Raw genomic sequence first — 56,675 nt, forward strand, 5'->3', positions numbered from 1 at the left:
ATGGAGAACTTTTTTGGGATACTGAAGTCTGAATTCCTTTACTTACAAGAATTTGATAGTATCGAGCACTTTAAAGAAGAACTGAAAGAATACATGTATTACTACAATCACCTGAGAATCAAATCAAGGTTAAAACGAAAAAGTCCGGTAGCTTATCGAGTAAGTACTGAATTAGCTGCTTAGAAATTTAAGTGTCCAACGTTATGGGACCAGTGCATTGCGCCTGCGGGGTCTCACCTGTCCAGCGTTTCCCGCAGGAGTCGAGCACCTTCCGCTCCAATCAACTTTCGAAGCGTAAGTGTTCACTATAACATTGTAAAGTCGAGATTGCTTCACCATTGCATACACCAACTCCAATTTTTATAAGTTGCTGTGATCGATTACCGTTAATTATACACACACTCTTTCTTGCCAGATGTGAATGACTCATCCTGCTCCGACACACTCCAAATGACCGAATATTCACAAACTATAGTATGTGTATGAATAACAACAATCTTGGTGAAATTGCCTATTTATTATTATTATTGCTAAAGCAAATTCAGAAAATATAGCAGAATCTAGCTTTTGATTGGAGTGCAAGACGAAGACTCCTACGGGAAAAGCGGAATAGGTGAGACCCCGCAGGAACGTCAGAGACGAGAAGGCTAGCCGAACGCCCGAGGAAAGCGAAGTCTTGCACGGAAATCAAAAGCGGTGTAACAAGTGATCCAAACTGTTTTTTGATTGTTCGTCTTTAGAGAAAACGGATTTAGTTATGTCCCTGCCACTTTCTTTATTCAATGGGATATTGATAATATTCCTGACTATAAAAGGTTTGAAAACCGCTTGATTCATAAAGTTTCAGTGCCTTGCTATTCGTGGCAGCGACATCCAGGTATATATCATCGGTCCATTTCGATTCCTGCATCACAGCCCGGGACAATGCTTTTCTTCCGATGCCCTTTCCCTGATAAGAAGGGAAGACGGCAAAGCCATAGATGAAACTCTTCTTATTCGCTCGTTGAACCCTTATCTTCCCAACAACTTTTTCATCAAGGACAATCATAAGATTTCCTGCCGGCGAATCTTCGAATAGCCTCCTGGTGTAGGATTCAGCATCACTTCTGACAACCCCGAAACATTTTTCATCCAGGTCGATGATGGTATCAATATCATGTGCATCCGCCGTTTTTATACCGACAGAATGGTCGATGACTAACTCTTTCTTATTCCATTTCATTTCATATTCAGTGAAATCATACGCAGCACCCGTATGCGATATAAACCCTTTTCCAGACGTCGATGATCCCGGAATATTGAGTAAGAGCTTATTGACCGTCCGGGGTTTTAAAGATTGGAGTGCTTTTTGAAACAGTTCTTGAAACAGGTGCTGACGACGGAAATCAGGATGGATCATCCCACATATTTCGTACGAATCGCCAAATCCGTATATTCCTAAAAACCCGATCAAAAGGTTCTCTTTGTATAGAAGAAAATCATCCTGATCGTTCTGTCTCTTTTTTAGCATTTCCCAGTTTAATTTTAAGTTGATATCTTCAAAATTCTCGCAAACATTCTGAAGATCCTTTATATCTTGAAGTTGTTTAGAAGTAAGCATTCGTTATACCCCTTTTTACCGAAATAGAAAGAATTTTCTTACTTGATTTTATTTTATGAGCATTATTTATACAAGAAAATTTTGCTCTTTCATAGAATAAAACCATGTAGGTATACATTTATCCACCTTATTCCTTATCCTGTATACGCTGAATCACTTCATGAAGTTCATCAGGCTTAAGGAATTCAAGTGGGGAAAATCCTTTTTCAAACATGACGGACTCACTTTCGATCATCAGGACATATCGACCGTTCACTTTCGCCAAATGAATGCTGTCTCCGAAATCTGAAAGAAGGGCTTTTACAGAAACATGGTCAAGTTTCACCTTCAGTTCCACTTCAGGGGATTGCTCGACTATTTGTGAAGTGGCTTCCACCACCTGTTCCGTCGTGAAACGTTCCTGCAGTTCCCGCTTCGGGCTGATGGCCCATTCTTCTACGGCTTCTTCGAATTCGACCCGTTCGTCACTTTCTTCAGCATATGTCTCTGAAATATGTTCTTTTACCATTCCGTACACTTGGGATTTCACGATTTCGGGCATAGACTTTTCATACACCACCCATTTAAGGAAATCCTCAAAGTACCTGGCGTGTGATGCTTGATGAATTTTGATTTCCGCAGAATCCATCATTCCTTCTTCAGGCATATAGGGATATTGGATGGATTTCATGTTTTTCGTCGTGATCGCCATTTCTACATTATGAATCAGGGTTGCTTCATCCGTAATGGTGGCGACCTTTGGTTCGAAATCACATTTCATTATGAATAAAAAGGGATCATCAAAAAATTTGGTGAGTTTTGCGGTGGCTACTAGAAATGCCCCACCTCGAATAGCACTCGCTTCTATGTACATTTGAACAATTTGATCACATGCTTCACGAAAATCTTCTTTACTTTCAGCATAACGGGTTCGATGAAATAAATTGTAGTTTGGATTCGATGTAAGCTCATGACCTGGTTCTACAACAAAGCGGCCAATTTTAGTGGGAGCTGACTCTGATTTGGAGTGCCTGTCCACCTTTCGCTTGACGATCTTCGTCAGTTCACCGTCCAGAAAGCTTTTGAGGGGGCTTTCCTCATACTCACCCCCGGTCAAGGTTTGAAAGTGCTTATGTCGTTTATCTGCTTCTTCGCCTTTTCCTTCTACCTGGATTAAATAAAATGAAAGATGCTGTATGGTAAAATCCATGATTTGTTCTCCTGACCTGATTAGATTCGAAATCTTATGATTTCACATTCATTGTTACAGTATAGAAAAGCACAAAAGGTTCGTCAATTGACTTATGAAAGGAGAGTATTGAGAGATACTATTTATTAGCTTGATAAAACGTAAGGTGGTGAGCTTGGTGAGTAATGAATCATTTTTCACATTAGTGAAAAAAGGAAATAAATCTTCGTTCTTTGCGATGGTGGGAAATGGCCTCCTTGCAATCGCAAAGGGGGCGGCATTCTTTATCAGTGGAAGTGGGGCAATGTTTGCCTCTGCCATGCACTCGTTAGCCGATACTGTCAATCAAGGGTTTGTGTTTATTGGCAGTGTTCTATCAGAGAAGAAGCCGACAGAAAAGTTCCCGACAGGTTTTGGGCGTGTCATCAATCTGTTTTGCATGATTGCGGTCATCGTTGTTTCGGTCATGGCTTATGAAACGATTCGTGAGGGATTTCATCTAATCAAACATCCCGCTGAAGTCAAAGGGATATGGATAAATGTATCCGTGTTACTCTTGAACATCCTCATTGATGGAACGATCCTCATTAAAGTGATGAAGGAAATCAGTCAGGAAGCCCGCGTGGAAAGCAGGGGTGCTGGGATTGTGACCGGTGCGTTCAAGCATGTAAAGCGGGCAGCGCCCCCAACAAGACTTGTGTTTTATGAAGACTTAGTTGCTGTATCCGGTGCCATTCTGGCTTTGATAGCGGTCCTTGTTTCTTATTTCTCTCCGTTTCAACTATTGGATGGGATTGTGACCATAATGATCGGATTCCTAATGGTGGGGGTTGCCTTCAGGGTCGGGTATGACAATATGGTTGGTCTTATAGGGGTTGCTGCACCAAAGGAAGTAGAGGACCGGATTGCTTCTGCCATCTTTGAACATGAGGCAGTCATCGATATCTTTAAGATGAGGATTACACAGGAGGGCCGTTATTACCACGTGGAATCATATCTTGAATTGAAAAAGGGGTTACCCCTATCAGAAGCGGATGATATTAAGTTTGCCATACAGGATCAGTTAATAGGGGATCCGGATATAGCTGATGTTACATTAGGGATCATAGAAGACAATGGTGTTCAGGAGTGGAAAGGGACTGATGTACCTGAAATTCAGTAATGATCCTCCGGCTGATGGTTTGAGCCGGAGGATGCAGATTAATTTTGAATGAATTTTTCAAACACAAACCCAAAATCTTTAAGGGTCAATTCTTTCTTCTTGTCCGACAGCCAATTGAAGGCATATTGATTGACCTCTTTAAACTGGTCAACAACATTTACGCCATCTGTCTTCACTTGTCCCAATGTTGAGGATGCCAGTTGAAGACTTTCATTGGCAAAACCAGAATAAATGCTATTGTCAGTAGTGATTTCACTAATTTTTATAAGGGACTTATATAGATCTTTCACTTCTGCTAAATGTTTTTTATGAACATCGATGGAGTAGATTTCCGAACCGATCTTAAACTTGATTTCAACATCCAGATCTACTGTTCCCGCCGTTTCAAGAAGGACATTCGATAGGTGATACTTGTAATAATCCAAACGGCGGAGCACCCGCTTCTTGCTTGCTGCACTTGTCCCATCAAGGTGAATGAGAGCTTTGTTTGTAAAGCAATATTCATCGGACTTGGATTTGATTAGAAAGTAAATCTTCTCTCCATCTTCATGCATAATGTAATCATCTGAATCGGCTTTGTCGTAATCCTGCGGCATTATGACTGTGCCAATATCACTCAAACCTAATACATCTGAAGCTACTTTTCCAAACATGCTTTCAAATCCTTTCAATTTTGAATGTTTACTTTCTTACCATGTGATAAGACTTCATTAGTATATCATAGATTCATAGAAGGTAAGGGAATTATTGGAATAATATGGTTTGAACGCTTATGGTTTGGGTGTTCCATTCCATTCATACTATAATAAAGAAAATCATAGAATAGATTAACGTAAAGGGGGGAATAGAATGGATGTGACCGATCTGCTGATGCGCTTCAAAGATAGAACGCCTAAAGTGTTGGGGAGTGAAACATTTTCTGAATATGCTATTCTACTTCCTTTGATCGAAGTGAAAGGGGATATTCATGTTCTCTTTGAAGTCCGTTCATTGAATATGCGGAGACAACCGGGGGAAATCTGCTTTCCAGGTGGGAGAATCGACCGGAGTGACTCTGATGAGAGGGCAGCTGCCTTAAGGGAGACATCAGAGGAATTGGGAATACAAGAGGATTCCATCTCGGACATTTATCCTCTCGATTATATCGTATCCCCATTTGGGACGATCATCTATCCTTTTGTAGGGAAGCTGAATATATCATTAGAAGAGTTGCGCCCGAATGCTGCCGAGGTGGAAGAGATTTTCACAACCCCGCTCTCTTACATGTGTGAAAAAGAACCGGAATTGTATAATATCAAATTTAAAATGGAACCGGAAGAGAGCTTCCCATATAAACAAATACCAGGTGGGGAAAACTACGACTGGCAGGCAAGAAACATGAAAGAACATTTCTACTACTACGAAGATAAAGTCATCTGGGGCCTCACCGCCCGCGTCCTCCATCACTTTATAAAACTGCTGGCACAACCCTCTAATTGACAGGCCAACGTGAAAAATTGTTACTGTTAAATGGATAATAATATCTAAATTAGTAATATACTTTAGTAAGACATAAGTGGGATTTGTTTGGAATTATATAATTTGAAATAGGTTTTGTATAGAAGCACAGAGTGGATTGTAGCGGAAGGCACTTGACTCCTGCGGGAGATAGAGGAAAGGTTGAGACCCCACAGGGCAAAGCCCGAGGAGGCTCAACTTCCTCCCCGCGCGAGTCTTGTGCCTGCAGCGGAAAGGAACGGTCCATATATTTACATTCCCTCTTATAAAAAATATAATAAAAAAATTTCAAAAGAAATTCCAAAAGAAATTCTACATTTACCTGTACGGATTGACATACGTTTCGTTTTCATACTTTTTTCGATAGAACAATCTGTCGGAGAAAGTATTTTTGTATGTCAATATGTAGCAAATTGAATGGTTTGTAAATGGTTAGGAGGAGGTAAAGAGAAGTAACAGAAAGACAATGGAAAAGGAGAGGGGAATTATTATGATCATTCGTGCTAAATGCTGGAGGATGTTAAGCGTACAGGAAAAATTGTTTATCCTGAAGGCAGTATGTAATAAGCATCTCAAAAAGTAGCCTCCGGATAATATAACCGATTTGTACATGCCACAGCTTTTTGTCTTTGGTTCGCATATATTGGTGGTACGATCAAATCAAGAATATAAGGTTTGCAATTGAACAGTGCCTTAAAGCAATCCAACACCATGTTATGATGGAAATTACATGGAGGCCGTTAATCCAGCCACCTTCCTATTCTTCTTCTGGAATTATGCCCTTAACGGTGAATAAGTGCTCCCCCGAAATAATCCCCCTAACCCGGATCATACTATCCTTTCAATTGACCCATTATTGAAGTGTCTCTTACCAAAAGACCAATAAAATGTTTCTGGCATATTTTATTGGTCTTTTGGTAAGATAGATGGTGCACATACATATAAGGAGGACAACGAGTGAAAGCATCGAAAACAGTTATGATGGCCGGTCTTTTTTTAGCTATCCTTTTAAGCGGATGTAATCGGAATGCTGCAGACATGGTCGTTAAAAGTAGTGTAACGGTAAATGAAGAAGATGAAACACTTACCTTTTCAGGAGTATTAACGGATGAAGCTTTGGATCCGGCCACGCCTTTCCGAGCCCGCTTTTTTTTGCAGGGGAAAACGATCAAAAATGCATTGGGCACCGATTTGATCTATACGGATGAAGAACTGAAAAGCCGTAAAGAGGGAGAGGCTCCTAAGGAATATAAAGTAGAAAAAACAGTAGAAATTAAAAAGAGTGAAGAGATCGATAAGATCATAAGCGACATTCAAAACGAAGATAAAGAAGCTGTCACCATCGAAATCGTAAATGACAATGGCCGCATTGATGACAAGGTTCTTCATGACATTAAAAAAGAGTAGGGTGGTATCAAGCCCTGCTCCTTTTTTATGTATAACAAGCTTATTTAGGATTCACTGGTCTTTTTAATGCATAAAGATCGTCTTCGAGTAGAAGCATTTTATCCAATAATATGTCCTTGGAATCCATCACTCCCTTATTATATAAGAAGGGACCGATTTCTTTCATAAAGAAGTCAAACCAATTTTCAGCTCCTAAATCCCCGATTTCATCCCCTGTTTGTTCATAGTAAAAACTCTGAATCCTCCCGATCATTTCGTCTCTCTGTTCTTTAGGTATCTTTGTAAACATCATGAGTACCCCTCCAGTTTTGTTTCTTCCATCGTAACATAAGAAGTCCGAGCAGAGAGAGGTGTAAAGAAATTCATCGTTCAAAGAGTTGTGGATTTTTCTCTAAAAATAAAGGGGATTTCCATTCGGTATCCAATATAGTAATAGAAGACTATGAGGGGGACTTATAATGGAAATGAACTCAATCTACATGATCAAAGAAAAAAATGGGATGAAAAAGGACTTTTCACTGCTTCTTTCCATGATGGATTACGCCAGGTTCACTTCTATACAGGAAGTGGAAAATCTGTCTGTTGAAAAGCTTGATTACCGTTGTCATGATGAAGCGAATTCCATAGGGATGTTACTAGCTCATTTTGATGCAGTAGAAAAGATATATCAGGCACTGACATTTGAACAACTGACTGATGAGGAAATAGAAGCATATGCGTCGGAATTGGAGCCTGCCTTAAGTTTAGGCAGCAAGGCAGCCGAAAAAATTAAAGGGAATTCTGTGGAATACTACCTGGAAAACCTTCAACGCACAAGAAAGGTTACAATCGAGCAATTTAAAAAATTGGACGAAGAATGGCTATACGACGAGACAGATTGGTGGTATGGGGAAAAAGGAAATAACTTCTTTAAATGGTTTCATGTTTTTGAAGACGAAATCAATCATAGGGGTCAAATAAGGATGATCAAAAAGTTATATACAAAAGAGTATCTACCTACGATAGTAGAGTAGGTTAGACTATATTTTTTACAATTAGACCCATTACCGCCTTGAGTTTTGAAGGGGATTCTGTTATAGTAAAGATAATTATTTTTGTTCGATTAATATACATGATTGACTAATTCGTCTTGAATCTTAATCAGAGCAGGAATATAAATATTTTTACGTGCAACTGCACTAGGAGGTACATGTTTTATGTTACAAGGTAAAGTTAAATGGTTTAACGCTGAAAAAGGTTTCGGTTTCATCGAAGTTGAAGGTCAAGACGATGTTTTTGTTCACTTCTCCGCTATCCAAGGTGAAGGATACAAATCATTAGAAGAAGGTCAAGACGTTACATTTGAAATCGTTGAAGGCGCTCGTGGACCACAAGCGGCTAACGTTCAAAAGTAATTCAAACGTATAATTTCAAGCAGGGTACGTCAGTTGACGTACCCTGCTTTTTTGCTCTTTAGGAAAGTCGATATGGACAATCAGATAGAAAGTTCTATAATGAAATAGACGTTTTAACATTGTTAATGGAGGATGATTGTGTTGGTGGCAAAAGAAAGTAATATGAAACTGGCACTTGCCGGCTTATTGTTAGGGATACTCATGTCAGCCATGGATAATACCATCGTGGCAACGGCGTTGGGATCCATTGTTTCAGATCTGGGTGGACTGGACAAATTTGTATGGGTCACAAGCGCATACATGGTAGCGGTCATGGCCGGGATGCCAATTTTCGGTAAGCTGTCTGACATGTATGGTAGAAAGAGATTTTACATATTCGGTCTCTCTATTTTCTTGATTGGTTCAGCACTGTGTGGGATTGCACAGGATATCGTTCAGTTAAGTATATTCCGGGCCATTCAAGGAATTGGTGGTGGAGCTTTGCTGCCAATCGCCTTTACCATTGTATTTGATTTATTCCCTCCTGAAAAACGCGGTAAGATGACAGGACTCCTGGGTGCAGTATTTGGATCCGCTTCCGTTTTCGGGCCGCTGATAGGAGCATTTTTAACGGATCATTTAAGCTGGCATTGGATTTTCTATGTCAATGTACCAATTGGTCTCCTATCGCTCTTCTTTATTACAACGGCTTATAAAGAATCCCCACAGCGATCGGATCAGCGAATTGATTGGGGAGGGGCAATCACTCTAGTGATAGCGGTTGTCAGTCTCATGTTTGCCCTTGAATTCGGCGGAAAGGAATTCCCATGGGAATCGTGGCAGATCATTGGATTGTTTGCATCCTTCTTTATCTTCTTTATGAGCTTCTTATGGATCGAACGAAAGGCATCTGAACCGATTATTTCATTTTGGATGTTCAAAAGTCCATTATTTGCATCAGCACAGGCCCTCGCTTTTCTGTATGGGGCTGCGTTCATTATCTTGACCATACTGATTCCAATTTTTGTTCAGGCTGTATATGGTGGATCTGCGACAAATGCCGGATTGATTTTGACACCGTTGATGCTCGGTTCAGTAGCAGGCAGTGCCGTTGCGGGCATCCGAATGACGAAAACAAGTTACCGTAATATCATGTGGGTTTCCATTATTTCCTTTATTGCAGGCATGGTGTTACTCGCGACGATGGGACCAGATACAAATAGATGGATGATGACGCTCTATATGGTCATAAGTGGTTTTGGTGTAGGCTTTTCTTTTTCATTACTGCCTAACGCCACGATCCATAAGCTGGATCCCCGGTTTAGAGGGTCTGCAAACTCGACGAATGCTTTTTTCCGTTCCCTGGGGATGACCATAGGGATAACGGTCTATGGGACACTGCAAACAAAACTCTTTGCCTCTAATCTTGAACATGCCTTTAAGGGACAGGAAGCAGGAGGGGGCTTCCAAGGTGATCCAAGGAGTATTTTTGAACCTGAGATGCGTGAAAAGATTCCGGATTTTGTTCTTACTAAAATCACGAACGCAATGTCTGAATCTATTACCACCACTTTTGCCTATGCATTGATCCCCCTTGGAATCGCATTGGTGTTTGTGTTCCTTATGGGAAAATCAAGACTTGAGGTTTCAACTGATTTATCTTCTCAGAAAATGAAGGAATAAAAAAATGCCATTTTAATCTTTTCATGTTTCTACATGTACAGATTTGGGAATGATCCATTGCATTGGAGTGTTTAATTTTGTGGAAGAATGCTAAGAAATTTTTTATTTTTATAGGGGTATTCCTCGGTATAAGTCTCTTATTGAGTATAATAACCGGTCTGATTATCACCTATATGTACGACGGTACAGGTTATAAGGGTTCTCCAGTGATTGGAACCATGATAAATGGAGCTTCTGCAGTAATTGCCGTTTTGGTTGCATACAAACCGTTCAAAAAAAGCGGTGCACAAAAAAGGTAGTAAATCACTTTTGGCTCCAAATATAGAATGAATGATGAACCTTCCCGGAAATTTCGGGGAGGTTTTTTATTGCGATAAATAGAATGAAAGGTACCATAAATAATGAAAGAGACCAGTCGTTTGACTGATCTCCCTTTAAGTATCGGTTTTTGTTACTATGTTAGATTATTTATTTTGTTGGTTTTGTTGGTTTTGTTGTTTAGCAGCTTTTTTAGCTCTTTCAGTAGCGTTTTGCTCTTGAGCAAATTCTGCTTCATTTTTTTGTTGTTGCGGTTTGTTGTTCTTTGTCATAGTAATCACCTCCCTCTACATTAATTTGCCCGGAAATGAAAGAAAGATACTTAAAATATTACTTTTTTCTATTTTTATTTCATTCGTGGTTTACCATTTACTTACTAGTTTAGCTCATCGTAAAAGAGGGTAACATTTAATTCATGCCTTTATTTTTATTTCATATGTAGGGGACACAAATGTATGAGGGGGAAGTAAGTTGAAAAATTTCACACCAATGTTTTGGATCGCGATTTCGATCGGCGTGATCTTTGTTTTATGGGGAGTCCTGTTTCCTCAAATGTTAATCGATGTGATGACCAATACTCAAGGGGTTCTTCTTGATAAATTCGGCTGGTTTTATCAATTCTCAGCCACATTCTTTTTTATCATCGCCATCTTTTTTGCCCTAAGTAAGTATGGAAAGATCCGACTGGGGAAAGACACCGACACACCGGAGTATTCTACATTGACCTGGTTTGCCATGCTCTTCAGTGCAGGAATGGGAATTGGCCTCCTTTTTTACGGGGTCTCTGAGCCTGTTTCACATTATGCCGCCCCTCCTTTCGGGAAAGGCGGGACGATTGAATCAGCCAAGATCGGGTTAAGGTATACATATCTTCACTGGGGGTTCCATGCATGGGCCATATATGCCGTGGTGGCACTGGCGCTGGCCTATTACAAGTTCAGGAAAGGAATGCCTGGACTGATGAGTGCTACACTGTATCCGGTTATCGGTGATAAAGCAAAAGGTCCGATCGGTTACATCGTGGATATCATTGCTGTATTTGCCACTATTTTCGGCGTAGCCATATCACTGGGGATAGGAGCACAACAAATCAATAGCGGACTCCATTATCTCATGGATGTGCCGATCAGTTTTAACATCCAGTTAATCATCATGGGGATTGCTACGGTTCTTTATATTACGTCCGCTTCAACGGGCTTATCCAAAGGGATAAAATATTTAAGTAATGCCAATATGATTCTTGCGGTTTTGTTATTCATAGTTTTCCTTATCGTAGGACCTTCACAATTCGTACTGGAATTATTTTTGACAACGTTCGGAAGCTATGTACAGAATCTGCCGGGTATGGGATTACGTTTTTCTCCATTTAACGTAGAAAATAACCAGTGGGTGAAGGACTGGACGATTTTTTATTGGGCATGGTGGATTTCATGGACACCTTTCGTTGGAACGTTCATTGCCAGGGTGTCAAAAGGCAGGACAGTCCGGGAGTTCATCATTGCAGTCATCATCGTTCCTACCATCGTTTGTTCCCTTTGGTTTGGGGTATTCGGAGGAACAGGGTTGTACTATGATCTTGTCCAGGGAGTAGACGTAGCAGGTCAAAGTTTGGAAACGGCATTGTTTTATGTGTATGATCAGATGCCTTTAAGTGGGGTTTTGTCAATCATCTCCCTATTCCTGATTATTACTTTCTTTGTTACTTCTGCCGATTCAGCAACCTTTGTATTGGGGATGCAAACATCCAATGGAAGTCTGAACCCTCCTTTCTTCGTGAAATTCAGCTGGGGAATCATCTTGGCGGCAATCGCTGCCATTATAATGGGGACTGGTGGCATCAGTGGACTACAGGCGGCTACCATCATCACTGCACTCCCTCTAGGGATCATTTTACTTGTCATGACATATGGCTTGTTCATTTCCTTCCAGAAAGAGACCAGGTCGAAGAATATAAGAGAAACAGAAGCAGGCAGGAAATAATAAGCATGAGAACCCCCCTATCAAGGCGATAGGGGGGTTGATCGTTTAGTATGTGTAAATATTTCCATCCTGTTATCACCATCGTCTTCTTTCATTTGGTAAAATAGAGATAGCAAATAGGGAGTGGGGATTGTTCATGAAACAAATTATTGCGATGGGTGGTGGAGGTTTCTCAATGGAACCTGAAAACCTGTTATTAGATCAGTACATAGTAAACCAATCAAAAGCATCTAAGCCAAAGGTGTGTTTTCTACCAACGGCAAGTGGGGATGCAGAAAGTTATATCGAACGCTTTTACAACGCTTTTACAACCATGTCTAGTGAACCTTCTCATCTATCTTTATTCAAGCCCTCCACAAGGGATTTAGAAGGGTTCCTGCTTGAAAAAGACATCATTTATGTAGGCGGGGGAAATACAAAGAGTATGCTCGCGTTATGGAAAGAGTGGGGGATTGACGCGATTCTTAGGAAGGCTTGGGAATCAGGAATCATTCTTTCCGGTTTGAGTGCAGGCTCGATTTGCTGGTTTGAAGAAGGAACCACCGATTCATACGGGGTTGGACTAGAGACGATCGAGGGACTGGGTTTGATAGAAGGCAGTCACTCGCCTCATTATGACGGAGAAGAAAACCGTCGTCCCCTGTACCATTCTTTTGTTGAGAGTGGGGAGTTGCAAGCAGGCTATGCTGCAGATGACGGGGCAGCTTTACATTTTATTGAGGGAGAACTTGCCAGAGCGGTGAGTTCAAGACCACATGCATCGGCTTACCGGGTAGAGAAAAAAGATGGTATGATTCAAGAGTACAGAATCCCCACGATCTATTTGGGTCATCCATTGTAATTTTAAATAATCCTGCATACTAGGACCTCCCGTCACATAGGGATAGTGATGAGTCTTTTTACAAGGAGGAGAATCATCATGAATGAGGATAAACGCAACATGACCGGGGATTTTGTAAAAAACACATCAAAGCAGGCAAGTGAACTCCTGAACAAAACTGCAGATACTGCAAATGGGATCATAAAGAGTGTGAGTGGTGAAGGCGGATTGGTGGGGAAGGTGTCGGATACATCGGCAGACTTTGTGAAAAACGTAAGCAACACTGGAAATAAAATGGTTGGGAAAACCGTTGATACAGCAAGTAAAGCCGTAAAAGGTGCATCAAATAAATTATTTAAAAAGAAATGAGACTTTGAAAGAAGCAATCTCCTCCGGGGATTGCTTCTTTTTATTTGTGTTGTGGTGATGTTTTTGCGGACTCAGTTGCTCCTGAATATGTTCAAACAGATATAAGAACGGAATATCCTTCAACAAAAAAACAACCGGGCAATGGTCCGGTTGTCTCCAGTGTTCATTCCTGTATGGAAGATCTTCTCAGCTTAATGAACTTCACTAAATTCAATACAATCGTTTTCGATACTGCGTAGGTGGGTACGGCTAAAATCATGCCGAGTATTCCAGCTAAGTTACCTGCAACAAGTAATAGTATGATGATCGTTGCAGGATGGGTATCCAATCGTTTCCCCAAAATAAGGGGTGAAAGTAAATTCCCTTCAATTTGCTGAGCAATCGTGACCACCACTGCGACAAGTATCGCCTTTGTCGGTGAGTCAAACAAGGCGACGATGATGGCTGGTGTTGCGCCGATGAACGGTCCGATAAACGGGATGATGTTTGTGACGGCTCCGATCAGTGCCATCACGAGTGCATAAGGCAACCCGATGATCAAGTAACCGATAAAGGTGAGTGTTCCGACAAATGAAGCGACTGTCAATTGTCCCTGTATGTATGCGGCAAGTGTTTCACTCGTATCCTTTAACGTGTTGATTCCTTCCTGACGATACGCAGGCGGCAAAAATTTCGAAATGGCCTTCGGGAATTTATGACCGTCCTTAAACATGAAGAATAAAAGGAAAGGCACGGTAACAATGAGAATGGTGATGCTTGTCAACACACTCAATAACCCCTTCAAGGCAGTGGTGATATTATCAGGCAATGTATTGGCGAAATCCACCAGCTGATTCTCGATATCTTTCAAGGATACATAATCCTGATTCATCATCCATTTAAACTGCTCTGTTTGAGACAGATATTCAATGAAGTTCCTCGTTTGCTTTGCATATTCAGGCAGGGCGTTGAATAACGCAGTCACCTGACGGGTAATGACAGGTGCGATATTCCCAATGATCAACACCAACGCCCCGATGATCGCAGCATAAAGTACGATGATCGCAATCGTCCTCGGGAGCCTTGCTTTCACCAGAAGATTGACTAAAGGATTCAGTAAAAAATAAAGAAACCCTGAAATGATGATCGGGAAAAATAAGGTAGATGCAAATACGACGATCGGTTCAAAAAGAAAAGAAATCTTAGTTGAAACATAAATAATAGTAAGAATGATAAGAATTTGTAAACTCCACGAGTAAACTTTTTTCCTGGTCAACCTATTCACCTCTGCTTATCGACTAGTTTGTCTGATTAAGTATATCAAATATAGGAGGGGAACCCCTACTAATATGTGAGGTAATGGAAAATTATTTTGAGGAGGAGCATATAAGATGCATGAAACCACCGTAGCAATGCAAGTGAAAATGCATAATGACACCATCTTTGGGGAGCATAATTAAAAATAATTCTGACTGAAGGTGCAAATATGAGTTCCTTTTACAATAAGAAGATAAGAAAACCGAAGCAGCTCCTTTCAGAAAAAGAAGAAGTGACTATGGAACCCCTTACATTGGAAGAGAAAGTGTCCTATTTTCAGGAAGGTCTTTTTCACACGGATGATCTGAAATTTAGAGATTTAACCTTTAATAAAAAAAGATTGATCATCCTTTTCCTGGATTCTGTCATTGATAATAGAAGTTTGCAGTCATATATCATTAAGCCCCTCCTAGAGAAAGAGGAAGGCACGATTAAAGATACAGTAAGCAGTAATAGTGTAAAAGAAACACTTCAGTTAGAAGAGGCACTGAGGGCGACGGTCGATGGGCACTGTGTCATCTTACTGGAAGATAGTGAATGGATTACTTTCATAAGTATGCCAAAGTTTGTGTCTAATCGCTACGAGCCCGTAAATGAAAAGGTGATTAGGGGGTCCCACCAGGGGTTCAGTGAAAATATCTCGGAAAATATTCATCTAATCCGTGAAAGGATCTCAAGCACAAAGTTGACTGTGAAATATTCGAGTGTAGGGGAGACGACCAGAACGAAGTACTCTCTCGTCTATTTATCTCATTTGACCGACCCGGAAATAGTGAGCACCATAGAGGACCGTATCAGTTATATTGACACCGATTCGATACAATCACCCGGGTATTTTGAGGAATTTCTGGAAGATAATTCGTTTTCCCCATTCCCACAGTTTTTGAATACTGAACGCCCGGACCGTGTAGTGGGAAACCTGATGGAGGGGAGAGTGGCCTTGGTGATGGAAGGAAGTCCGACTGTGCTCATTTTCCCAGTGAACTTTTTCAGCTTTTTCCAAACATCAGAGGATTATAATAATCGCGCATTTATTGGATCTTTCATTCGTTTCATCAGGTTGATCAGCTTTATTGCAACCCTTTGCTTACCGGCTTTTTATATTGCTGTCATTTCATATAACTATGAAATTATTCCTGTTGAAATTATTTTTTCGATAAAAAGTTCACTTGAATATGTGCCCTTTCCACCTTTGATTGAGGCGGCGATCATGCAGCTCACATTGGAATTGCTCCGCGAAGCAGCGATAAGGCTTCCCAATCCAATTGCTCAAACCATCGGGGTGGTAGGTGGTCTCGTCATTGGGACAGCTGTTGTAGAAGCCAATCTGGTTTCCAATACAATGGTTATCATCGTTGCGATCACAGCGATTTCATCTTTTGTCATTCCTTCCAATGAACTGAGCACGTCTGTGAGGATACTGGGTTTCCCACTTATGATCGCTGCAGCATTATTCGGTGTCCTTGGAATTGTCATTGGACTGATGCTGCTCTTAATCCACATGTCCAACCTGAAGTCGATGGGTCATCATTATTTATACCCGGTAGCCCCTCTTGATGTTAAGGGACTGAAAGATACGTTTATTCGGCTTCCTTTATGGGTGATGAAAAAGCGGCCAAAGGACTTACTTTCACTTTACAGATGGAAAACGTCGGATTCCCGAGGGTGGAAAAAAAATGAAGATTCAGACTAACCTTACGTCCATCCAATTAATATTCTTTATTATTCAAACTCAAATCGGAGTAGGGGTTCTCGGGCTTCCATTCAGCGTATTTTCTGTCTCAAAGGCAGATGCGTGGTTATCTGTATTGCTTGCCGGATTCATTGTTCAGATCCTGATCGTTCTCTTCTGGGTATTGGGGAGAAGATTTCCAAAGAAATCCCTTTTTCAATATTCCAGGGAACTTTTGGGTAAAGTTGCGGGATCAACTGTAAATATTTCTTTTATTATATATGGGGTTCTGGTAACAGCATTAGTATTGATGTACTCGACCGCCATCATAAAGACGTGGGTGCTTCCCCTTACGCCCAAATGGATCATCATGTTTCTATTGATTTTCACTGGAATCTACTTGGGAAAGCAAAAGGTTGCTGCTATCAGCGATGTATATGTAGTGGTATCAAGTCTAATCTTTTTTCTTCTCTTGATATCTGTGGTGGTGCTGATCACTTATCCCATTGAATGGAGATATTTATTACCAATCGGTGAGTCCGGTGGTATGCAGATTTTAAAGGGAGCAAAAGAAGCATACTTTTCAATGCTTGGGTTTGAAATGCTGCTCTTTCTGTTTCCTTATTTTCAACACATTGGTGAACGTTCTGTGTTGTATTCAGCATCGATTGCGAACCTGTTTGTGACACTGACTTATACTTTTCTCACCATCGTCAGCCTTATTACCTTCAGTCCTGAAGAAATCGTCATCGTTCCCCAACCGGTTCTTTACTTTGTAAAATCTCTATATTTGCAGGTTGTTGAGAGGATTGATTTAGTATTCATGTCGTTATGGGTCGTAAATGTCATCACCTCCCTGACAAGTTATCTTTTCTTATCTACAGAAGGGAGCATACATACGTTCAGTTGGTTCAAACGTAAACGTTATATTTATACTGTGTTATTTGGAATGGTTGCGTATGTCATTTCTTTTATACCAAATAAAGAAGGAGAAATGGAGATCTATAACAAAATGGTGATCAATCTTTCGTATCTCTATATTTTGGTGATACCTGTTTTATTATTAAGCATTTCATATCTTTTTAAGAAAGTAGAAAGAGGGAATGATGTATGAAAAAACAATGGATGATCATCAGTATTCTTCTTGTTATGCTTCCTTTCTTAACGGGCTGTTGGGATCAACGACTGCTTCGAAATGGAAGGCTTGTTTTTTCTTCTTCTTTTGATTTGTTGGACGATGAAACCATTCGAGCTACTGCGATCATTCGGGATTTCAAGAATGGAACCCCTACAAACACAATGGTGCAAGGAGAAGGGAAGACCATTCGTGAAACACGTATGGCAATGGACAGAAAGATTTCCGGGGCATTCGAGCCGTCTAAAAACCGTATATTTTTATTAGGAGAAGAATTAGCCAAAGAGGATATCTATAAGTTTTTGGATATTTTTTACCGGGATCCTAACAGTTCGATTTCTTCAAAGCTTGCAGTGGTAGAGGGGAATGGAGGAGACATCCTTTCTAAATTGAGCGAAAAGAACGTTCTGATATCAGAGTTTTTAATTGAATTACTTACGAGTGCTGAATCTTCCACAGGAGTTCCGAAACAAAATTTACAAACGGTCTGCACACTTATGTTTGATGAAGGAAAGGATTTTGCCCTGCCTCTCTTAAAATTGAAAGATGGTGAGGTCATATTAGCCGGTACGGGTATTTTCCATAAACATTCTTTATCGGGGGCTTTAACGTTTAAAGAATCCTCGTTATTCCTCATCATGAATAACCAAAAGGCAAAGATTGCCCGTTTTGTATCCAAAATAGACAATGATAAACGTCTGAACGTGGATAATTATATTACGTATAATGTGACAGAATCCAAGTCCAAGCTCAAAATTATTTCAGATACACCTGATAATATACAAGTGGGGATAGACGTGGCTATGGAAGTGTCGATCGTCGAATTTCCCCAGGATAAATTGACAGATAAGAAAAAATTAAAAAAACTCAATGATGAGATTTCAAAGAAATTAACAGAAGACGCAGAAGAGCTGATTGAGAAGATTCAACTGGCAAACTCAGATTTATTTGGGATCGGCAGGGAGCTTATGGCGTTTCATCCCAAAACGTGGGAAAAAGTAAACTGGGATAAAACTTACCCTGAGATCACGATCGTTCCTGCAATAAAAGTTGATATTATAGGGCAAGGGATCATAAACTAACGGTCCAGCACCATAATGAAGTACTGGACCAAGGTTCATGATCAAGAGACAATCTTTAAGCCGATGATGCTTCCAACGATACAGAAAATGAAAAACAGCCTTTTTACATCCCTTGTTTCATTGAAAAACATCATCCCCATGAGTACAGCACCTGCAGAGCCGATGCCGGTCCAAATCCCATAACCTGTGCTTACGGGAATATCCAGCAGGGATAGAGACAATAGGTAGAAACTCATGGCTCCCGCTGTAAAACTGATCAAGGAAGGGACGAATCTTTTATATCCTTCTGAAAGCTTCATGAACGTCACCATGATCACTTCTGAGAACCCTGCAAAGATGAGAAACACCCAGGCCATCAGTAGCCACCCCCAGTATCTGTTTCTTCTTTATCACTCATCTTAAGTCCAATGACTCCAAAAATGAGTAAAGAGATGAATGCAATCTTCAATATGCTTATCCCATCATTCAAGAACAACATACCAACTACAGCCGTGCCTGCTGCTCCGATACCCGTGAAGACGGCATATGCTGTCCCGATTGGCAGGAGTCTCATTGACTTAGAAAAAAAGTAAAAACTCACTAAAATGAGGAATGCCGTAATGATACTTGGCACCGGTTTTGAAAACCCCTCTGAAAGGGATAATCCCGTTGCCCAGCCAATTTCAAGGATTCCCCCAATAATCACATATAGCCAGCCCATGATGCTACTCTCCTTTGCGGCTTGATATTCCAAGTGCATAAACTTTCCAAGCCGATTCGATTCGTTGTTGAAATATTTCTTCCGTGTAATAATGATGCTCCAGAAAGACACCATCAACCAGACATAAGAACGACGCTACAAATTCATCCTCAGTGACCTCTTGAAACATTTTTTGGTTAACGCCTTCCTTGTAGACCGAAGATAAGATGGATGTGGTAACCTTTTCGAAGTAAATAAATTGTTCCTGTATTAAATCCTTAAACTGTTCAGGGGGGAAAAATGTCACCCTTTTCCACAGTAAAGCTTCTTTGGTTGTCATTAATCGTTGACAAAACAAATCGAAAAGCACCTTGATATTCTTAAGGGGTTCTTGATGATTCATGGCGCCCTCCGTTTTCCTGTACGCTGTCACTTCTGATACAATCAAGTCCTCTAATACTTCAGTAAAAAGATCCTCTTTACTGCGGAAATGATTATAAATAGAGGGTTTTTTTATTCCGACCTCCTTAGCGATTTCTGCCAAAGAAGTATCTTCATAGCCCTTTTGTCCAAATAGATCAAGCGCCGCATTTTTTATCAGCTGCTTATTATCATTCATAATGATCCCACTCCCTCAAACTAACTAACGGTCGTTAGTTTTATTATAAAACCCTTTTTAGCAGAATGCAAGAAACGAAATTGGTCACTCTTAAAGAATACACTCGAATGATTAGCCTATCCCATACATATAATCTTCTGTTGATTTTAAATGAGGGGAAAGGGGGGATTTGCATGAACGTCTTATGGTTGAAAATAAGCATTCTGGGTTTATTGGTTTTAACGCTGGTGGGTTTATTGATTTTGAAAATAGTGGTTAGTACGAAGGGTGACTGGGTAGTAATCGAAGAGAAGTATTTTCCAGGAAAGGATGGACACGGTCCGTTAGGAATCCAGTCGGGGGAAAAACTGGATTCCCCTCAAAGTGAGTCCACATGTGCCATGAAGTTTGATAATGGTCTTACCTTTTCAGTGGACTGCGATGAATATCTTGATTACAACATCGGGGAGAAGGTCAGAATAGTCTCGGGTGATAATAATGAGGTAAAACTAAGAAGGAAGTAAATGTGTTAGGATAATACCATAGAACTGAATACATTTATGATAGGGATGATCATGTATATGTCGAAAAAGGACCTTGTTCAATATTTTATCGTTAATAAAGATCTATCGATGTCCAAAGGGAAGACCGCTGCACAAGTGGCACATGCCGCCACCTTGAGTACTTTGTCGATGATGTCAAAGGATTCTCCTTTCCAAAGCAGGCAGGCAGATTTTATAGAATGGGTGCAGACGGGCATGAAAAAAGTGGTTTTAAAGGGGAGAACGGCAGAACTGGAGAAGTTAGAGAAGAAAGGTTATTTCAGCATACATGACAGTGGGTTGACTGAAATTAAAGAAGGGTCTTTGACTGTGACCGCACTACCTCCGATGGAAAAAGAAGAAGGTAAGGAAATTGTCGGTCATTTGTCTCTATTAAAAGATTAAATGGAGTGAAGGAGGAATTTGCATTGTTTTCGAAAATTGACACGGTACATATTCAAGTGAATGATTTGAAGAAAGCCCAACACTGGTATGAAGAGGTATTGGAGTTGGAACAGATATTTAATTCAGGAAAATATTTCGTATTTAAAATAGGGGTAGGGGAATCGACTCTTACGATTCAAGAAGGAGAGGTCCGTCCCTCATCGATCACACCAATCTTGTTTTCCGATGCCCTGGAAGAAACGAGGTTGAAGCTTTTGGAGAAGGATGTGGAGGTCGGGGAAATTGAAGTAGATGAAGATGTGACGTATTTTGAATTTCGTGACCTGGATGGAAATGGTTTTGAAGTGTGTCAATACATCCCGTTATAAACATCCCCTTACCTCAAAAAAGCTGATCAGAAAAGGTTCTGATCAGTTTTTCTATATAGATAAGCGCTTATTTTAATGTATCTAGATACGCGTAATACGCGGCTAGTTTTTCATTGTTGTTTGCAGCTTTACCGTTTCCCTTTAATGATTTACCTATTGCAAAGTATTCTTTATGAACAGGTAAGACATGAACGGTAACAGCTGGTCGCCCTCTATGCCTGAAATCCTTAGGTACGTGAAGCATGGAAAATCGTTTCATCATTATGCCTCCTTTAAGGAGAGAGCCATTCTACCCATCTTGTATTATTTAAGTAGAATCCATGGTTTTCTAACGATAACATAAAATATTATTTGACTCAACTTTCTGATTATTGAATACAATTAACAGGTTGAAATATTTGAAAAGTACCCCCATGAATGAATGGATGGATTCGTAGTTTATAGTGAAGATGATGGATCATCTTTCTGCACATTCTGATATTAACAACTTTGGGAGGTATTTATAAGTATGAATATAGACGAAGTACTAGAAGATACCGTAGAACTTGGACAAGAAGATCTCAATCGCCCCATCTATCGCGTCGACATCGATAAACTATTAGAATTAACAAGTGATATATAAGACGAATTCCATATAGAGATAATGAAGAAGGCAGGCCTTAAAGAAGGGTCTGCCTTTTTCATATTTCAAATTGAATTTACCCGCTGTTTAGTCGTGTCTTTTATGTTTATTAAGTAATTCCTTCATCATATTGATAATGGTTGATCTTTCAGTCTTATCGAATGTGCGGGTCCATCCGGATAGGAGGGTTTCCTCTTCTGTTGACAAGTCTCGTTGCAATCCATCTACGAAAATTTCTTTGATTTCGTCTTTCCCATATTTAGGGTTAATTGTTTCATGTCTCATCGATCTACCTCCTTGCTTCTTCTTCCTTATTTTCCCCTTGTCTTGTAATTCAAACATCTTAGTGCTTTCTAAGTGTTATGTGATGAAGGGATTAAGGGAAGAATGATGAAAAAAGTATAGGAGATTCTTATGTCGCTCCCTTTCTTTATTACCGTGTTGATCATATTGATATACATTGCTCTTTTTATGAAGAAAAAACTTTCATTTACTGCCAACTCCATTCAATTTATGGTGTTATCCATTATTTCCACGAATTACATCACCATCATGACGAATAACCTGGATTGGCTGAAGGCTACCGAGGACGTCACTCAGTTCATCAGTCTGCTCATAAACCGGGAATGTATTTTACCTTTGGTGGGTGTGATCATGGTGAATGGGTACATGAATTATCAGAAGAGAAGCGAAAAAATGCTTTGTTATCTAAGTCTCTTGTTTTTTATCAGTGTATTAGACGTCCTTCACGTGTATTTTCATTCTCTTTTCTATCCAGATTGGAGCTTATTCAATACAGTTATCGTCAATGGGTTGTATTTAGTATTCTGCATATGGATGGGGAAGGGACTATACTATTTCCAGAAGAAGGAGGAAGGAAGGTATGGACAGGATTTATGAGAGATCCTTTGATTCAAATGAATGGTTCATCATCATTAGTCTGATCGGTCTTCTTTTGCTGATATGGGCCACTCCAAAAATTTTCTCCTTTCTTGAAGGGACGAGTTATTTCATTTACGGAATATCGGTGGGCATGTTCTATGATCATACCATCAGTATCCCGCCATGGGACTTTTATGACGTAAACGATAGTTCTGCCTATCAGGGAATAGATTTTATCAGTTATATTATGTATGGACCATATAGTTATTTTTTTATTTATATCTATCGTAAGTTGAGAATAAACGGGATCATGAACCTTGCGTACATATTGATTTGGACCGCCTTTTCCCTTTTAATGGAGTGGTTTACAGTGAAAATCGGAATCTTCCATTTCGACAAGGGTTATAAGATGTATTGGTCCATCCCTATCTATATGGCAGTTCAAAGTATTCAACTCCTAGTGCATCATCAAATAAAAAAAGACTACCGATAGCTATCAAATAGAAAACCGGAAACCACTGTAGCAGGGTTTCCGGTTTTTTAGACGGAGAGAACCACTTCGTATTGAGTGAATCCGATATCTTCCAGAGCTTTTTTCAGGCTTGCGCTTGTTTTCAGATCCTCAAAGGTAATACCGAGATTCCCCAGTGTATGAGCAACTTCTGGCCGGATACCGGTTAAGACGGATTGCACACCCATCATTTTTAGCGCATTGATGATTTGATAAATATTATGGGATACCATCGTGTCCATGATGGCAACACCGGAAATATCTATAAAAAGATAGTCTAATTGCAGATCAGAGGTTTTCTTCAATGCAGTTTCCATGATGGCACTTGCTCTGTGGGTATCAATTTCCCCGATAAGGGGCAGGATCGCGATCTTCTCCGCAATGGGTACAACCGGGGCCGAGAGTTCATCCATGGCAGTGTGGATGAGGGCTATCTGGTCATTTTGTTCAGTGCGGAAAACTTCGTTTAACAGATATGCAATTTCATCTAGAATGGGATTGATTTCTTTATTTACTTGAAGCATAAGGGAGGCTGAGATTTGATTATCATTCAATTGTTCATTGAATATATCCCAAATGGCAGTACGGAAACCTGATAGGGTTTTTAGGGATTCATTGAGAGGCAATTCATATTCAAGAGCCACTTTCCCAACTTTATCAGTCCATTCCTTTACTCTTCGGGATGATTCTACTTTGTCTTCGTACAAAGATTGTCCGAGTATTTCGATTAATTGCATGCGCCATTCGGTGACTTCTTCCATCTTCAGTCCCGATAACGTAAGCTGCTCAGAAAAATTCTGTTCCTGGTAGCGAATGACACCTTGAGCGATTTCGGATTTATGGGAAACAATTTGTTTACCAAAATATAATAATTCGTCTCTCATTTTCTTCAGCCAACTCCTTATACTGCATGTTTATTTATTCCATTACGAAATAATCTTTATTAATGGTAATACAGTATATCATAGAATCTAGTAAAATTATACTTTCCTTTAAGGAGGCATATCCTGTTCAGGCGTGAGGAGAAACGTTTGTTCTTTATCCTTTTATCTGATTGTATTATAGTAAAGGGGAATGGAAAGCCGACTATGACTGGGGGTGATTTACTTGCGGATCATTTTGTTCGATGGAATATGCAATTTTTGCAATAGTAGTGTACGGTTTATCATTAAGCGTGATGCGAGAGGGGAATTTCGATTTGCCTCGCTACAAAGTGAGATCGGACAGACGTTATTAGAGAAGCACAACATTCCTAAAACGACGGACAGCTTCGTATTGGTTGATGGGGACCACTCTTCCATTGAATCAACAGCTGCCTTGAAAGTATGTTCAAAACTGATGTGGCCATGGAAGATTTTCGGTCTTTTCCTCGTCATCCCGAAGCCTTTAAGAGACAGCATATACCGGGTTATTGCAAGGAATAGATACAAGTGGTTCGGGAAACAGGAATCATGCATGATTCCTTCAAAGGAGATTCGGGAACGGTTCATAGAATAATCACAACGGCACTGGAAAATGTGATGTGGAAGAGCAAAACACAATTTAAAAAGACCCCAGACGAGTGCCCGGGTCTATTTCCTGATCAACATATACGTTCTTACTCACTTTGAATCGTTTTAACGGAAACTTTTCTTCCTGAACGGGGTCCATCGAATTCACAAAGGTATATACCCTGCCATGTCCCCAATAATAGTTCACCATCTGATACGATGACCGTTTGAGAATGGCCGACGGTACTGGTTTTCAAATGAGCAGCCGTATTTCCTTCTCCATGTAGATCTGACGTGTGGTGCCATGGGTAAATTTCGTCTAATCGGCGAATGAAGTCGGTTTTTACATCGGGATCGGCATTCTCGTTTACCGTGATACCCGCTGTTGTGTGTAAGGACTGTACCACCACAAAACCTTCTGTCATTCCTGACCGATTAATAATATCTTGTACGTAACGGGTGATGTCGATCATTTCATCACGCTTCTTGGTATCAATGGTTAATGTTTTTATCATAATTAAACCCTTCCCTTATTAGACCTATTCGTTTACATTCCACAAAGCGTCGAGGTTAAAACCTGTTCTTCTTTAGAGGGACACGGCCGATGACGTGGGAAACATTGTCCTCCCCTATTTCTTCTAAAGTGATTTCCTCTACAATTGTATGATAGCTTTCCCTCCAATTCTTATACTTTTCAAGCGCATTGATATATTCTTCTCTGTTTCCAGGCCGACCGAGAGTGATATGGGGTAAGTATGTAAAGTGGGGATTCCGATAAGACTCCAGTATTCCTTTATACAAATCATCATGTATTTGAATAAGGTAGTCGTTGCCTTTTTTAACATTTAAGAATAAAAATTCACCGCCAGAACCTGTCACATCCCTTAAGGTCAAGCTGAATGGGGGAATGTGCTCCGCTACCGATTTTATATGGTCCAGGATGTCATTATGGGGAATAGAAGATTCAAAAGGGAAAACGAGTGTAATATGGGGAGGGATTTTATCCGACAGAGGGTCATGCCTATTCCTGATCTCCTGGATGTTTTCAATTGATTGAAATGAAGGGAAGATATGGATCGCTCTTTTCATCATGATGCTCCTTTACTGGCAGGGTGATTCCTGATTTTCAATGAGTGTATACGATGTGCGTTCGAATGATGCCCTGAAACACTCTCCTTCCTTTGTTTTATAGAGAGCCTTATAGATTTTTACGCTGCTCTTTGTAGTATGGGTCTGAATGATTCCCACCACCTTGGAATCCGGTGCCACCGTACGAATGGAGGATTGAATACTGTTGTGTAAAATGCTCCGTTTGTATACATATACTACAATGACAAAAGCTATAAGAAAGATGAACATCCACCTTAATCCCTTTAATAGAAATGTCTTGTTCACGGTTCAGCCCCATCTCCCTCATAACTTTTTTTCTTCTTAAGAATGCTTCCCTACCTTAACTTTTCAAATAGACGCTTGGCCAGGGATAGCGCAGCTTCATTATCTCCATGAAGACAAATCGTGTCTGCCTGGATGGGTACGGTCTTCCCATCAATCGAAATCACTTCTTGTTTTTCTACCATTCTAAGAACCTGTTTTTCCACTTCGTCCCCGTCATGAAGTACAGCATTTGGAAGAGAGCGTGGAGTTAATGAACCATCGGATTGATAGGCTCGATCGGCGAATACTTCATGTGCTACATGCAAGCCCACTTCTTCACCAGCCCTTGTCAGTTCACTTTGTGACAGGCCAAAAAGAGTGAGGGTGGGGTCAAGGTCGTAAACGGCTTCAGCTATCGCTTTAGCCATTGTGAAATCCTTTGCAGCCATATTGTACAAAGCCCCATGTGGTTTTACATGTGATAGTTTCCCGCCTTGCGCTTTTGTAAAAGCATATAATGCCCCTATCTGATATTGAATGAGAGCATAAGTCTCTTCAGGGGAGATCTGCATCATTCTTCTTCCAAATCCCTGGATATCCGGCAGCCCGGGATGCGCCCCCATCTTCACTTGATTTTTCAATGCGTTTGAAACAGTCTCTTTCATCACAAGGGGATCTCCCGCATGAAAACCGCAAGCGATATTGACGGATGTAACATAGTTCATCATTTCTTCATCTTTTCCTATCGTATATGCACCAAAACTTTCCCCTAAATCACAATTTAAGTCAATTTTCATTTTTTCATCCTTTCGAGCATGAGAATGTATTGTAACATTCTGAATTCTTCTTCATCATATCATAAAAGTACGTCCATTTGTTTACTCTGTAGATAGACTGCTAGTAAGACATGTATTTTCTCATCAAATTTTAATCTTGTTTTAATTGAGTTCACTTTTTTGGGCGTTACAATGAAACTTGCTTATGAATAAGGATTTATCACTCCCTAAACAGAATGTAAGTGGGGTAGCTTTCTATTCTGTTTAAATCTTTATTATGTAAGACCCATTCTAATTTCTTTCCTTGGAAGACAAAAGCCTTGCTGAAGCTTTTGTCTTCTTTTTTTATTTCATTAGACTCTTTTAACAAAGAATCTTGTTTTTGCAGAAGCAAGTGGTGGTTGATTTCCGCTGCAGGTGCTCGCTTTCCGCGGGGCGTGAGTTGAGCCTCCTGCTTTCAAGATGTCCAGCTATAGGGCTTAGGGGCTCGAGGTCATAAGCCAAGCCCGCCAAAAAGGACAAAAACGCCTTTCCGGCAGACTTGGCTTATGCTTGTCGCCCCTGGGCAAAGCCCTTTCGCTTTTCTGTTTTCCCGCAGGAGTCGAGCACCTTCCGCTCCAATCAACTGATTTTGAAAATTTATTAACACATAAAGATTGACAGAAAAAAAGATAGTCCTTGTTAGAATAACGACAAGAGTCATTCTTTTAAATATAAAAAATAGACAGGGAAGATGTTCTCCGCCTGTCAGTGGTTTTGTTGCCCGTTATTGGGGATGAGTTTCATTTTATGGAGCCATCCTTTCATTTTTCCTGCATTTTTTTTCCTCTCAGGCTGGTTCTCCATAATCCTGGTACGTAAAAGGTAATAAACGAGTTCTTCCGATAGGACGATGAGGATAAAGAAAGAAATAATCACGACGATCCAAGTCATACATTTTCCCCCTTTTGCTCTCAACTATGTTTATGGATATATCTACCACATTATGCGAATAATGAAACATGATCAGGAATAACGAACAGAGTCATAAAGATGATTATAATATGATTATGTAAAATGGTTTATCTCTTAATAAAAACTCACCTTTTTCTCATTTTATTTTAATGATGCAGGAGGAAAATAAGGGTATTGATAAAAGGGAGGTTAGAACCATGTGGATTCGAATTATTCCTATTTTATTTTTCAGCTTTACAGCGATAACATTAATGACATATCAAGGCATTGAAATATTCCATGCCCTAAATGATTTTATTTTCAATAAAAGTAAATTAAAATAAAGGGTATCAAGATTTAGAGCAGGTGATTGTGTGAAAAGAATCTTAGTCATTGAAGATGAAAAAAATCTATCCCGATTCATTGAATTGGAACTGAAATACGAAGGATATGAAGTCGGCCTTGCCTATGACGGGAGAGACGGTCTGGATCAGGCCCTTAACGAAGAATGGGATATCATCCTCCTTGACCTGATGCTCCCCGGATTAAATGGATTGGAAGTGTGCAGAAGGGTCAGGCAGGTAAAGGCCATCCCGATCCTGATGATTACTGCAAGGGACAGCGTAATGGATCGGGTATCGGGGCTTGACAGCGGTGCGGATGATTATATTGTCAAACCGTTTGCAATTGAAGAGTTGCTAGCAAGGCTAAGGGCTGTGTTCAGGCGCGCCGTAAAAGAGGAAGCTGCACAACAGACCACGTTTCATTACCGGGATATCATCGTATACAAGGAGTCCAGGCAGGTTTTTAAGCTAGAAGATGAAATTGACGTCACCAAACGGGAGTATGACCTTTTACTTACTTTTTTAGAGAACAAGAATATCGTGTTGACCCGTGAAGTCCTCCTCAATAAAGTATGGGGATACGATACGGAAGTAGAAACGAATGTTGTGGATGTCTACGTAAGGTATTTAAGGAACAAAATAGATTCTAAAGACGAAGATAGTTATATCCAGACCGTGCGTGGGACCGGTTATGTGATGAGGACATGAATCCATTCATCAATCGTCTTAAGCCTTCTTCCCTTAAGGTGAAGTGGGCTTTTGCAGCAGGGTCAGCTATTTTCCTCGCCTTTTTTTTATTCAGTTTTTTTCAATATCATGCCATCAATAAATGGATGCTTGATGAAGAAGAAAGTAACTTTGGCCGGGTCTTGGATGAAATTACTGTCTTCTTTAAACAGAGAGGGAACGATATCGAGCTTCAGGATATTTATAATAGCCGGGACCTAATGAAACAAATAGCCGAAAAAGACCAGACGATACGGATATTGGATCGTCAAGGGGAACAAGTATTGGGAATCAGGGGGGAAAATGAGTCAGCCTTCTATGTACCATTTCAACCTGTCAACAATAAATCCGTGGAACTTATAGAATCTGAAGGAAAGAAAATGCTCATTGGGCGTTCACCCATCAAATCAACCCGATTTAACGGCTATGTAGAAATCATACAGCCATTGAACCGTTATGAAAACATCATGAAAAATCTTTTCTGGATGATGACCATCACGGGGATATTGGCTCTGCTGATCAGTGCAGTCATCGGATATTCTATGGCGAAAAGCTTTGTCCGCCCGTTGAATAAACTTTCTGAAACAATGAGGTCCATCGAAAGAAAAGGATTTCACGAAAGAGTAGAGATTGTAAAGGCACATGATGAAATCAGTGACTTATCTCAGATTTTTAATAAAATGATGAGTCAGATCGAAAAGTCGTTTCAACAGCAGCAGCAATTTGTGGAAGATGCTTCGCACGAATTGAGAACCCCCATTCAGGTACTTGAAGGGCATCTTGCATTATTGAATCGTTGGGGAAAAAAGGATCCAACCATACTGGAGGAGTCTTTACAAGTATCCTTAGATGAGCTTGAGCGAGTAAAGCGGCTCGTAGGTGAATTGTTGGAGCTTTCCAGAGCGGACAGGGAAAAATTCGATTTGGAAAACGCCCGGGCACACGTACAGAAAGTGGTGGATAAAGTGATGAGGGACTTTAGGTTTCTTCATCAGGAATACACTTTTTCTTGTTTTGATGATTTAAACCACGAAGCGGTGGTAACCATTATGCCGAGGCATCTGGAGCAGATCATGATCATCCTGTTGGATAATGCCGTAAAGTATTCTGATGAACATTCCGCTATTGAAGTGAAGTTAATGGACTCTCAGGAAGACGTTATCATAGAAGTCAAGGATGAGGGGATTGGTATTCCTGAAGAAGATCTTCCGAAGATATTTGACCGCTTTTATCGTGTGGACAAAGCAAGAAGCCGCGAGAAAGGTGGATACGGACTGGGGCTTGCCATTGCGTCGAAATTGGTCCAAAACTATGATGGTGACATCACCGCCTTTGGAAATCATCCTGATGGGACCATCATTCGACTATCCCTTAAACAAATTCATTAAATTTACAGACGTCTCAATATTTTTCTGAGACGTCTATTTCTGTGTACTGCATGTCAATGCTCTTAGGGATTTTCAGTTCCAGGATTCCTTCCTTATATTGAGCAACAGCACCTTTTTTCTTAACAAGACAAGGGAGGGTGATCACTTGTCTTTCTTCACATCCGGGTATGTTCTCAATGATTGCCTGATTTGACGTGTGAAAAATTTTCAGCTGCTTCATCCATTCCTCATTCGGTACGTGAAAACGAATATAGATATCTTCAAAGGTTTCGAACACATTGGTAGGAATGGTGGAAGGGGATCTGGTTTCTTCCTCGCGTTTCGTTTGCTGCCCCTGATTGCCCATCGGATTCATAAAGGATTGTGCCCCATTCATCATATCATTCGGATTCATCATGCTGTCCCACCCGCCAGGAAACATCTTCTTCATCATTCCTTGAATATAGTTATCCATTTCTTTAGGGTTCATTTGATTCATTTGATCTTTCATGTTTTTATTGAAAGGGAATAAACTCCATGGGAACATGTGAACCACCTCACTTTAAACATAGTAAATAACCCTTTTGTTTCCTTCTGATTCTATCCTATGCATTGGATGGGCGATAAGTTCAATTCTTTAGATGCATGAGGGAGGTTGCGACTGAAAAATCTTTGCCTATGACTCTGTAAATATAGCACTAAACAAAAAAACGTAGAAAATAACAAAAAATATTTGGTTTTTTTAGGTAACAGTAGTAAGATGGTTTATGAAAAAAGTACCCTAACATAGGGATACAAGAAGGTGAAAGAGAAAGCGCTTAATAAAATATTATTTCAGAATAGTCGTTATACAGAAAGGTTTTTATGTAATTTATTATGGGAATATAAGTAATATTCGCATAAGGAGTATGGAAAACAAAATTTTAAGAAATTTGTTATAAAGACTTTATCTTACTACTGCACAGTGATAAAATGTCCTTGTAAGCGTTTTTATGTATTAAAAATTACTATTCTTGCATAATGAATACCGTTAATTGAATTGTAAGAATACATGATACCCAAATTATACTAACTGGCAAAATAGTTGGAGGTTTTTCACAATGAAAAAGCAATCTGCAAAAGGGGAACCGTGGCAATCGTTTTACGGACCAAACCTTGGTTATGTAATGGAGGTTTATGAACAATTCCTTGAAGATCCATCAGATGTGGATCCTGAACTAAAGGAATTATTCGAACAATGGGGACCTCCCACCGTTGAAGATGTAAAGGTGATCGCGAGCGCCCAGCACGGTGATTCATCGTTTACACTACCTGAACAGCCTACTGCCTTGAGTAAAATGGTGGCTGCGGTTAAATTAGCAGATAATATTCGTACATATGGTCACTTAGCTGCGGATATTAATCCCCTTAATGACCGGAATAAGGATACGAGAAGAATTGAACTTTCTGAATTTAATCTAACAGAAGAAGATTTAAAGCAAATACCTGTTGATTTCTTATGTCCGAATGCACCTTCCCATATAAAGGACGGTCTTCAGGCCATTCAGCACTTAAGACAGGTTTACACAAATAAGTTGGCATTCGAATATGCACATGTTCATGAGCTCGAAGAGAAAAATTGGTTAAGGGAAAAAATAGAGTCTGGATCTTATTTCCCTCCACTTTCTAAAGAGAAGAAAATGGCGTTATTAAAACGCCTTGCCCAAGTGGACGGATTTGAAAAATATGTTCATCGTACCTTTGTAGGGCAGAAGCGCTTCTCAATTGAAGGATTGGACACGATGGTTCCATTACTGGACGAGATGGTTCGTTATTCTGTTGAATCAGGTGCTAAAACCGTCAATATCGGAATGGCTCATCGAGGACGTCTGAATGTCTTGGCACATGTCATCGGAAAACCATACGAAATGATTTTTGCAGAATTCCAACACGCTCCGAGTAAGGACTTAATTCCTTCTGAAGGATCGATCGGCATCACCTTTGGATGGACGGGAGACGTTAAGTACCATTTGGGTGCAGACCGTGAAATTTCTCCACAGCAGTCACCGACCGCCCGTGCACGGGTGACGCTTGCCAACAACCCGAGTCACTTGGAAGTTGTCAGTCCGATCGTTGCCGGATACACACGTGCGGCCCAGGAAGTCCGGGAAGATAAAGGCAACCCACAGCAATCTCCTGAAGCTTCATATGCCGTCATGATACATGGGGATGCTGCCTTCCCGGGTCAAGGTGTCGTTGCTGAAACCTTAAATATGAGTCAACTGCGCGGATATAATACAGGTGGATCTATTCACCTTATCGCCAACAACATGATAGGTTTCACAACTGAAAGCCGTGATTCACGTTCGACAAAGTATGCATCAGATACGGCCAAGGGCTTTGAAGTGCCAATTGTGCATGTCAATGCGGATGATCCTGAAGCATGTTTAGCTGCAGCAGTCCTTGCCTATGAATATCGTAAAACATTCGGTAAAGACTTTGTCATTGATTTAATCGGCTACAGACGTTTTGGTCATAATGAGATGGACGAACCGATGGTAACAAATCCATTGATGTATTCAGTCATACAGAATCATCCAAATGTTAAGAAAATGTATGCTGATAAACTCATTTCAGAGGGTATCGTAACGGATGCAGATGTAGAGAAGATGGATTCTGAAATCGAGGAAGAATTAAAAGCTGCCTATAATAAAGTACCAGCCAAAGACGATGATCCAGATACGGTCCTTGCTCCTCCTGAGTATGTAGCGAATGGACTTCCGGAAATCAATACAAGCGTCGATTTCGATAAGCTGGAAGGGTTAAACAGCGAACTGCTCCAATGGCCTGAAGGCTTCAATGTATTCAAGAAATTAGATCGTATCCTGAAGAGACGCAGCCAGGTCTTCGAAGGAAAAGGGAAAATTGATTGGGCGCATGCCGAGACCCTGGCTTTTGCTTCCATCCTTAAAGATGGCACGCCAATCCGACTGACCGGGCAGGACTCTGAAAGGGGAACATTTGCTCAACGCCACCTGGTACTCCATGATGAGAAGTCAGGTGAGGAATATATCCCGTTACACAATCTGAAGGATAGCCATGCCTCATTTGTCGTTCATAACAGTCCTCTTACCGAAACTGCAGTAGTTGGTTACGAGTATGGATACAATGTGTTCGCACCAGAAACCCTTGTCCTATGGGAAGCTCAATTCGGTGATTTCTCTAATATGGCACAAGTGATGTTTGATCAGTTCATCTCAGCCGGTCGCGCGAAATGGGGTCAAAAAACTGGCCTTGTCATGCTTCTGCCACATGGTTATGAAGGACAGGGTCCTGAACACTCCAGCGCCCGTTTGGAACGTTTCCTGCAGCTTGGCGGTGAATATAACTGGACAGTCGCCAACTGTTCAACAGCGGGTCAATATTTTCATATTCTAAGACGTCAAGCCGCCATCCTCCAAAAAGAAGAAGTAAGGCCGCTTGTCATCATGACTCCAAAAAGCTTACTGCGAAATCAGTTTGCAGCTGTCACGGCAGAAGAATTGGCCAATGGGGAATTTCATTCCGTCCTAGAGCAAAAAGGGCTTGGGGAAAGTCCGGATGCGATTGAAAGGGTTGTGCTATGCAGTGGTAAGATTGCGATTGATTTAGAAGAGAAGCTTCAGGATATCGATGATAAAGACTGGTTGCACATTCTAAGGGTAGAAGAAATTTATCCTTTCCCTAAAGGGGATATCACAGCCATCTTAGAAAGGTATCCAAACCTTAAAGAATTGGTCTGGATCCAAGAGGAACCTAAGAATATGGGAGCATGGACATTTGCGGAATCACGACTACGTGACATTGCACCTGATGGTGTCGATGTACATTATATCGGTCGTCGCAGACGTTCCAGTCCATCCGAAGGCGAACCAACTGTACACAAAAAAGAACAATCCCGGATCATAAACGAAGCGTTAACCCGATAAGAAAGAGGAGGACATCACAGTGGCAGAAATTAAAGTTCCAGAATTAGCAGAATCAATTACAGAAGGTACGATTGCACAATGGCTGAAGCAGCCCGGGGATTATGTTGAAAAAGGCGAATATATCGTCGAACTTGAAACCGATAAAGTAAATGTGGAAGTCATTTCAGAAGAAGCCGGTACAATCCAGGAGCTTAAAGCTGAGGAAGGCGATACAGTAGAAGTGGGTCAAGTGATTGCCATTGTAGGTGCAGGCGGAGAAGCTAAAGCAACCCCTGATGCAAAGGAAGAAGCGCCCAAGAAGGAAGAAAACGAAGAGAAGACAAAAGAACCATCAGTTGAAGAAGCTCCAGTGAAAGAGGACAAAAAGAATCGTCCGATCGCTTCTCCTGCAGCACGCAAGTTAGCTCGCGAGAAAGGCATCGACCTCTCTGAAGTTCCAACAGATCCACTTGGACGTGTGCGTAAACAGGACATAGAAGCCTTTAGTAATAAACCGGCAGAAGCACCTTCTAAACCTGCTGCAGAGGCGAAAAAGGCTCCAGCAAAGAAAGATGATGGAAAGCCAGTGGTACGTGAGAAAATGTCCCGCCGACGTCAAACGATTGCAAAACGATTAGTCGAGGTTCAGCAGACGGCTGCCATGTTGACGACGTTCAACGAAATTGATATGAGTAAAGTCATGGAGTTACGTAAGCGTAAGAAGGACAAATTCTTTGATGACCATGATGTAAGACTTGGTTTCATGAGTTTCTTTACAAAAGCAGTGGTAGCAGCGCTGAAGAAATACCCTTACGTAAACGGTGAAATTGATGGGGATGAAATCGTCCTTAAGAAATTCTACGATGTCGGCGTAGCCGTCTCCACTGATGATGGATTAGTTGTACCTGTTGTACGTGACTGCGAACGAAAGAATTTTGCAGAAATTGAAGGGGAAATCATGGAACTGGCTACTAAGGCCAGAAACAACAAATTATCCCTTGGAGACCTGCAAGGAGGATCATTTACCATCACTAATGGTGGGGTATTCGGTTCATTACTGTCTACGCCGATCTTAAATGGACCACAGGTTGGAATTCTCGGAATGCATAAAATCCAACTTCGACCTGTTGCCATTGATAAAGATACAATGGAAAATCGTCCAATGATGTACATTGCTTTATCATATGATCATAGAATCATTGATGGAAAAGAAGCTGTTGGATTCCTGGCAATGGTTAAAGACTTACTTGAAAACCCTGAAGATTTACTTCTTGAAGGGTAAACAACGCTGATTGAATAATGAAAGATGAATGTTAGGCTGATTCATATGACCCCTGGTGGTATATGAATCAGCTTTTTTTTCACGTATTTTCACCATAGGAATAAAATATGGTTAAATGTAATAAAGTTTCCACAAGGAAACTTATGGACAATAGCAAACGGAAAGGGTGAACAAATATGAAAGCTTATCACTCAAAAAAAGTGGTTCAGTATTCTTTTCTGTTTCATAAAATCGGACTTCTCGATCATGATCAAATGAAGCAAATCGAGGAATACCATGGACTGAAAATCATGAAAAAAGACAGGCTCAAATGAATTTGAGCCTGTCATCAATAGGTATCTCAGGGGGTGAGATAAGTTGATTTTCAATTTTTATGTTTATTTACAGAGTCAAGATTTCCTAAAAGGTTTCAATCCACGGTTACGAATTTCTTTCTTAAGAAGCGATATCCAGTCTTGATCATTCCCTTGTTTCTCAGCATCACGATAAGCTGCCACCAACTGTTCATTACTTAAGATTTTCATGACCAACCTCCCAGGAAATGTATAAAATATAGAATTTTCTATATTTTCTATTTATTCTACATAGAAAACCTTCATTTGAAAAGAGTTTTTTCATAAATTCCGTCTAAAGTTGTATTTTTAGTTTTTTTGTTGAATTTGGTTTAATGAATGAATATTTTGTCTACACTAACCAGTTCTACATATGAAGACTTGTTGGATTTTGTCGGTAGTATGGTACCGGACTATTTAACCTGATTTTATAGGTAGATATTGATTAGTTTGAAAATTTTAATTTTTGTGATAATATACACGCATAAGGAACTGGAATGCCACCTCTTGAATCACTTGTGGAAGGTTCCAATTTTTACAGGGTCATACTAAAGGGGGAAAATCATTTGACGGAGATTTTACACACTACAGTAGGGGATCTTCTCGAAGAAAAAGCACGCATTCAGCCGGACAGTGAAGCGGTTGTCTATGCTGACAGGGGGTTAAGATGGTCCTATCACGAGTTTAACCAATTATGCAGACAGGCAGCAAAGGGCTTTATGAATCTTGGCATTAATAAAGGGGATCATATCGCCATTTGGGCATCAAACACACCTGAATGGTTAGTCAGCCAGTTCTCCACCGGGAAAATGGGTGCCGTACTGGTCACAGTGAACACAAATTATCGAAGTGCTGAATTAGAATATTTACTAAAACAATCTGACAGTCAGACGATTATTTTGATGGAAGAATTCAGGGGTACGTCATATATAGACATGCTTTATGAAATCTGTCCCGAATTGAAGTCTTCCGAGCCGGGGAAGTTAAAGAGTGCAAAACTGCCTTTCTTAAAAAATGTGATTGTTTTAGGGGAGAATTCTTACCCTGGTACATATAGCTGGCAGGATATCATGGAGAAAGGGAAAGAAGTGGAAGATAAAGACCTTGATTCAAGACTTTCCAGCCTCTCCCCACATGATGTCATCAATATGCAATATACGTCAGGAACGACAGGGTTTCCAAAAGGGGTCATGCTCACGCACTCCAATATCGTAAACAACGGGTATAATATTGCTGGCTGCATGAGGCTTGGCAATGAAGATCGTTTATGCATTCCAGTTCCATTCTTTCATTGCTTCGGGTGCGTACTAGGGGTACTTGCTTGTGTTTCCGTAGGAGCCACAATGGTCCCGTTACAGGAATTCGATCCCCGCCAGGTCTTGAAAACGGTCCAGGATGAAAAGTGCACGGGTCTTCATGGAGTGCCTACCATGTTTATTTCTGAGTTAAATCTCCCGGGTTTCGACAAATATGATCTATCCCATCTTCGCACCGGTATCATGGCTGGCAGTAATTGTCCGATTGAAGTGATGAAAGGGGTCATGGATAAAATGGGGGCAGATGAAATCACGATCGCATATGGTCAGACAGAGTCATCCCCCGTCATCACCCAGACACGTACCCATGATCCGATTGAATTAAAAGTCGAGACCGTTGGGAAATCCCTGCCGAATGTCGAAGTGAAAATTGTCGAGCCCGGTTCAAATCGTGAAATCCCAAACGGAGTCCAAGGAGAATTGTGTACCCGTGGATATCACGTCATGAAAGGATACTATAAAAATGAAGAGGCGACAAGGCTTGCCATTGACGATGAAGGCTGGCTCCATACAGGTGATTTAGCCGTCATGGATGAACACGGATATTGCAGGATTACAGGAAGATTAAAAGATATGATCATTCGAGGTGGTGAGAATATTTACCCTAGAGAGATTGAAGAGTTCCTTTATTCCCATCCTAAGGTATTGGATGTACAGGTGATTGGGATTCCAGATGAGGTGTATGGTGAAGAGGTCATGGCCTGGATCATTTTGAAGGAAGGACAAACTGCTACCCCTGAAGAGATCAGGGAGTATTGCACTGGTAAGATCTCACGTCATAAAATCCCAAGATATATCGAATTTACTGATTCCTACCCAATGACTGCCTCTGGTAAAATCCAAAAATTCCGATTAAGAGAGCAGGCGAAGCAAACTGCCATCCCAAAAAAGTAATTTAAAAAATGGAAGCGTTTCCCCGAAAAGGACATCCCTAACATAAAGTTGGGAATGTCCTTTTTTTATGATTATTCGTATAATGAAAGGAGAGAATACTGAAATTTCAAAGATCATTTGATAAAATATAAGAAAGCTAGTTTGAGTGATTAACTGTAATAAAGTTATGTTAACAAGAGAGAGGGGTAACGTGGTGTACGTGTTTGTCTATGGTACGTTAAGAAGACATGAAAGTAATCATTCCTTATTAAAAGATGCTTCATTGGTCCGGGAACAAGCCTGGGTAGAAGGACTGCTATATGAAACGAATAGAGGCTATCCCGCCATGAAAGAAGGCAATGGAACGGTCTATGGAGAATTATATAAGATCGACTCAGACATCTTGGTGGAGATCGATGAGCTTGAGGATTTCCTGGAAGATCGTGAAGAGAACCTATTTATCCGCAAGATTAAGGAAGTTGAAACAGACACCGGAACCCGGGAAGCATTTGTCTTTTATTCCGAAGATAAAGCATTATTTCAAGAAGAAATTCCTTCGGGAGATTGGAAGGTCCATCAATTCCTTAAGGGAACCGAAAGAACACTATACTTTGCATACGGATCCTGTATGGATGATGATCGATTTAAAAAAGCCCAGGTTGATCGTCATTTCAAGGAATGCCTTGGAGCAGGGGTATTGGAAGGATATACAATGAAGTATCTCTTTCAAGTACATGATGGAGGTCGTGGAGATATCATTGAAGATGGAGGAAGGATGGAAGGGGTAGTATATGATATCCCCAGAGAGGCTGTAGAGTATCTGTTCACAAGGGAGGGTGTCACACCGGGTTGGTACAGAGCGGCTTTCATTGACATACTGATAGACGGAAAACCGTATAACGATGTACTGACCTTTATTGTAAAGTTGAAATATATTGAAACTTGTCCCCCCGATCATTATGCCAGGGAAATCCTTAGGGGCAGCCGTCCGCATGTCAGTCAGTCTTATCATGAAAAACTACAAAGACAGTTAATGGAGATAGGTATGACGAAAGATCAAGTGGAGAACCTCCTTAAGTCAAGTTAAAGGGGCGGACACTTCATGAATCAGCAATGATTTCATCTTAATCAGTCGGGGTATTTAATAAGTGATCAGGTGGGTCACTGGGGAGATACAAATTGTATTATGTGAGAAGAGGTGTGTGATGGACTTTTTACTTCATTTAGTTGATCAATTTGGTTATATAGCCATGTTCCTATTTAGTTGGGTCGTGTTTGTGGGTCTACCGGTACCAAACGAATTGGCTGCTGCATTAGCCGGATATCTTTCTGAATGGAGACATTTTAATCCGTACACCTCTTTTTTCTTTATGTATAGTGGATTGATCTCCTATGGGACCTTTGCCTTCATGAATGGAAGGTATTTTGGCACTAAATTGACATCCAGGGTGAGGATTGGGAGCAAATCCAAAAAACTCATTGAAAATGGTGAAGTTTGGCTGAATAAATATGGTCCATTGGCGATTTCATTCAGCTATTTTATACCAGGGGTCCGGTTAGTCATGCCATATATTGCAGGTTCAATAAGAGGGATCTCCTTCATGAAGTATCTTCTTTATGCCCTTCCATCAGCATTCGTATGGGGAATTGTCTATTTTCAGATTGGACGTTACTTCCCTAAGAGCTATCAGGCACTGTTAAAGGACGTGAGCGTAAAAGCAGGGATTATTTTTGTCATCCCATTGATCGCACTGATTATTTACGGAATCTTCTTCACTATGAAAAAAAGTACCAATAAAACAAAGTGGAAAAAAGTAAGGTATCGAAAATAAGAAAAGACTGATGAAGGAATGTTCATCAGCCTTGTTCATCTATAATGATCGTGAAATACTTACCGAATACACCTATCGCTTTAACGGTTGTTCTGGAACCACTCTCATCCTCATAGATCTTGCCGATCGTGTTAAACAGCAAGTAGCCATTCTTAATATTTGATCCTGTTTCGATTAAGGTTGTATAGGAATTCCCCTCCACTTTTTTGGTGCAGGTAATCGAAGCATGGCATTCGATATCATATTCATTTAAAAGCCAAGAGTAAAACTGTTCTTCATTCGGCCGGTGGGTGCTCATATAAAAAAACAAAAGGATGGATAAAACGATCCCTATTCTGGTTAATCCTTTTTTCATGAAGATCGCACCTCTCCCAATGGTTTATCTCCTATAATATACCATATACCAATTGATTGGTGTGACAAAATCAAAAAAAAGTCGACAAAAAACTATATAAAGAGCAGCAAATACCGATTCAGCCGTAATCGGATTTAGATAGTAGTTGAACTAATGCGCCTGTAAGAATATACTAGTACCATAGTTCTGTTGAAAAGGAGGTTATCGACTTGATCCATAAAACTTGGACGGAGAATCATTCGAATAAAAAGATAAAGTGTGTACATACGGACGCGAAGAAATACACAGTGGCGAATGTCCTTACAGTTGGAAAAGAATATGAAGTGAAAAACGAATCAGATGAATACTACTTCGTCATCGATGAAAGTGGCAAAATGGGAGGATTCTACAAAGAATACTTTGAAGAGATCTAATCCATCTTTCAGCTGATTTTTTCCTAAACGGGAGAAATCAGCTTTTTTAATGTGAATTTTACGAAAGATATATTAAACTCTTTTCATATACTTTGTTGGTATTGATGGTAGCGAGTGGTGGTTGATTTATCTTCTTCCATACACATCTAAAAAAGATCAATTTACAACGTTGGCAGTGGTAGATTTTAGCTTGAATAGTAAAATACTATTTTATTCGATTTTTTACACTATTAAGCTCTGTCACGATATCTCTTTTTGATGGTGCGGGGAACGGCGTAGACTCCTGCGGAAAAACGGGCGTGCCAAGACCCCGGAAGCGAAGCCGTTCCCCGCACCATCTATCCCGCACACATAGACAGAGCCCTGGCAATTACTATGTTAGAAAACAACAATCTTTGAGAAAAGAGCTTTTTTTATTGCGTTTTTCAAACGGATTAAAATTGGGATGGATGGGGAGACGATAAATGCAGCAGTCATTTAGTAAACGGGTGGTTACTTTACAGGACATGTCATCACTGAAAGAACTATTTATGAACTATGAACGAAAGGCATTCGGAGAAAGGCAAACCAGTGAAGAAGAAATACATGAGATGGTGGAATCGATTCCAGAAACAGACCGCATAGGTCTTTGGCATAATGGGGATTTAGCAGCTATCTCCATTTTGACTGAAAAAGATCATCGCCTTCCCTCTTTAATTCTTGCTAACCCAAATGAACATATGAATCACTATATAAAGGAAATGGTAAAAGAATTAGTGTCAACCGCTAGAATCGGTAAAAAAAAGAAAAGTGGAAACAAATCCATTATCCTATCTGCAAATCTGGAAGTAGAGAAAAGGACTTTCGAACAATGTGGGTTTACTGCAACCCGTTTCTGGTTTCAGATGAAAAAGGATCTTGAAGATTTGACAATCACCTCCATTCCTTCTTATTATCAAATTTCAAGTTTCAATCCCGATACTGAAACACAGTGTCTTCATGAACTGTTTGAAGAGGTTTTTTCGGACCATTTCGATTATCACCCAACTGAATTGGAAGAATTCAAGAAGCGTTTTCATCGCCCTTCTTTCGATCCGACTCTTTGGTATCTGTTGAAAGAAGGAGACAATCTGATAGGATTTATCCTTTGTTCTGTTAATGAGGAGACCAGGATGGGGGAAATCACTCATCTGGGCATTCAGAGAGACTCGCGTCGCAGGGGACTTGCCCATCATTTACTTCATTACGCATTTCGCATGCTGAAAGAACGTCGGATGAAGACAGCAGCCCTCTCCGTAGACAGCGACAGCTATACCGATGCCACAATTGTCTATGAAAAAGCCGGCATGTATGTCTATAGGGGATTCACCCGATATGATCTGAATATATAAATCTTACCACACCCGGAATTGGGTGTTTTTTTCTTGATCTGCCGAAATAATAAATTTGTGCAGACCCTTTGCAGTGGAAGCGCTATTACATGTAGAATGACTAGTATGTGAATTGGAAAGGATGTCAAAGCATGAATTTGGAAAGACGACTGCCGGAATCGGTCAATCGTATAATAATGGAAAGAAAACAAGCATTCGTAAGTACTGAGTACCATTCATTGATCGGGGAAGGGGGATATACGGCCAGTGAAGATTATATCATCGAGGACAGCATCATCTCTCTTTCCCTTGGGAAAAACCTTCTTCTTAAAGGACCTACTGGGTCTGGGAAAACAAAGCTTTCCGATTCATTATCATCGATATTCTCTCAGCCGATGCACAGTATCAACTGCTCGGTTGATCTCGATGCAGAAGCATTATTAGGATATAAGACGATCAGTGAAAGGGATGGAAAAAATACCATCGATTTCATAGAAGGGCCTGTAATTCAAGCAATGAAAAATGGTCATCTGCTCTATATTGACGAAATTAATATGGCCAAACCTGAAACATTGCCGATTTTAAACGGTGTGTTGGATTATAGAAGAAGTATTACGAACCCATTTACAGGTGAAGTTGTGAAAGCTGCTCCCTCATTTGGGGTTGTAGCTGCTATTAATGAAGGGTATGTAGGTACGGTTCCGTTAAATGAGGCACTGAAAAATCGCTTTGTTGTCATAGACGTACCTTATATTGAAGGAGAAACGCTGAAGAGTGTCATCGAAAGTCAAAGTAAGCTTTCGGATGACAAGCTCATCGGGCGATTTGTGGACTTATCTTCGGATTTACTGATCCAGGTGAAAAATGGACAAATATCAGAGGAAGCGGCCTCCATACGAGCTCTACTTGATGCCTGTGACCTGGCTCTGTATCTCCCTGCCAAACGTGCGATACAGAGAGGAATCGTTGATAAACTTGAAGATGAACGTGAGAAAGCGGCTATTCTGAATATAGCAGAAACCTTATTTGAATGAGGGATTTGTAATGCACCGATTTATTCAATTTAATGATGAAAACATTGATTCATTTTTAGTGATGGAAATGGCGGATCTTACCAAGACTCTGTCTAAGAATGGGGAAATGAATTTGAAATATGGTCCGTTTTCTTATTTGGACTATAAAGAGGAAACGGTCTATGTCAGTCACTTCTGGGACCATCGAAAACGAGATGACGAAGTCCACGGGTTGAAAAGTGATATTTACTTGAGGACCATCGGTAATCTTCATCAAACGGAGAAAGAAGATGTAATTAAATACATTGAAAAAGTAAAAACCACTTCGATTCCACGATTCGCAAAGCAATTATTTGTCATAGGGGAAGAAATACGTTTGGAGGAAATTTGCAAATCCAAACGACCGGGTACCAAGAGATCATTTGACACGAGAAGGACATTGTACCGTCAGCACTTTGAAGCTCAGCTTAAAGTGAATTTAACGAAAAGCGTGTTTACAGATGCTCTGTTCAATTCGATTTACCTCCTTCTACACGCTCAATCCCCGTTGGAACAACCGGTGAAGATAAATGAGGATATAGACCTCGCAATGCCGTTTATTCATGGCCAGTTGACCCGATTTTATGAGACCCGTCAGACGAAGGATGTCGTGAGGGTTGCTTTGGAGATTGTAGAGGTTGTGGATGAGATCATCCAAAAAGATATGTTGAATGAATACTTCCATTTGCCTGAGGACGTCTATGGGATGGAAGAAACATCGGGCGAAACATTTGACGATTTAAAAAGGAAAGACCCTCTGGAGAATCATGATGTGCTGGAAGAAGAAAGCACGGGGGAAGAAGAAATCCTGGATGAAGAATTCCGTACTTGGCACAGGGAAACAAGTGACAAAGGGGAATCCTTCCTGCAATTCGATCTGGATCAAGGTTCGCAATCCGATCTCATGGGAGAAGGTGTCCGTGAAGGGGATGATGCTGATCAGGCTTTAGCAATGGTTCAAGGCTCCAAGCAGGAGACGGAACAGGAGCAGTACCATGATGTGAAAGCCGAGGAGCGGGAAAGGGAAGAGTCCGGAGGGGGAGAAAGTGAGTATGGAAAAGACAATCGCTTCGCAGTATCTCACTTTCTTACTCCATCTGTTCCAACTTCTGAAGAGAAGCTGGAGTATAGTCAGAACAAAGGAATGGTTGCTCCATTTCAGAAAAAGCTTCAGAAGATGATTGAGAAAACACTGGAACATAAGCGTATACAGCCTCGCAGCGATCTGCATTTCGGAAGATTGAACAACAAGTTATTGCGTTTCATAACTGATGATAATCCAAGACTTTTTTATAAAAAGCAGAACCCTTCCTCAGAGATAGATGCAGTGTTTTCTTTATTGGTCGATTGTTCAGGCTCCATGTATGACAAAATGGATCAGACGAAGCTTGGTATCACGTTGTTTCATGAGTCATTGAAATCAGTCAGGGTGGCACATGAAGTCGTCGGCTTCTGGGAAGATACGAACCGTGCGACCAAGACCAGTCAGCCGAATTACTTAAACCCTGTGTTGGATTTCTATACCTCCCTGAAACCAGGAAGTGGTGCTGAAATCATGCAGCTTCAGCCGGAAGAGGACAATCGGGATGGTTTTGCGATTCGTCTGATGACAGAAAGAATTCTGATGCGGAATGAAAAACAAAAATTCCTTCTTGTTTTTTCTGATGGTGAGCCTGCAGCCATGGAGTACGAACAGAATGGAATTGTCGATACTCATGAAGCAGTTTTGGATGCAAGGAAAAAGGGAATCGAAGTCATCAACGTTTTTTTATCAAACGGTGATATAGATGACTCCCAAAGAAAAACCATCCAGAATATTTATGGGAATTACAGCATCCTTGTTTCAGATGTGGAAGAACTACCGGAAGTATTATTCCCTTTACTCAGAAAGCTCCTGTACAAGAGTATATAAATGATTAAAATGACGACTACCAGGTTTCTCTGTAGTCGTCATTTTTCTTACCCTTCCTTATTATCCCTTATTCTCGTTTTAAAAGACTCAATGAATGGAATGGATTTTAATCTCCAAGGAAATTTCTGTATACTAAAGAAAGATGAGAATAGTTTAACTGTTATTATATGTCGGGAAGATGAGTCATTTTTATACAAAAGGGTAGGTTAGTAAGTAAAGATGATAGGGAAAGACAAAGTAGTGTACAAGGGAGGAAGGGACATATATGCATGAGCTGGATATGCACCATATTTTCGAACTGGGTCTTATGTTAGTCATGATTGCAGCCGGGATAACGGCGATTTCCAAGAAATTCAAGCAGCCTTATCCGATTGCCCTCGTGATTGTTGGAGCGCTGATCGGGTTATTCAATATACCTGTTTTGGAGCCGCTTAAAGCCTTCATTACCGAAGGAGAAGTGTTTAATTTTGTCATCATTACCCTGTTTTTACCAGCTCTATTGGGAGAAGCGGCATTGAAGCTTCCTTATTCCCATTTAAGGGCGAATAAAGAACCGATCATCGCTTTGGCTTTCGGTGGAACGTTGATTTCTTTTTTAATCATCGGTTTTTCAGCGTATTATTTCTTTGATTTTTCTATTCAGGCAGCTTTTGTGTTTGGAGCTCTGATGAGTGCCACAGATCCTGTCAGTGTATTAAGCATTTTCAAGAGTGTGGGTGTTAAGAAGAGATTAGCCGTTGTGATTGAAGGTGAAAGCTTATTCAATGATGGTTTAGCTGTTGTTTTATTCAATATTTCCGCCTTTTATCTTGTATCATATATCGATGCTGGATGGGCGGGTCTTGGAAGCGGGTTGTGGGAGTTCATCAGAGTGGTCTCATTAGGAGTGATCATCGGTGGTTCCCTGGGGTATGCCTTTTCGATTTTAACGAAGTACTACGATGATTATCCCCTGGAAATCATTTTTAGTGTCATCCTATTTTACGGTTCCTTCCTACTGGCGGAAAGTGTTCATGCTTCTGGGGTCATCGCCGTCGTCATTGCAGCACTGATATTCGGAAATTACGGCGGGAAGATCGGGATGAGTCCCACTACCAAGTTGAATATCAACAGTTTTTGGGATGTTGCAGCATTACTTGCGAATTCTCTGGTTTTCCTAATGGTCGGGCTTGAAATAACAAGGATCGACCTCCTCGAGAAGTGGCCCTACATATTCGCAGCCATACTTGTCGTATTAGTGGCAAGGAGTATAGCCGTTTATACAAGCTTGTCCCTTATCGGGAACTTCCCGCATATGTGGAAGCACATACTGAATTGGGGAGGTTTGAAAGGCTCTCTCTCGATTGCTCTTGTACTGAGTCTGCCCCGGGACTTCCCGGGCAGGGAAGACGTGTTGATCCTCGGATTTAGTGTTGTATTATTCAGTTTGGTTGTCCAGGGACTTACCATCAAACCGTTAATCAACGTATTGGGTATTAAGCCTAAAGAGGAAGGTCATGAGGAATTCGAGAAATTACTTAGTCAGCTTCACCGTTATGAAATGGCGATATCAGAGATTCATCGTGTGAAACAAAAGCTCTATATCACTGACCCAATTTCGAATGAGCTCATTGATACATACCAAAAAAGAATCGATATGCTCAAAGCACAATTGGATGAATTATTTGACCGGAACCCTGTACTTAAAGAAAACCAGCTCTCAACCCTCAGGAAGCATGCCATGTATGCAGAATATGAGGCGGTTGCAAAGCTTGAAAAAGAAGAAATCATCAGTAGTGCCGTTGCGGAGAATGAATATGACAGTATTACGGACAGCATCGTGCATAATGAAAGGAAATAAAGGAGTATTAGAACACCGAATAAGATTTGATCAAAAAGAACCCTAGGTAAGAGAATCATTTATCCGATACCTAGGGTTCTTTTTCTTTTTTATTTCCTGATTTCAATGAGTTTCTGTTTTAAATCGTTTTCCATTGTGACCATTTCTTGTTCTGCCTGTTGTCGCTTTTGTCTGCCTTCTGCCTGGATGGCTAATGTTTCTTCAATCGTGGATATCAGATTTTCCTGGGTTTTCTTCAGGGTGTCGATGTCTATGATTCCCCGTTCATTTTCTTTTGCGGTCTCGATGCTGTTTGTTTTGAGCATCTCTGAATTCTTTAATAGCAGCTCGTTAGTCGTGCGTGATACTTGCTTTTGAGCGGCAACAGCCTTCTGTTGATTCAGAAGGGTAAGAGCGATGGCGATTTGATTCTTCCAAAGAGGAATCGCTGTAAGGACAGAAGCTTGGATTTTTTCTGCCAATGCCTGGTTCGTGTTTTGTATCAAACGGATTTGAGGGGCGGACTGAATCGTCATTTGCCTGCTTAGTTTCAAATCATGGATTCGTTTATCCAATCGATCCAGGAACTGCATGGTGTCATTGACTTCCTGGTAGATCAGCTCATCATCGGTTTCTTCTGCTTTCTTACGCAAAGAAGGGAGGAGATGGTGCTGGATTTCTTCGCGTTTGATTTCAGCAGCCGCAATGTACATATTGAGGGCTTGGAAGTAATCTTTATTTTTTTCATATAAGGTTTCCAATAATCGGTTATCATCGAGCAATGTCTTCTTTGAATGCTCCAATCTGATTGAAATCCGGTCAATCTGAGATCCGATTTTTTGGTATTTAGAAAGGACTTCCTGTAAAGAGGAAGACACTTTACGAAAGAGCCTTTTAAATACGCCTCTTTGTTTCGTATTAAGCTCATCGGGATTCATTTGCTCAAGCTTTTTCATTAAATCACCTAACACGTCACCGATCGGTCCGATGTCTCGTTTTTGCACATGATCCAACATGGAATGAGAGAATGTCGACAGTTGGGACTGGGCCGCTGTTCCATATTTCAGAATGGCTTCATAATCTTTGTAGTCGATTTGTGCGGCTAGTTGTTTTGCTTTTTCCTGCTGTTCTTTAGGTAAACGGTCAAGTAAAAGGGGCGACTTTGTTTGTTCGTTCACAGCAGGCATTTCTTCCCCAAACGGGTTTGAAAGCAATAAATCCAGTTCTGATTGTTCATTTCGTTGTTCCATCATAAAACCTCCGACATTTATTTGAGATCTTTTTTGTGCGTTAAATGCTGATTGGCAAAATTCAATTCAAATTGCAGGTGATCCATGTCATCTGCCAACACTTTCTGTAAATCATTTTCCAAGGAACCTGTTAAATCGTCCAGTGTCGTACGGGTTTGCTGGAGAGACAGGAAGGTTTCTTTATTTTTACCAGGCTGGGAAGCCAGAAACGTATACTTCTCGGTAATTTCCACCACAGAGTCTAAATGATAGAAGAAGAAGGACTCAGCTGAAAAAAATCTCTTAGGTTCTTTTCTTACAAGTTGATATATTCTTCTGCTTAATCGATTGATCTCAAGGACCTGCTTAAAGGCACCAAGAGATCTTACCCTTAACTGCTGACGTTGAAGCCGTTTTACTTTTTCTTTGGCTTCCTTTAAATTTCTGTTTATATATCGAAATTCCTGTCCGGAAAGACCGTTTTTATTCAACCACCATTTTTTTTGAAGGGCCTTTACAATAATGAAAAAGAGTACCCCGGTACCTACACCTGATAAGAGTGTAAGAGGAAATCCCATGTCGAAGAGGAGTAAGTAAGCGATAAAACTGCTGGTCCCCATACTGAAAGAGATGACCGTCCTTAATAAAAATTGCAGAAATGTGTTCATTTCATCTACCCCTTAATAAAGATGCTTATCATACTTACGATTCATTGTGTAAAAAGTTTCATCTTCATACTCTCATTTTAGTGGAAACTAAGGGAAAATGGAAATAAAGAATCAGTGATGGAAGAAGAATCGGTGAAATATGTAAAGAATTAGCATCATTCTTTCAATTTCATAACATTTTTTAATTGAATGATTATAGGAAATCCATTTTTGGTAGAATGGGTTAGTGAGACCAATGACAAGACAGGTGTGTGGATATATGAAAAAAGTTATTGTGCTGATTCTATTTTGCTTCATTACCCCTAGCGTTTCAGCTCAACAAAATGCAGTTGAAAAACCAGGAAATGTTTATAGTGATTCCGCTATTATAATAGATTCAAAAACCGGGAGCATCCTGTACTCTAAAAATGGTACTAAACGAATGAACCCCGCTAGTATTACAAAAATTGCTACAGCGATTTATGCGATTCAGCATAGCAATCTCGGTGACAAGGTGAAAATCAGTGGGAAGGCAAGCCGTACAGAGGGTTCCACTGTTTATTTAGCTGCCGGTGAAACCCTGACTATGGAACAGTTGCTTCAAGGACTGATGGTGAACTCGGGGAATGATGCTGCCGTTGCCATCGCTGAACATACGGGGGGTTCTGTAAAACAGTTTGTCGATAAATTGAATCTCTTTCTTAAAGAGGAAGTGGGGGTCCGGGATACACATTTTGAAAATCCCCATGGTCTTTATGGGGAAAATCATTATACTACCGCCTATGACATGGCCAAAATCACAAGCTATGCGTTACAGAATACACAATTTAGGGAGTTATTTGATATAGACTCCCTGGACTGGAAGGCTGAAGGGTGGAACACCACTCTTTATAACCATCACAAGATGGTGAAGGGAGAAATTCCTTATCCTGAAGTGACGGGAGGTAAGAATGGGTTTATAGACGAATCCCGTCACACCCTGGTGACGTCAGCAGAAAATGACAAACTTTCGATCGTGGTCGTCACGATGAAGGCACAGTCCAAAAAAGCCATTTACTCAGATACGAAGAAACTGCTTGATTATGGGTTGAATCAATTTGAAAGGAATTATATCCCCAAGGAGACCGTCTTTCAATTGGACGGCACTTCTTATGATTTGAAAAAGGATATTCCATTTACCCAGCCTGTAAACGGGAAGATCACACAGGAACTTGCCCCAAGTGGAAAGTTAATCCTTTATAACCAGGATCATGAAGAAATGCTCTCAACCAATTTGACGCCGGTGAAAGGAAAACCCGTGACCCACACAGAAGCGGTTGCTTCGAGTGAGCATAAGGGGCTGTTATTCGGGAAAGATTGGAGTGGGCAACTCTTATTTTATCCATTTATCATTTACATGACCCTTCTATTCATTGCAGGGCTGTCTGTGTTACGGATGGGGTCTTTCAATAAATAATTCTAGAATATATAACAAAAGGGAGCCGGTCGGCTCCCTTTTGTCATTGACTTTGCTGATTATCTAATGATGGCTGCTGATGGTAAAGGGTCTTACCGATCAGGGTCTGAAGGATGAGGAATGCGCCCCCCACAGTCCAATATAAAGGAAGTGCAGCAGGTGCGTTCAGTGAAAAGATGAAGATCATGACAGGGGACAGAAGCCCCATAATTTTCATCTGTGCTTGCTGCTCTGCAGGGATGTTCATCAACGAAACGCGTGATTGGGCCAAGTATACAATTCCGGCAATAATCGCCATGATATGGTCCGGCTGTCCCAGGTTGAACCATAGGAAAGAGTGACTGGCAATCTCTGAAGATGAACGGATCGCATAATAGAGTCCAATCAGGATGGGAGTCTGGATCAATAGAGGCAAACATCCCATATTGAGAGGATTTACACCGTTTTTTTGATAGAGCATCATCAATTCCTGCTGAAGTTCTTTCTGCTCTTCTTTGTCCTTCGTTTCTTTGATCTTTTTCTGGATCGCAGACATCTCGGGCTTGATCAACGCCATTTTCCCTTTCATATCCTGTTGGTTCTTATACGTTTTAAGCATAAATGGCAGAAGAACCAGACGAATAAGAAGGGTGATCACAATTATGGCCACTCCAAAGTTCCCGCCAAGGAAGGTTCCTATTTCATGAATGAGAAATGAGAATGGATTGACAAGATAATCATGAAAGAATGCCCCTTCAGTAGTGGCGGACTGGCATCCAGTCAATGTGAATAATAGTAAAACGAAAATGAATGAAATTTTTTTCAATGTTTTTCCTCCTCTATATATATGCTTTTCTTTTACACATATACAGAAGAGGATTCGTCATCATTATCAGTATGGTAGAATTGAAACTTCATGCAGGTCGTAAACCAGACCCTGACAGGTATGACCTCATTTTCTGCAACCTGCCTGACAATTAGGTTGTTTCCTTGAAGTTTTTTATCATAATATTGTGTATAGAGATGGAATGGTGATGGACACCGATCCCAGATTAATGCCAATATGAATAAAAATACGATACTAACATGCAAAGGACTTAAGTAAAAGTCCAATAAGTCTTGTACAATAATGAATGTCAATGGAGAAGACTCCTTTTTCTATTCTAGTTGCAACAATAATAGATGAATGATCATTTTATCACATATACAGTATACTGCGAAACGGGGATAGAATCCATGGTAATTCTTTATACGATTTTGTGAACAAATGGTTTCAGGAAAAATGACCATTTTAGCATATTAAAAAGATCTCTAAGTGGCACACCACTTTAGAGACCTTTCATTTTCAAGATTCAGCGCCTTAATCAACAACGATATAAGCAATCATCGGACCATTCTTCTCAATGGTTTCATGCATTTCACAAATAAGCCTGTACGTGCCTTCTTTTGAGAAGGTTACATTTACCACGGTTTCTTTGCCTTTTTTTACAGTCCCTTTAATATCGGTTCCCTCAATGTAAAAAGGGTGTTCCATGCCGTTTACTCCATAAATGCGGAGTTCGACCTCTCTGCCTTTTTCTACTACAATGGTCCCCGGGTCCCACCGATAGGCTTCAATTTCTTTGCCATCGGCAGTTTTCGATTTGAACTCGCCGGTTACAAGCTGAATGACTTGTTTTTCTCCCATTTTCTCCGATAGCGACACTGTGGGGTAGGAAGTCTTTGAAGATAACGACCAAATCGTACCGACTGTAATCACCAGGATCGTCACCAGAATGGCAATGATGGAACCTTTCTTCAATACAATGAAATTCATATGATTTCCCTCCTCGTCAGGCAGCATAGTACTTTTCTATTCAACTTATGCTTGTACATGAGGGAACTTGTCAATAATTTATACGGGGGTTAAGTTAAATACTTTTCTTTCTGGCCCATTTTTATGTACAATTTGGACATGGTAGCAAGGAGGGTGAAGCATTGGATACTACTTGGAGAGTTATAACGACAAAAAGTGATGCAGAGCCGTGGTGGTTTTTTGAAGGCTGGGAAAAGGATATTGATAGGGATTGGTTATTTGAAAGCAAGGATGAAGCTGTGGAGACATTTCTAACAGAAATGAAGCGCTTCCGCGAACGCTTTCCAAAGGCAAAAACGAAGAACTTTCACTCTATAGCATTTTGGGATCCCGGTGAGGTGTATTTTTGCGAAGCATGTGATGATGATCTGCAGATCTATTACGGATTGGTCATCTTTGAGAATGATCAGCCGATGGAGATCAAGGATGACTCGACCGTCACGAAAATCACCAATCAAATGGAACAATAGGTCTATCCCATAACGGATAGACCTGTTTTTTTGTTAATCGATAACACCCGTCCTGATGATTTTGTTGTTCACGTTCACATCAAAAGTAGCCTCTTTGTATAGTTTGTCCCACTCTTTTCTCGTCAAATCCTCATGCCCCCTGATACTTCTGTACACCATTCCAAACCCAATCGGATCTGTTCCTTCTTCCTGCAGCATCATGAGGGTATCATTAATGTTCTTTTCAATATATTTTTCAACTTCATCTTGAACCAATTGGAGGGCTTTTGGTTTAGACAATTTCAATTCTTCAGTCATTTCGAGTATTCGTGATTCAATGTTCAATTCAACCTTGAATGAAGCCCGTTCTTTTTTTTCTGTCTGAATCTTATAGGAAGAACTAATGCTGTCAATCATAAAATATACTTTGTCGTTATGTGGAACTGCAGGGAGGGAGGATATGTAAGGCTTGAACTTATCCAAAGGTAATTCAACCTCTACACTTCCTGCGTCGTAGTCTTCCATTAAAGAACGGATGAAGAAGATCTTGTCTTTTTTAATTTCTTTAATGAACTTATCCCTTGTGAATAATGCGAAGCCGTCTATGCCCACCTTCCCATTTGAAGCAGTCAATAAGGGAAGGATGGGGTCTTTACCGACGCTTCCGTAATCAGTGATGAATTCTTGAAGGGTGGGAGAAACAATCATCTCTGCCTCTACGTTTTGCCTGACTAAATTGTAAAGGTAGGTCCCTCTATTTGAAGGTCTTTCATCCGTCTGATACCTTAAGATTTCTTCAGCTGTCGTATCGGCTATCGTTAAATACACCATATTCCCGATGGCGGAATCCCTTTCAAGTGTATCCACCAGATGAGAAATCCCTTTGGCTGCAAGCTCCCGACCGTATACAACGATCCTCAATTGTCCGGACACAAGCTTGTGATCAGATTCCAGATTCTGTGATAACCTGATACCTTTACTGGTTTTAGACGTGGTGGAGAGGATCTTTTCGACATCCTCCATGGCAGGGTTGAATTGATAGAGGACGAGCGTCCCCTTGAGTTTGTCATCTTCAGCCTGGTCATACCCGACGGCGGTAATCAGGCCGAGCTTTTCTAAATATTTCGTTTCCACACAGCTGCTTAAGAAAACGGAAGGTATACAGATCAAAAAGAGCAACAAGATTTTATTCATATTTCTACACCTTTTTTCTTGTTCCCGATATTTTTTAATTTGACCAGGATAAACAGGAGAGCGGGATATATGAAAGAGAGAAAAAAACTTGCTGTACCCACTTTATCCGTAATAGTATTCATCGTCACTCTTTCATGAACGAATAGTGATGAAATCCATAGGATGGCTGCGAAGAGATAGATCGCTTTTTTCTGAGAAAAATGAAATACTCTCTTCATTCCCCTTGTCGCTACCCAAAAGTACATGCATATGTTTGGAAGGATGACTAACATCCAGAAGGATACGGCGATGAATTCAAACCGCTCCAGGTTTGGAATCCTCAAGATCTTGAACATGGATAGAACCGGCCAGATCGTCTTTAAAAGAGCGTCCTCTGAGAAAAAACCAATGCTTACAACGGTCACCAAAGTGAATAAAAATGTTGAATATCCAGTGCCGATGAGGGCATACTTTAACACTTTTTTCTTTTCCTTTATATAAGGATAGATAAATAATACTAAATCAAAGCCAATGATGGTAAAGCTCGTCTTATATACACCCATCATGATTTCCTTGGGAGAGGAAGTCATGATAGGTTGAAGGTGGTTGAAGTCCATGAACTTTACGGGAGTATAGATCATGAATAAAAGCCAAAATGCCAGGATAAGCCCTAAGAAAGCAATTCCGACTACCACTCTGATACCTCCCAGAACACCGTATACCAGTAAAAAAATAAGTAATCCCATTAAAAGCCAAGTCGGCATCCTCGGGAAGATCCACGCTTGCACCATTTCGATGTAATTCATCAGGATGACATACGTCACGCTCAGGTAAAAAAGGATATAAAGTACATTCATTCCTTTACTGATCCATTTTCCGTATACGTCCATATGGATCCCATATAAATCCGCACTATCATAGGTTTCAAGTGTTTTGACCATGAGGAATAACACAAAGGAAACAAGGATTCCGGCAATAATCACCGAGATCCAAGCATCCCTATTCGCCTCCATATAGATGATCCTTGGTAATCCGGCAATCCCTACCCCGGTTTGGGCTGTATGTAAAATAAACATAAGCAAAAATGCATTAAACATCAGCTGTTCTTTAGGATTCACATTGATCTCCATACACTTCATCCTTTACTCATCGACGTCTTTTTTCATCTTCGCTTTTTTGATCGGGATACGTCCCTTGTCAATGGGATGATTAGAGACGGGACGATTGACTAAATACTGATATGGCATGCGAAATATACTGTATTTCAAATCAGAAAATCTGAAAGGATAGATGGGAGACAAATAAGGTCTTCCCAACGTTGTGATCTTAAGTAAATGAATCAGTATGAAGCAAAAGCAAAACATGATTCCGACACCGCCAAATAATCCTGCCATGACGATGATTGGGAATCGTATGATCCGAACTGCAGTCCCGATGGCATAGCTGGGAGCAGTAAAGGAACCAAGAGCGGAAATCGCAATGATGATGATCAGGATATTACTGGTGAATCCTGCTTGGACTGATGCCTGCCCGATGACAATACCACCCACGATCCCCATCGTCTGTCCTACCTTGGTTGGTAATCTGGCACCAGCCTCCCTTAATAATTCAATGATAAATTCCAATAAAAGTGCTTCGAAAACCGGAGGGAAGGGCACATTTGATCGTGACTGTCCCAATGATACTAAGAGAGCAGAAGGAATCACTTCATAATGATATGTTAGAACAGCTACATATGCCGGAGTTAAAAGAATAGAAAAAAAGATCGCTACAAAGCGGATCATCCGCAGAAAAGTACCCATATTCCATCTCATATAAATATCTTCGGTAGATTCAAAGAAATTCATGAATGTGGATGGTCCGATGATCGCCGTTGGGCTTCGATCCACAAGTAATGCGATCTTACCGTGAAGAAGGGAGATGGTGCACCGGTCGGGCAGCTCTGTCGTAATGAATTGAGGGAAAAAAGTGAATGAATTATCCTCAATCAATTGAGCAAGTACAGTTGAATCCACAATGCTGTCTATTTCAATTTCTGTGATTCGCTGTCTGAACGTATTGACGTTTTCTTCCTCCGCAATATCACTAATATAAACCATTTGAACTTTTTTCTTCGTTCTTGACCCCAACATAAAAGTCTCAACGCATAACTTTGGATCGTTGATGTTTGAGCGAATCAAATTGAGATTCTTCGTTATGGATTCAGTGAATGAGATTTTCGGACCGAACACTAATGATTCGGTTTCCGCCTTTTCAAGTGCACGGGTGCCTTTATCCGCCACATCAGCTAATATCCCGTGGGTATCACCCTCTTTAAAGATATAAGCAGTCCCGTTCACAAGATTATCGACTACATCAGTAATGGCGTTGGTTGTTGTAAGCTTAGCGATATTAATCGTATCTTTGATCAGATGATGGTTCAGTTCTTCCTTGGATTCTTCAAGGGGTCTGATAATGCTATCCTGCATGGAAGTTGGGTTTATCAGGTCGTCAAAATAAGCAACTGCGATTTTTTGATCCCCTTTTGTGATGACCCTGAATACTAAATCTTCACTATCACTCACCAAAACAAGCAATTCCTTATGAAAGACCTCAATATCAAAGCTGTGGGGAGAACCTTGATCTATACTCTTCTTACTTTCTTTTCGTTTGAACACGGACTTCAACACCCTAAAACCATAATGTAATGATTAGATTTCCCATGTAACCGTTTCTTACTCATTGAATGGGCCAATTTGGATTTATAAAGCGATGTACATAATAAAAGATGTAAATGGGAACGGTAGAAATGGAGGTGATTACGATGAGCAACAGGAAAAAAGATGCATCTAAAGCCACTCTGGGTTCTTCTCAAGTAGAAGGGCAAGGAACGACCAGTCAGGAAATCCCAGGTGGGGTGATGGCGCATTCCTCAAGGAGCAAAAAGAAAAAATGATTCGTTCTGTGCATGTTTACATAAAGCCCATACTTTCTTGTTGATATATTAAAATGGAGTCAAGTATGGTATAATGGAAATAATCGAGGCATTTTATCCGATTATTTGACGTACTATTACTGACCACATACTATCTGCAGCATAAATTACCACAATCAATATTTTCCTGTTAGAAAGCATAGCAAGGAAATCCTACTTACCTTAAAGGAGGACGTTCAATGGCTTTTGGTCGTAGAAATCAAGTTGAGGAAGAAATAAAAACAGAGGAAACAAAGATTTGGGCTTGTTCCGCTGAAGATTGTAAGGGCTGGA

The 56,675-nt window shown here is 40.6% G+C and carries 64 protein-coding genes (1 of these 64 running past the window's edge); 36 read left to right on the forward strand and 28 right to left on the reverse strand.

All coding sequences use genetic code 11. The features are described from left to right. Positions 1-183: IS3 family transposase (locus NQ095_RS02050; RefSeq protein ID WP_258261853.1), on the forward strand; the 183-nt coding region annotated here is incomplete at its 5' end. Between the two features lie 592 nt (positions 184-775). On the opposite strand, the gene NQ095_RS02055 is transcribed toward NQ095_RS02050, so the two are convergent. Both NQ095_RS02055 and NQ095_RS02060 read right to left on the reverse strand, forming a co-directional pair. Continuing rightward, positions 776-1,600 carry a GNAT family N-acetyltransferase gene (locus NQ095_RS02055; RefSeq protein WP_258261854.1) on the reverse strand — a complete coding sequence of 275 codons (825 nt, stop codon included), beginning with the start codon at positions 1,598-1,600 and terminating at the stop codon, positions 776-778. A 127-nt stretch (positions 1,601-1,727) separates the two neighbouring features. Further along, positions 1,728-2,789 carry a DUF3900 domain-containing protein gene (locus NQ095_RS02060; RefSeq protein WP_258261855.1) on the reverse strand — a complete coding sequence of 354 codons (1,062 nt, stop codon included), beginning with the start codon at positions 2,787-2,789 and terminating at the stop codon, positions 1,728-1,730. Positions 2,790-2,946: 157 nt separating this feature from the next. Between NQ095_RS02060 and NQ095_RS02065 the strand changes: the two genes are divergently transcribed. Then, positions 2,947-3,930: a cation diffusion facilitator family transporter gene (locus NQ095_RS02065; protein ID WP_258261856.1), complete on the forward strand. Its 984-nt coding sequence runs from the start codon at positions 2,947-2,949 to the stop codon at positions 3,928-3,930. Between the two features lie 38 nt (positions 3,931-3,968). On the opposite strand, the gene NQ095_RS02070 is transcribed toward NQ095_RS02065, so the two are convergent. Next, positions 3,969-4,583 (reverse strand): PH domain-containing protein, encoded by a 615-nt coding sequence (locus tag NQ095_RS02070; protein WP_258261857.1) that lies wholly within the window; start codon positions 4,581-4,583, stop codon positions 3,969-3,971. Positions 4,584-4,779: 196 nt separating this feature from the next. On the opposite strand from NQ095_RS02070, the gene NQ095_RS02075 reads away from it, so the two are divergent. Together NQ095_RS02075 and NQ095_RS02080 are read left to right on the forward strand one after the other, a co-directional pair. Continuing rightward, on the forward strand, positions 4,780-5,409 hold the full coding sequence (locus NQ095_RS02075; protein WP_258261858.1) for an NUDIX hydrolase: 630 nt from the start codon (positions 4,780-4,782) through the stop codon (positions 5,407-5,409). Positions 5,410-6,384: 975 nt separating this feature from the next. Next, a complete protein-coding gene (locus NQ095_RS02080; protein WP_258261859.1) occupies positions 6,385-6,834 on the forward strand; it encodes a hypothetical protein in 450 nt (149 codons plus the stop codon). Positions 6,835-6,874: 40 nt separating this feature from the next. Here the strand turns inward: NQ095_RS02080 and NQ095_RS02085 are convergent, their stop codons facing one another. Next, positions 6,875-7,126 carry a DUF2164 domain-containing protein gene (locus NQ095_RS02085; protein ID WP_258261860.1) on the reverse strand — a complete coding sequence of 84 codons (252 nt, stop codon included), beginning with the start codon at positions 7,124-7,126 and terminating at the stop codon, positions 6,875-6,877. Between the two features lie 172 nt (positions 7,127-7,298). Between NQ095_RS02085 and NQ095_RS02090 the strand changes: the two genes are divergently transcribed. From NQ095_RS02090 to NQ095_RS02100, 3 genes are all read left to right on the forward strand, one after another. After that, entirely contained in the window at positions 7,299-7,847 is a 549-nt protein-coding gene (locus NQ095_RS02090; RefSeq protein ID WP_258262197.1) for a DinB family protein, read from the forward strand. 183 nt (positions 7,848-8,030) lie between these two features. Then, positions 8,031-8,228 carry a cold-shock protein CspD gene (gene cspD, locus NQ095_RS02095; protein WP_032088076.1) on the forward strand — a complete coding sequence of 66 codons (198 nt, stop codon included), beginning with the start codon at positions 8,031-8,033 and terminating at the stop codon, positions 8,226-8,228. A gap of 141 nt (positions 8,229-8,369) precedes the next feature. Next, positions 8,370-9,890: an MDR family MFS transporter gene (locus tag NQ095_RS02100; RefSeq protein ID WP_309137610.1), complete on the forward strand. Its 1,521-nt coding sequence runs from the start codon at positions 8,370-8,372 to the stop codon at positions 9,888-9,890. Positions 9,891-10,354: 464 nt separating this feature from the next. Here NQ095_RS02100 and NQ095_RS02105 read toward each other — a convergent pair whose 3' ends face one another. Then, entirely contained in the window at positions 10,355-10,480 is a 126-nt protein-coding gene (locus tag NQ095_RS02105; protein WP_258261862.1) for a hypothetical protein, read from the reverse strand. Positions 10,481-10,679: 199 nt separating this feature from the next. Between NQ095_RS02105 and NQ095_RS02110 the strand changes: the two genes are divergently transcribed. From NQ095_RS02110 to NQ095_RS02120, 3 genes are all read left to right on the forward strand, one after another. After that, positions 10,680-12,188: a BCCT family transporter gene (locus NQ095_RS02110; RefSeq protein ID WP_375162796.1), complete on the forward strand. Its 1,509-nt coding sequence runs from the start codon at positions 10,680-10,682 to the stop codon at positions 12,186-12,188. 136 nt (positions 12,189-12,324) lie between these two features. Then, entirely contained in the window at positions 12,325-13,029 is a 705-nt protein-coding gene (locus NQ095_RS02115; protein ID WP_258261863.1) for a Type 1 glutamine amidotransferase-like domain-containing protein, read from the forward strand. Positions 13,030-13,107: 78 nt separating this feature from the next. Beyond that, positions 13,108-13,377: a hypothetical protein gene (locus NQ095_RS02120; protein WP_258261864.1), complete on the forward strand. Its 270-nt coding sequence runs from the start codon at positions 13,108-13,110 to the stop codon at positions 13,375-13,377. A 163-nt stretch (positions 13,378-13,540) separates the two neighbouring features. On the opposite strand, the gene NQ095_RS02125 is transcribed toward NQ095_RS02120, so the two are convergent. Next, the gene (locus NQ095_RS02125; RefSeq protein ID WP_258261865.1) at positions 13,541-14,632 is read right to left on the reverse strand and encodes an AI-2E family transporter; all 1,092 of its coding nucleotides are present in this window, start codon (positions 14,630-14,632) and stop codon (positions 13,541-13,543) included. A gap of 210 nt (positions 14,633-14,842) precedes the next feature. On the opposite strand from NQ095_RS02125, the gene NQ095_RS02130 reads away from it, so the two are divergent. Genes NQ095_RS02130 through NQ095_RS02140 form a run of 3 tightly spaced genes read left to right on the forward strand, consistent with a single transcriptional unit; the run spans position 14,843 to position 18,562 of the window. After that, positions 14,843-16,366, forward strand: coding sequence for a spore germination protein (locus NQ095_RS02130; RefSeq protein ID WP_258261866.1), 1,524 nt, complete (start codon positions 14,843-14,845; stop codon positions 16,364-16,366). Next, on the forward strand, positions 16,350-17,459 hold the full coding sequence (locus tag NQ095_RS02135) for a GerAB/ArcD/ProY family transporter (RefSeq protein ID WP_258261867.1): 1,110 nt from the start codon (positions 16,350-16,352) through the stop codon (positions 17,457-17,459). The genes NQ095_RS02130 and NQ095_RS02135 overlap by 17 nt, the downstream gene beginning before the upstream one ends. Further along, a complete protein-coding gene (locus NQ095_RS02140) occupies positions 17,456-18,562 on the forward strand; it encodes a Ger(x)C family spore germination protein (RefSeq protein WP_258261868.1) in 1,107 nt (368 codons plus the stop codon). The genes NQ095_RS02135 and NQ095_RS02140 overlap by 4 nt, the downstream gene beginning before the upstream one ends. A 41-nt stretch (positions 18,563-18,603) precedes the next feature. Here NQ095_RS02140 and NQ095_RS02145 read toward each other — a convergent pair whose 3' ends face one another. From NQ095_RS02145 to NQ095_RS02155, 3 genes are read right to left on the reverse strand one after another with little or no spacing between them, the layout of a single operon-like run. Further along, positions 18,604-18,918: a DMT family transporter gene (locus NQ095_RS02145; RefSeq protein WP_258261869.1), complete on the reverse strand. Its 315-nt coding sequence runs from the start codon at positions 18,916-18,918 to the stop codon at positions 18,604-18,606. Next, entirely contained in the window at positions 18,918-19,262 is a 345-nt protein-coding gene (locus tag NQ095_RS02150; RefSeq protein WP_258261870.1) for a DMT family transporter, read from the reverse strand. The genes NQ095_RS02145 and NQ095_RS02150 overlap by 1 nt, the downstream gene beginning before the upstream one ends. A gap of 4 nt (positions 19,263-19,266) precedes the next feature. Further along, positions 19,267-19,860: a TetR/AcrR family transcriptional regulator gene (locus NQ095_RS02155; RefSeq protein WP_258261871.1), complete on the reverse strand. Its 594-nt coding sequence runs from the start codon at positions 19,858-19,860 to the stop codon at positions 19,267-19,269. A gap of 173 nt (positions 19,861-20,033) precedes the next feature. Here NQ095_RS02155 and NQ095_RS02160 point away from each other — a divergent pair, with 173 nt between their 5' ends. From NQ095_RS02160 to NQ095_RS02170, 3 genes are read left to right on the forward strand one after another with little or no spacing between them, the layout of a single operon-like run. Next, positions 20,034-20,363 (forward strand): hypothetical protein, encoded by a 330-nt coding sequence (locus NQ095_RS02160; protein ID WP_258261872.1) that lies wholly within the window; start codon positions 20,034-20,036, stop codon positions 20,361-20,363. A 57-nt stretch (positions 20,364-20,420) separates the two neighbouring features. Further along, positions 20,421-20,786: an aminoacyl-tRNA hydrolase gene (locus NQ095_RS02165; protein WP_258261873.1), complete on the forward strand. Its 366-nt coding sequence runs from the start codon at positions 20,421-20,423 to the stop codon at positions 20,784-20,786. 23 nt (positions 20,787-20,809) lie between these two features. Then, a complete protein-coding gene (locus NQ095_RS02170; RefSeq protein WP_258261874.1) occupies positions 20,810-21,154 on the forward strand; it encodes a VOC family protein in 345 nt (114 codons plus the stop codon). A 67-nt stretch (positions 21,155-21,221) separates the two neighbouring features. On the opposite strand, the gene NQ095_RS02175 is transcribed toward NQ095_RS02170, so the two are convergent. Beyond that, positions 21,222-21,416, reverse strand: a complete 195-nt coding sequence (locus NQ095_RS02175) for a hypothetical protein (protein ID WP_258261875.1) — start codon at positions 21,414-21,416, stop codon at positions 21,222-21,224. Between the two features lie 447 nt (positions 21,417-21,863). Next, positions 21,864-22,061, reverse strand: a complete 198-nt coding sequence (locus NQ095_RS02180) for a hypothetical protein (RefSeq protein WP_258261876.1) — start codon at positions 22,059-22,061, stop codon at positions 21,864-21,866. A gap of 186 nt (positions 22,062-22,247) precedes the next feature. Here NQ095_RS02180 and NQ095_RS02185 point away from each other — a divergent pair, with 186 nt between their 5' ends. Both NQ095_RS02185 and NQ095_RS02190 read left to right on the forward strand, forming a co-directional pair. Next, entirely contained in the window at positions 22,248-22,676 is a 429-nt protein-coding gene (locus NQ095_RS02185; RefSeq protein WP_258261877.1) for a hypothetical protein, read from the forward strand. Then, positions 22,660-23,151 carry a hypothetical protein gene (locus NQ095_RS02190; RefSeq protein WP_258261878.1) on the forward strand — a complete coding sequence of 164 codons (492 nt, stop codon included), beginning with the start codon at positions 22,660-22,662 and terminating at the stop codon, positions 23,149-23,151. The genes NQ095_RS02185 and NQ095_RS02190 overlap by 17 nt, the downstream gene beginning before the upstream one ends. Before the next feature lie 47 nt (positions 23,152-23,198). Here NQ095_RS02190 and NQ095_RS02195 read toward each other — a convergent pair whose 3' ends face one another. Then, entirely contained in the window at positions 23,199-24,053 is an 855-nt protein-coding gene (locus NQ095_RS02195) for an STAS domain-containing protein (RefSeq protein WP_258261879.1), read from the reverse strand. Between the two features lie 223 nt (positions 24,054-24,276). Here NQ095_RS02195 and NQ095_RS02200 point away from each other — a divergent pair, with 223 nt between their 5' ends. Beyond that, complete coding sequence (locus NQ095_RS02200; protein ID WP_258261880.1) at positions 24,277-24,666, forward strand: thiol-disulfide oxidoreductase DCC family protein; 390 nt, start codon at positions 24,277-24,279, stop codon at positions 24,664-24,666. Between the two features lie 100 nt (positions 24,667-24,766). Here the strand turns inward: NQ095_RS02200 and NQ095_RS02205 are convergent, their stop codons facing one another. From NQ095_RS02205 to NQ095_RS02225, 5 genes are all read right to left on the reverse strand, one after another. Next, entirely contained in the window at positions 24,767-25,174 is a 408-nt protein-coding gene (locus NQ095_RS02205; RefSeq protein WP_258261881.1) for a secondary thiamine-phosphate synthase enzyme YjbQ, read from the reverse strand. 55 nt (positions 25,175-25,229) lie between these two features. After that, positions 25,230-25,751, reverse strand: coding sequence for a 2'-5' RNA ligase family protein (locus tag NQ095_RS02210; RefSeq protein WP_258261882.1), 522 nt, complete (start codon positions 25,749-25,751; stop codon positions 25,230-25,232). Between the two features lie 9 nt (positions 25,752-25,760). Further along, positions 25,761-26,054 carry a hypothetical protein gene (locus tag NQ095_RS02215; RefSeq protein ID WP_258261883.1) on the reverse strand — a complete coding sequence of 98 codons (294 nt, stop codon included), beginning with the start codon at positions 26,052-26,054 and terminating at the stop codon, positions 25,761-25,763. A 50-nt stretch (positions 26,055-26,104) separates the two neighbouring features. Continuing rightward, positions 26,105-26,830 (reverse strand): LamB/YcsF family protein, encoded by a 726-nt coding sequence (locus NQ095_RS02220; protein WP_258261884.1) that lies wholly within the window; start codon positions 26,828-26,830, stop codon positions 26,105-26,107. A gap of 726 nt (positions 26,831-27,556) precedes the next feature. After that, positions 27,557-27,742, reverse strand: coding sequence for a hypothetical protein (locus NQ095_RS02225; RefSeq protein ID WP_258261885.1), 186 nt, complete (start codon positions 27,740-27,742; stop codon positions 27,557-27,559). 374 nt (positions 27,743-28,116) lie between these two features. On the opposite strand from NQ095_RS02225, the gene NQ095_RS02230 reads away from it, so the two are divergent. Further along, on the forward strand, positions 28,117-28,794 hold the full coding sequence (locus NQ095_RS02230; RefSeq protein WP_258261886.1) for a response regulator transcription factor: 678 nt from the start codon (positions 28,117-28,119) through the stop codon (positions 28,792-28,794). Then, complete coding sequence (locus tag NQ095_RS02235; protein WP_258261887.1) at positions 28,791-30,200, forward strand: HAMP domain-containing sensor histidine kinase; 1,410 nt, start codon at positions 28,791-28,793, stop codon at positions 30,198-30,200. The genes NQ095_RS02230 and NQ095_RS02235 overlap by 4 nt, the downstream gene beginning before the upstream one ends. 13 nt (positions 30,201-30,213) lie before the next feature. On the opposite strand, the gene NQ095_RS02240 is transcribed toward NQ095_RS02235, so the two are convergent. Next, on the reverse strand, positions 30,214-30,690 hold the full coding sequence (locus NQ095_RS02240) for an Hsp20/alpha crystallin family protein (protein ID WP_258261888.1): 477 nt from the start codon (positions 30,688-30,690) through the stop codon (positions 30,214-30,216). 589 nt (positions 30,691-31,279) lie between these two features. On the opposite strand from NQ095_RS02240, the gene NQ095_RS02245 reads away from it, so the two are divergent. The 3 genes from NQ095_RS02245 (at position 31,280) to NQ095_RS02255 (ending at position 35,701) form a co-directional block, all read left to right on the forward strand. Beyond that, positions 31,280-34,126 (forward strand): 2-oxoglutarate dehydrogenase E1 component, encoded by a 2,847-nt coding sequence (locus tag NQ095_RS02245; RefSeq protein ID WP_258261889.1) that lies wholly within the window; start codon positions 31,280-31,282, stop codon positions 34,124-34,126. A 19-nt stretch (positions 34,127-34,145) separates the two neighbouring features. Next, complete coding sequence (gene odhB / locus NQ095_RS02250; protein ID WP_258261890.1) at positions 34,146-35,387, forward strand: 2-oxoglutarate dehydrogenase complex dihydrolipoyllysine-residue succinyltransferase; 1,242 nt, start codon at positions 34,146-34,148, stop codon at positions 35,385-35,387. A gap of 176 nt (positions 35,388-35,563) precedes the next feature. Next, positions 35,564-35,701, forward strand: a complete 138-nt coding sequence (locus tag NQ095_RS02255; protein ID WP_258261891.1) for a hypothetical protein — start codon at positions 35,564-35,566, stop codon at positions 35,699-35,701. Positions 35,702-35,776: 75 nt separating this feature from the next. Here the strand turns inward: NQ095_RS02255 and sda are convergent, their stop codons facing one another. Further along, positions 35,777-35,911 (reverse strand): sporulation histidine kinase inhibitor Sda, encoded by a 135-nt coding sequence (gene sda / locus NQ095_RS02260; RefSeq protein WP_034758885.1) that lies wholly within the window; start codon positions 35,909-35,911, stop codon positions 35,777-35,779. Between the two features lie 383 nt (positions 35,912-36,294). Here sda and NQ095_RS02265 point away from each other — a divergent pair, with 383 nt between their 5' ends. The 3 genes from NQ095_RS02265 (at position 36,295) to NQ095_RS02275 (ending at position 39,740) form a co-directional block, all read left to right on the forward strand. After that, the gene (locus NQ095_RS02265) at positions 36,295-37,929 is read left to right on the forward strand and encodes an AMP-binding protein (protein WP_258262199.1); all 1,635 of its coding nucleotides are present in this window, start codon (positions 36,295-36,297) and stop codon (positions 37,927-37,929) included. 193 nt (positions 37,930-38,122) lie between these two features. After that, positions 38,123-38,995 carry a gamma-glutamylcyclotransferase family protein gene (locus NQ095_RS02270; RefSeq protein ID WP_258261892.1) on the forward strand — a complete coding sequence of 291 codons (873 nt, stop codon included), beginning with the start codon at positions 38,123-38,125 and terminating at the stop codon, positions 38,993-38,995. Positions 38,996-39,113: 118 nt separating this feature from the next. Next, complete coding sequence (locus tag NQ095_RS02275) at positions 39,114-39,740, forward strand: DedA family protein (RefSeq protein WP_258261893.1); 627 nt, start codon at positions 39,114-39,116, stop codon at positions 39,738-39,740. A gap of 25 nt (positions 39,741-39,765) precedes the next feature. Here NQ095_RS02275 and NQ095_RS02280 read toward each other — a convergent pair whose 3' ends face one another. Continuing rightward, positions 39,766-40,095 carry a hypothetical protein gene (locus NQ095_RS02280; RefSeq protein ID WP_258261894.1) on the reverse strand — a complete coding sequence of 110 codons (330 nt, stop codon included), beginning with the start codon at positions 40,093-40,095 and terminating at the stop codon, positions 39,766-39,768. Positions 40,096-40,304: 209 nt separating this feature from the next. Between NQ095_RS02280 and NQ095_RS02285 the strand changes: the two genes are divergently transcribed. From NQ095_RS02285 to NQ095_RS02305, 5 genes are all read left to right on the forward strand, one after another. Beyond that, on the forward strand, positions 40,305-40,508 hold the full coding sequence (locus tag NQ095_RS02285; protein ID WP_258261895.1) for a DUF6501 family protein: 204 nt from the start codon (positions 40,305-40,307) through the stop codon (positions 40,506-40,508). A gap of 464 nt (positions 40,509-40,972) precedes the next feature. Further along, positions 40,973-41,878, forward strand: coding sequence for a GNAT family N-acetyltransferase (locus tag NQ095_RS02290; RefSeq protein WP_258261896.1), 906 nt, complete (start codon positions 40,973-40,975; stop codon positions 41,876-41,878). Positions 41,879-42,054: 176 nt separating this feature from the next. Beyond that, positions 42,055-42,891, forward strand: coding sequence for an ATP-binding protein (locus NQ095_RS02295; RefSeq protein WP_375162803.1), 837 nt, complete (start codon positions 42,055-42,057; stop codon positions 42,889-42,891). Positions 42,892-42,901: 10 nt separating this feature from the next. After that, on the forward strand, positions 42,902-44,821 hold the full coding sequence (locus tag NQ095_RS02300; RefSeq protein WP_258261898.1) for a vWA domain-containing protein: 1,920 nt from the start codon (positions 42,902-42,904) through the stop codon (positions 44,819-44,821). Positions 44,822-45,086: 265 nt separating this feature from the next. Continuing rightward, positions 45,087-46,661: a cation:proton antiporter domain-containing protein gene (locus tag NQ095_RS02305; RefSeq protein ID WP_258261899.1), complete on the forward strand. Its 1,575-nt coding sequence runs from the start codon at positions 45,087-45,089 to the stop codon at positions 46,659-46,661. An 89-nt stretch (positions 46,662-46,750) separates the two neighbouring features. Here the strand turns inward: NQ095_RS02305 and NQ095_RS02310 are convergent, their stop codons facing one another. Both NQ095_RS02310 and NQ095_RS02315 read right to left on the reverse strand, forming a co-directional pair. Beyond that, on the reverse strand, positions 46,751-47,893 hold the full coding sequence (locus tag NQ095_RS02310; RefSeq protein ID WP_258261900.1) for a toxic anion resistance protein: 1,143 nt from the start codon (positions 47,891-47,893) through the stop codon (positions 46,751-46,753). Between the two features lie 14 nt (positions 47,894-47,907). Continuing rightward, complete coding sequence (locus tag NQ095_RS02315; protein WP_258261901.1) at positions 47,908-48,537, reverse strand: 5-bromo-4-chloroindolyl phosphate hydrolysis family protein; 630 nt, start codon at positions 48,535-48,537, stop codon at positions 47,908-47,910. Positions 48,538-48,796: 259 nt separating this feature from the next. Between NQ095_RS02315 and NQ095_RS02320 the strand changes: the two genes are divergently transcribed. Continuing rightward, entirely contained in the window at positions 48,797-49,972 is a 1,176-nt protein-coding gene (locus tag NQ095_RS02320; RefSeq protein WP_258261902.1) for a D-alanyl-D-alanine carboxypeptidase family protein, read from the forward strand. A gap of 43 nt (positions 49,973-50,015) precedes the next feature. Here NQ095_RS02320 and yidC read toward each other — a convergent pair whose 3' ends face one another. From yidC to NQ095_RS02335, 3 genes are all read right to left on the reverse strand, one after another. Next, on the reverse strand, positions 50,016-50,777 hold the full coding sequence (gene yidC / locus NQ095_RS02325) for a membrane protein insertase YidC (RefSeq protein WP_258261903.1): 762 nt from the start codon (positions 50,775-50,777) through the stop codon (positions 50,016-50,018). A 32-nt stretch (positions 50,778-50,809) separates the two neighbouring features. Beyond that, on the reverse strand, positions 50,810-51,091 hold the full coding sequence (locus NQ095_RS02330; protein ID WP_258261904.1) for a hypothetical protein: 282 nt from the start codon (positions 51,089-51,091) through the stop codon (positions 50,810-50,812). Between the two features lie 220 nt (positions 51,092-51,311). After that, complete coding sequence (locus tag NQ095_RS02335) at positions 51,312-51,767, reverse strand: cupredoxin domain-containing protein (RefSeq protein WP_258261905.1); 456 nt, start codon at positions 51,765-51,767, stop codon at positions 51,312-51,314. Positions 51,768-51,928: 161 nt separating this feature from the next. Here NQ095_RS02335 and NQ095_RS02340 point away from each other — a divergent pair, with 161 nt between their 5' ends. Next, positions 51,929-52,276, forward strand: a complete 348-nt coding sequence (locus tag NQ095_RS02340; RefSeq protein ID WP_258261906.1) for a DUF1033 family protein — start codon at positions 51,929-51,931, stop codon at positions 52,274-52,276. Positions 52,277-52,309: 33 nt separating this feature from the next. Here the strand turns inward: NQ095_RS02340 and NQ095_RS02345 are convergent, their stop codons facing one another. The 3 genes from NQ095_RS02345 to NQ095_RS02355 are packed head-to-tail and all read right to left on the reverse strand — an operon-like array spanning position 52,310 to position 56,085. Further along, a complete protein-coding gene (locus tag NQ095_RS02345; protein ID WP_258261907.1) occupies positions 52,310-53,449 on the reverse strand; it encodes a Ger(x)C family spore germination protein in 1,140 nt (379 codons plus the stop codon). After that, complete coding sequence (locus NQ095_RS02350; RefSeq protein WP_258261908.1) at positions 53,446-54,558, reverse strand: GerAB/ArcD/ProY family transporter; 1,113 nt, start codon at positions 54,556-54,558, stop codon at positions 53,446-53,448. The genes NQ095_RS02345 and NQ095_RS02350 overlap by 4 nt, the downstream gene beginning before the upstream one ends. A gap of 12 nt (positions 54,559-54,570) precedes the next feature. Continuing rightward, positions 54,571-56,085 carry a spore germination protein gene (locus NQ095_RS02355; protein WP_258261909.1) on the reverse strand — a complete coding sequence of 505 codons (1,515 nt, stop codon included), beginning with the start codon at positions 56,083-56,085 and terminating at the stop codon, positions 54,571-54,573. Positions 56,086-56,231: 146 nt separating this feature from the next. Here NQ095_RS02355 and NQ095_RS02360 point away from each other — a divergent pair, with 146 nt between their 5' ends. Beyond that, positions 56,232-56,363, forward strand: coding sequence for a YuzL family protein (locus NQ095_RS02360; protein WP_258261910.1), 132 nt, complete (start codon positions 56,232-56,234; stop codon positions 56,361-56,363). Between the two features lie 218 nt (positions 56,364-56,581). Continuing rightward, on the forward strand, positions 56,582-56,675 hold the 5' end (the start) of the coding sequence (locus NQ095_RS02365) for a cold-inducible protein YdjO-related protein (RefSeq protein ID WP_034758928.1). Its footprint extends 122 nt past the window's final position; only the first 94 of its 216 coding nucleotides appear in the window; it begins with the start codon at positions 56,582-56,584; its stop codon lies off the right edge, out of view.

The sequence above is a fragment of the Rossellomorea sp. SC111 genome, from assembly GCF_024733565.1.
In the GTDB taxonomy this organism is placed as follows: Bacteria; Bacillota; Bacilli; order Bacillales; family Bacillaceae_B; genus Rossellomorea.

What these genes read in the sequence shown, in the direction of transcription:
- NQ095_RS02290 (WP_258261896.1), top strand. Translation starts at nt 40,973, where the DNA reads ATGCAGCAGTCATTTAGTAAACGGGTGGTTACTTTACAGGACATGTCA.
- NQ095_RS02160 (WP_258261872.1), top strand. Translation starts at nt 20,034, where the DNA reads ATGAACGTCTTATGGTTGAAAATAAGCATTCTGGGTTTATTGGTTTTA.
- NQ095_RS02300 (WP_258261898.1), top strand. Translation starts at nt 42,902, where the DNA reads ATGCACCGATTTATTCAATTTAATGATGAAAACATTGATTCATTTTTA.
- NQ095_RS02180 (WP_258261876.1), bottom strand. Translation starts at nt 22,061, where the DNA reads ATGAGACATGAAACAATTAACCCTAAATATGGGAAAGACGAAATCAAA.
- NQ095_RS02115 (WP_258261863.1), top strand. Translation starts at nt 12,325, where the DNA reads ATGAAACAAATTATTGCGATGGGTGGTGGAGGTTTCTCAATGGAACCT.
- NQ095_RS02240 (WP_258261888.1), bottom strand. Translation starts at nt 30,690, where the DNA reads ATGAAAGATCAAATGAATCAAATGAACCCTAAAGAAATGGATAACTAT.
- NQ095_RS02130 (WP_258261866.1), top strand. Translation starts at nt 14,843, where the DNA reads ATGAGTTCCTTTTACAATAAGAAGATAAGAAAACCGAAGCAGCTCCTT.
- NQ095_RS02060 (WP_258261855.1), bottom strand. Translation starts at nt 2,789, where the DNA reads ATGGATTTTACCATACAGCATCTTTCATTTTATTTAATCCAGGTAGAA.
- NQ095_RS02075 (WP_258261858.1), top strand. Translation starts at nt 4,780, where the DNA reads ATGGATGTGACCGATCTGCTGATGCGCTTCAAAGATAGAACGCCTAAA.
- NQ095_RS02190 (WP_258261878.1), top strand. Translation starts at nt 22,660, where the DNA reads ATGGACAGGATTTATGAGAGATCCTTTGATTCAAATGAATGGTTCATC.
- cspD (WP_032088076.1), top strand. Translation starts at nt 8,031, where the DNA reads ATGTTACAAGGTAAAGTTAAATGGTTTAACGCTGAAAAAGGTTTCGGT.
- NQ095_RS02275 (WP_258261893.1), top strand. Translation starts at nt 39,114, where the DNA reads ATGGACTTTTTACTTCATTTAGTTGATCAATTTGGTTATATAGCCATG.
- NQ095_RS02295 (WP_375162803.1), top strand. Translation starts at nt 42,055, where the DNA reads ATGGAAAGAAAACAAGCATTCGTAAGTACTGAGTACCATTCATTGATC.
- NQ095_RS02345 (WP_258261907.1), bottom strand. Translation starts at nt 53,449, where the DNA reads ATGAATAAAATCTTGTTGCTCTTTTTGATCTGTATACCTTCCGTTTTC.
- NQ095_RS02165 (WP_258261873.1), top strand. Translation starts at nt 20,421, where the DNA reads ATGTCGAAAAAGGACCTTGTTCAATATTTTATCGTTAATAAAGATCTA.
- NQ095_RS02070 (WP_258261857.1), bottom strand. Translation starts at nt 4,583, where the DNA reads ATGTTTGGAAAAGTAGCTTCAGATGTATTAGGTTTGAGTGATATTGGC.
- NQ095_RS02085 (WP_258261860.1), bottom strand. Translation starts at nt 7,126, where the DNA reads ATGATGTTTACAAAGATACCTAAAGAACAGAGAGACGAAATGATCGGG.
- NQ095_RS02150 (WP_258261870.1), bottom strand. Translation starts at nt 19,262, where the DNA reads ATGGGCTGGCTATATGTGATTATTGGGGGAATCCTTGAAATTGGCTGG.
- NQ095_RS02360 (WP_258261910.1), top strand. Translation starts at nt 56,232, where the DNA reads ATGAGCAACAGGAAAAAAGATGCATCTAAAGCCACTCTGGGTTCTTCT.
- NQ095_RS02055 (WP_258261854.1), bottom strand. Translation starts at nt 1,600, where the DNA reads ATGCTTACTTCTAAACAACTTCAAGATATAAAGGATCTTCAGAATGTT.
- NQ095_RS02310 (WP_258261900.1), bottom strand. Translation starts at nt 47,893, where the DNA reads ATGATGGAACAACGAAATGAACAATCAGAACTGGATTTATTGCTTTCA.
- NQ095_RS02205 (WP_258261881.1), bottom strand. Translation starts at nt 25,174, where the DNA reads ATGATAAAAACATTAACCATTGATACCAAGAAGCGTGATGAAATGATC.
- NQ095_RS02305 (WP_258261899.1), top strand. Translation starts at nt 45,087, where the DNA reads ATGCATGAGCTGGATATGCACCATATTTTCGAACTGGGTCTTATGTTA.
- NQ095_RS02245 (WP_258261889.1), top strand. Translation starts at nt 31,280, where the DNA reads ATGAAAAAGCAATCTGCAAAAGGGGAACCGTGGCAATCGTTTTACGGA.
- NQ095_RS02315 (WP_258261901.1), bottom strand. Translation starts at nt 48,537, where the DNA reads ATGAACACATTTCTGCAATTTTTATTAAGGACGGTCATCTCTTTCAGT.
- NQ095_RS02090 (WP_258262197.1), top strand. Translation starts at nt 7,299, where the DNA reads ATGAACTCAATCTACATGATCAAAGAAAAAAATGGGATGAAAAAGGAC.
- NQ095_RS02140 (WP_258261868.1), top strand. Translation starts at nt 17,456, where the DNA reads ATGAAAAAACAATGGATGATCATCAGTATTCTTCTTGTTATGCTTCCT.
- NQ095_RS02175 (WP_258261875.1), bottom strand. Translation starts at nt 21,416, where the DNA reads ATGATGAAACGATTTTCCATGCTTCACGTACCTAAGGATTTCAGGCAT.
- NQ095_RS02350 (WP_258261908.1), bottom strand. Translation starts at nt 54,558, where the DNA reads ATGGAGATCAATGTGAATCCTAAAGAACAGCTGATGTTTAATGCATTT.
- NQ095_RS02105 (WP_258261862.1), bottom strand. Translation starts at nt 10,480, where the DNA reads ATGACAAAGAACAACAAACCGCAACAACAAAAAAATGAAGCAGAATTT.
- NQ095_RS02335 (WP_258261905.1), bottom strand. Translation starts at nt 51,767, where the DNA reads ATGAATTTCATTGTATTGAAGAAAGGTTCCATCATTGCCATTCTGGTG.
- NQ095_RS02145 (WP_258261869.1), bottom strand. Translation starts at nt 18,918, where the DNA reads ATGGCCTGGGTGTTTCTCATCTTTGCAGGGTTCTCAGAAGTGATCATG.
- NQ095_RS02280 (WP_258261894.1), bottom strand. Translation starts at nt 40,095, where the DNA reads ATGAAAAAAGGATTAACCAGAATAGGGATCGTTTTATCCATCCTTTTG.
- NQ095_RS02210 (WP_258261882.1), bottom strand. Translation starts at nt 25,751, where the DNA reads ATGATGAAAAGAGCGATCCATATCTTCCCTTCATTTCAATCAATTGAA.
- NQ095_RS02195 (WP_258261879.1), bottom strand. Translation starts at nt 24,053, where the DNA reads ATGAGAGACGAATTATTATATTTTGGTAAACAAATTGTTTCCCATAAA.
- NQ095_RS02235 (WP_258261887.1), top strand. Translation starts at nt 28,791, where the DNA reads ATGAATCCATTCATCAATCGTCTTAAGCCTTCTTCCCTTAAGGTGAAG.
- NQ095_RS02255 (WP_258261891.1), top strand. Translation starts at nt 35,564, where the DNA reads ATGAAAGCTTATCACTCAAAAAAAGTGGTTCAGTATTCTTTTCTGTTT.
- NQ095_RS02135 (WP_258261867.1), top strand. Translation starts at nt 16,350, where the DNA reads ATGAAGATTCAGACTAACCTTACGTCCATCCAATTAATATTCTTTATT.
- NQ095_RS02185 (WP_258261877.1), top strand. Translation starts at nt 22,248, where the DNA reads ATGAAGAAAAAACTTTCATTTACTGCCAACTCCATTCAATTTATGGTG.
- NQ095_RS02220 (WP_258261884.1), bottom strand. Translation starts at nt 26,830, where the DNA reads ATGAAAATTGACTTAAATTGTGATTTAGGGGAAAGTTTTGGTGCATAT.
- NQ095_RS02320 (WP_258261902.1), top strand. Translation starts at nt 48,797, where the DNA reads ATGAAAAAAGTTATTGTGCTGATTCTATTTTGCTTCATTACCCCTAGC.
- NQ095_RS02155 (WP_258261871.1), bottom strand. Translation starts at nt 19,860, where the DNA reads ATGAATGATAATAAGCAGCTGATAAAAAATGCGGCGCTTGATCTATTT.
- NQ095_RS02120 (WP_258261864.1), top strand. Translation starts at nt 13,108, where the DNA reads ATGAATGAGGATAAACGCAACATGACCGGGGATTTTGTAAAAAACACA.
- NQ095_RS02225 (WP_258261885.1), bottom strand. Translation starts at nt 27,742, where the DNA reads ATGACTTGGATCGTCGTGATTATTTCTTTCTTTATCCTCATCGTCCTA.
- sda (WP_034758885.1), bottom strand. Translation starts at nt 35,911, where the DNA reads ATGAAAATCTTAAGTAATGAACAGTTGGTGGCAGCTTATCGTGATGCT.